This window comes from Streptomyces sp. TM32 (assembly GCF_004122755.1).
GTDB classification, from domain to species: Bacteria; Actinomycetota; Actinomycetes; order Streptomycetales; family Streptomycetaceae; genus Streptomyces; species Streptomyces sioyaensis.
In genome coordinates, this window is the sequence record NZ_SDIG01000039.1 from 1 (window position 1) to 42,650 (window position 42,650).

Genomic DNA, 42,650 nt, shown 5'->3' on the forward strand with positions numbered 1-42,650 from the left:
CCCGGGTCGGGCCGCCGGCCGGGGAGTCCACGACCAGCAGGCCGTCGACGGACGCCAGCCGCTCGGCCAGGCCCGCCGCTGATCCCCCGTCCCTGCCTCGCCCCCGTCCGGATGCTGGGATGCTGGAGACGGCAGAGCGGGACGCGACGGGGCATGGGGGAATCTGAGCCGTGGAGGACAAGGTGCGGGTGGTCATCGCCGAGGATTCGGTGCTGCTGCGGGAGGGCCTGACCCGGCTGCTCACCGACCGGGGGCACGAGGTCGTGGCGGGCGTGGCGGACGCCGAGGCGCTGATCGAGGTGATCGGGGAGCTGGCCGACGGGGGCGCGCTGCCGGACGTGGTGGTCGCGGACGTACGGATGCCGCCGACGCACACCGACGAAGGCGTACGGGCCGCGATCCGGCTCCGCCGGGACCACCCCGGCCTGGGGGTACTGGTGCTCTCGCAGTACGTCGAGGAGCAGTACGCCACGGAGCTGCTGGCCGGCTCCACCCGGGGCATCGGCTATCTGCTCAAGGACCGGGTGGCCGAGGTGCGGGAGTTCGTCGACGCGGTGGTCCGGGTCGCCGGGGGCGGGACCGCGCTGGACCCGGAGGTGGTGGCGCAGCTGCTGGGCCGCAGCCGTCAGCAGGACGTGCTGGCGCATCTGACGCCCCGGGAGCGGGAGGTCCTGGGACTGATGGCCGAGGGGCGGACGAACTCCGCGGTCGCCCGGCAGCTGGTGGTCAGCGCCGGTGCGGTCGAGAAGCACGTCAGCAACATCTTCCTGAAGCTGGGCCTGTCGCAGAGTGACGGGGATCACCGCCGGGTGCTCGCGGTACTCACCTACCTCAACTCCTGACCGTCTGACACTCTGTCAGGTAGGTGGCCCGAGGCGTTTTCCACCGGGTCTCAGGACTTTCGGCGTAGAACCAATGGCGGAGTCCGGAGCGTCATGAATGAGGGGGTCACGGGGGCGGTGATTTCATGACAAAACACACCAGATCGGTGTCTCATGTTGACGTCCAGCATGCGACCGCCCTAAGGAAGGCCACCCTTACCCACGTACGATGGTTATGGGACAACCGGTCGGTACGACACGTCCCGAGCCCTGCCTCCGGCGGGGACGCCGCACCCCTCGAGGGAGGTCCGAAGCAGTGACCAGCCAGGTCAGTAGCCCAGCCGAGCAGGCCGACGCAGCGCTTGTCGGGGAACAGCGCGCATCCGGCAACGGCGGGCAAGGCAAGGAAGTCCGGCGCCTGGACCGGGTGATCATCCGGTTCGCCGGTGACTCCGGTGACGGTATGCAGCTCACCGGCGACCGGTTCACCTCCGAGACGGCGTCGTTCGGCAACGACCTGTCGACGCTGCCCAACTTCCCCGCCGAGATCCGGGCCCCTGCCGGGACCCTGCCGGGCGTCTCCAGCTTCCAGCTGCACTTCGCCGACCACGACATCCTCACGCCCGGCGACGCGCCGAACGTCCTGGTCGCGATGAACCCGGCGGCGCTGAAGGCGAACATCGGGGACGTGCCCCGCGGCGCGGACATCATCGTCAACACCGATGAGTTCACCAAGCGCCCGATGGCGAAGGTCGGCTACGCGACCAGTCCGCTGGAGGACGGCTCGCTGGAGGCCTACCACGTCCACCCGGTGCCGCTGACCACGCTGACGATCGAGGCGCTCAAGGAATTCGGGCTCTCCCGCAAGGAGGCCGAGCGCAGCAAGAACATGTTCGCGCTGGGGCTGCTGTCGTGGATGTACCACCGGCCGACCGAGGGCACCGAGGCCTTCCTGCGGGCGAAGTTCGCCAAGAAGCCGGACATCGCGGAGGCGAACGTCACCGCCTTCCGGGCGGGCTGGAACTTCGGTGAGACGACGGAGGACTTCGCCGTCTCCTACGAGGTCGCTCCGGCGACGAAGGCCTTCCCGACCGGCACCTACCGCAACATCTCCGGGAATCTCGCGCTGTCCTACGGGCTGATCGCGGCGGGCCGGCAGGCGGATCTGCCGCTGTACCTGGGCTCGTACCCCATCACGCCGGCCTCCGACATCCTGCACGAGCTGTCCAAGCACAAGAACTTCGGTGTGCGGACGTTCCAGGCGGAGGACGAGATCGCCGGCATCGGCGCGGCGCTGGGCGCGGCGTTCGGCGGTGCGCTGGCGGTGACGACCACCTCCGGCCCCGGGGTGGCGCTGAAGTCGGAGACCATCGGTCTGGCGGTCAGTCTTGAACTGCCGCTGCTGGTCGTGGACATCCAGCGCGGCGGGCCCTCGACGGGCCTGCCCACGAAGACCGAGCAGGCCGATCTGCTCCAGGCGATGTACGGCCGCAACGGCGAGGCGCCGGTGCCGATCGTGGCGCCCAGGACGCCTGCCGACTGCTTCGACGCGGCGCTGGACGCGGCCCGGATCGCGCTCACGTACCGCACCCCCGTCTTCCTGCTCTCCGACGGCTATCTGGCCAACGGCTCCGAGCCCTGGCGGATCCCCGACGTCGACGAACTCCCCGACCTGCGCGTGCAGTTCGCCTCCGGCCCCAACCACCACCTGGCGGACGGCACCGAGGTCTTCTGGCCGTACAAGCGCGACGGGCAGACGCTGGCCCGCCCCTGGGCGGTGCCGGGCACGCCGGGCCTGGAGCACCGCATCGGCGGCATCGAGAAGCAGGACGGCACCGGCAACATCTCCTACGACCCCGCCAACCACGACTTCATGGTGCGCACCCGCCAGGCGAAGGTCGACGGCATCGAGGTCCCGGACATCGAGGTCGACGACCCGGCCGACGAGAGCGGCCGGGGCGCGCGCACCCTCGTCCTGGGCTGGGGGTCGACCTACGGCCCGATCACCGCGGCCGTCCGGCGCGTACGGGGAGCCGGGGAGCGCATCGCGCAGGCCCATCTGCGCCATCTCAACCCCTTCCCGCGGAATCTCGGCGAGGTCCTGGCGCGTTACGACAAGGTGATCGTGCCGGAGATGAACCTCGGGCAGCTCGCGACTCTCCTGCGCGCCAAGTACCTCGTGGACGCGCACTCGCACACCCAGGTCAGCGGAATGCCGTTCAAGGCCGAGCAGCTTGCGGAGGTCTTTAAGGAGGCCATCAATGACTGAGGCGATCTCGGAGCGGCCCTCGCAGATCGAGGCGCTGTCCCTGGTGCCCAAGGCCGAGGCCAAGCAGTCCATGAAGGACTTCAAGTCCGATCAGGAAGTGCGCTGGTGCCCCGGCTGCGGTGACTACGCCGTCCTCGCCGCCGTGCAGGGCTTCATGCCAGAGCTCGGCCTGGCGAAGGAGAACATCGTCTTCGTCTCCGGCATCGGCTGCTCCTCCCGCTTCCCGTACTACATGAACACCTACGGGATGCACTCCATCCACGGCCGCGCCCCGGCCATCGCCACCGGCCTGGCCTCCTCGCGGCGCGATCTGTCCGTCTGGGTCGTCACCGGCGACGGCGACGCGCTGTCCATCGGCGGCAACCACCTCATCCACGCCCTGCGGCGCAACGTCAACCTCAAGATCCTGCTGTTCAACAACCGGATCTACGGGCTGACCAAGGGCCAGTACAGCCCCACCTCCGAGGTCGGCAAGATCACCAAGTCGACGCCGATGGGCTCACTGGACGCGCCGTTCAACCCGGTCTCGCTGGCGCTGGGCGCCGAGGCGTCCTTCGTGGCCCGCACCGTCGACTCCGACCGCAAGCACCTCACCTCGGTGCTGCGCGAGGCCGCCGCCCACCCCGGCACGGCGCTGGTGGAGATCTACCAGAACTGCAACATCTTCAACGACGGCGCCTTCGAGGTCCTCAAGGACAAGGAGCAGGCCCAGGAGGCCGTGATCCGGCTGGAGCACGGGCAGCCGATCCGCTTCGGTGCCCTGGCCCCCGACGGCTTCGGCTCCAAGGGCGTGGTCCGCGACCCGGCCACCGGCGACCTCAAGGTCATCGACGTCCGGGAGGAGGGCCTCGGCGGGGTGCTGGTGCACGACGCGCACAACCCCTCGCCCACCACGGCCTTCGCCCTCTCCCGGCTCGCCGACGCCGACACCCTCCACCACACCCCCATCGGTGTGCTGCGCAGCGTCGACCGGCCGGTCTACGACACCCTGATGTCCGACCAGTTGGACGCCGCGATCGAGCAGAAGGGCAAGGGCGACCTGGCCGCCCTGCTGGCCGGCAACGACACCTGGACCGTCGTCGGCTGACGGCCGGTCCACGGAGGTTCCCGGGCGGGGCCCTCCACGGCAAGACCCTCAAGGGCACCTGCGGGGTGTCCGTACGGGAACGTCCTCGGGCGTCCCGTACGGGCACCCCGCTCGCCGTTTTCCGGAGCCTCGCCCGCTCACGTCACAGGAGCCGCGTCCCTGCCCGCCGCCTGCCCGTACGGGGCGGGATCTCCCGTCATGACCGTCTCGTCATGCCCCGCCTCGTCATCACCTGTCCCGTCATGACCGTATGGCAAAACACACATGACAGACCGGCCGCGCGGCGCTACCTTCGCAGGGTCGACGATGCGCCACCAGGAGGGTCCCCTTGCAGACTCGAAGCGAACAGCGTGCCGGACTCGCCTACGGCGTCGCCGCCTACACCATGTGGGGCCTGCTGCCCCTCTACTGGCATCTGCTGGACGCCGCCGCGCCGTCCGAGATCCTGGCCCACCGCATGGTGTGGTCGCTGCCCGTCGCGCTCGTCATCCTGGCCGTGCTCCGCCGCTGGTCATGGATGGGCCCGCTCCTGCGGCAGCCCCGGCGACTCGCGCTGATCCTGCTCTGCGCCGTGGTCATCTCGGCGAACTGGTTCCTCTACATCTGGGCGGTCAACGCCGGGCACGTCCTGGAGGCCTCGCTCGGCTACTTCATCAACCCGCTGGTCAGCATCGCCTTCGGCGTGCTGTTTCTGCGCGAGCGGCTGCGGCCGCTGCAGTGGACGGCAGTGACGATCGGCGCCGTGGCCGTCGTCGTGATGACCGTCGCCTACGGCAAGGTGCCCTGGATCGCGCTCGGGCTGGCCTTCTCGTTCGCGACGTACGGGCTGGTCAAGAAGGGCGTCAAGCTCGACGGCATCGAGGGCTTCAGCGCCGAGACCGCGATGCAGATGCTGCCCGCACTGGGTTTCCTGATCTACCTCGGCCTGCACGGCGAGGCCAGCTTCACCTCCGGCGGGGTGGGCCAGGCGCTGCTGCTCGCGGGCTGCGGCATCGCGACCGCGGTGCCGCTGATCTGCTTCGGCGCCTCGGCCATGCGGCTGCCGCTGACCATGATCGGGATGTTGCAGTATCTGGCGCCGACCTTTCAGTTCCTGCTGGGGCTCACCGTCTTCCGTGAGGAGATGCCGGCCGAGCGCTGGGCCGGCTTCGCGCTGGTGTGGGCGGCCCTGACGGTGCTGACCTGGGATGCGCTGCGGACCGCCCGGCGCGGGCGGGCGGCACTGGCCGACGCCGCGGCCCACGCGGGCGAGGCGGCCGCGGCCGAGGCGGTCCAGGTGGCGGACGCGGCCCGGGAAGCGGCGGCGGCACGGACCGCCGCGGCACGGACGCCGGCGCCCCAGCCCCCCGGCGACCTCACGCAGTGATGTCCCGGCTGGTGAAGCGCGCCCAGGCCGCCGAGCCGAACACCAGGGCGTACAGCGCCTGCAGACCGACGTACGCCCGCGAGCACCGCCAGCAGCGCCAGGGTGCGCCAGCGCCGGAACGTCACGGCGATCTCGTTGCGCAGCAGGCCCAGCGACCACAGCGGTCGGGGCGTGCGCGGCGCCGCCTCAGTCCGCGACATCGAAGCCCTCCCCGGTCAGCTGGACGAAGATGTCCTCCAGCGAGGCGCGTTCGGTGCCGAAGCCGCGGACCCGGACCCCGGCGTGCACCAGCGCGGCGTTGAGGTCCGCCAGATCCGGCGCCGCCGCGTCGCCGCGCCCGCCCAACGGCATGTCCACCGGCGGCAGTTCGCCCGACACCTGGTCGCCGGTGGTCCGCAGGCCGGTCAGGCCGTGCTCCGTCAGGACCCGGGCCGCGTCCGCCGGATCGGGGGTGGTCACCGTCAGCCGGCCGTTGCCGCGTGCGTCGAGGACCGTGGCGGAGAGCTCGGCGACCGTGCCCTGGGTGATCAGCCGGCCGCGGGTCATCACCGCGGCATGGGTGCAGATCTGCTCGATCTCGTCGAGCAGATGGGAGGAGAGAAAGACGGTGGTGCCGTCCGCCGCCAGCTCGCGGACCAGGGCGCGGATCTCCCGCATGCCCTGCGGGCCCAGGCCGTTGGTCGGCTCGTCGAGCACCAGCAGGTCCCGGGACCGGAGCAGGGCGGCGGCCAGTCCGAGGCGCTGTTTCATGCCGAGGGAGTAGGCGCGGGCCTTCTTGCCGGCCGCGGCGGCCAGGCCCACCCGCTCCAGCGCCTGGCCGACCCGCGCGGTACGGGTACCGGGATCGGCGCCCGGGTCGGCGGCGTCGAACCGCCGGAGGTTGTCCCGCCCGCTGAGGAACCCGTAGAGCGCCGGCCCCTCGATGAGGGCGCCGACCCGGGGCAGCACCCGGCGGCCCGCGGACGGCATCGGCGCACCCAGCACCCGTGCGCTGCCGGACGTCGCCCCGATCAGGCCCAGCAGCAGGCGGATGGTGGTGGTTTTGCCGGAGCCGTTGGGGCCGAGGAAGCCGAAGACGCTGCCGCGCGGGACGACCAGATCGAGGCCGTCGACGGCGAGCCGGCCGCCGCGGTAGGCCTTGCTCAGCCCCCGTGTCTCGATCGCCGGGTCGCCACCCGGCGCGCGCCCCGGGCCGGGCCCTTCGGTTCGCGGGCCGTTCGGCCGCGGTGCGGGCGGCGGTGGCATCGGCGGGCTCCCCACGTCGTACGGAGGGGCCGACGGGTCCGCCGCGCCACCCCGGTCAGGGCGGCGCGGCGGACCCGGGAAGGCTGCGGCGCCCGCTACTTGGCGGCGTTGGCCGCGTCGATCAGGGCCTGCTTGTCGACGGCGCCGACGTAGACGGTGCCGTTGTCCGTGACCAGGGCGTTGACCAGGCGGGTGCTGAAGACCCGGCCGGAGCCGAAGGAGCCGTGCACCTTGTCGCCGATGCTGTCCAGGAACCCGGCGACGTCGCCGCCGCTCCCCTTGCCCTTGCCCTCGCCCTTGCCGGAGGGCAGGCCGGAGCCCTCACCCTTGATCGTGGCGATGGACGTCCAGCCCTTGCCCAGGACGTTCAGCCCGCCCATGTCCTCGGTGGCGGCCTTCCTCTCCTTACGGGGCGCGCTGTCCTCGCCGTACTCGCGCTGCGCCGTCGCGCCCGCCTTGTCACCCTGGACGACCTTGGCGCCCTTGGGCGGGGTGAAGGCGAACGTGCTCGCGGCGGGCTTGGCGAAGTCGACGCTGGTGAAGCCGACGTCGATGGCGGCCGCGCCACCGCTCTTGGGGGTCAGGGTGAACTTCAGCGGCACACCGTTGGCGGCGTCGACCGCGATCCGGATCGAGCCGACCGTCGAGGCGGCCTGCTTGGGCTTGATGAGCAGCTGGTAGGCGTCCCGCCCGGCTACCTTGGCGGTGCCGTCGACGGTGACCGAGGTCGTGTCGCCGGCCGCCTGGAGGGCCTGCTTCGCGAGGTCCTGCGGAGTGGCGTTCTTCAGGCCCGGGGGAACGTCCTCGGGGGCGTGCTGCTTGCCGTGCCGGCCGGCCTCGGGCGCGGTGTGGTGGAAGGCGGTGTTGCTGCTGCTGTCGTACCCCCACACCTCGTTGCCGTTGTGGACGAGGCTGTACTCGGCGGCCTTGTCGACGATCGACACCCGCTGCTTGTCGGGGCCGTCGGCGGCGACGCGCAGCGTGTGCGCACCGGACGCCAGCTCCATCAGCTTGCTCTGCGGTTCGGCGGATCCGCCGCCCCCGCCCTCTCCGCCGCCGAAGGCGCCCGCTCCGCCGGCCCCGCCCGGCAGGGACGGCAGGCCGAGGTCCGCGCCGGCCCGGACCGTGCCGGAGAGCTGCTGGACGTCCGACTTGGCCATCTTGGCTATCAGGTCCTGCGCCGAAATCTTCGGCAGATCCGGCGAACCCGAGCCGGCGAACGCCGGGACCAGCCCGATCGTGGCCGCCGCCACCCCCGCCACCGCGACCGGTACGGCATATCGCATCGCCTTACGGCGCCTCGGGGAGCCCTCCCCGTCCCACCCGTCGGTGCCCTCTGTCGGTTCGTTGCGTGGCATGTGCCCTACCTCCGTCGTATGCGGCGGCTGTTGCGCTGTCCACCAGTCCCCCCTGGGTTCACTGGCCCGTCCGCCGCGCGCTCTGGTGGTTTCCATCCCACCAAATCGCCCGGCCCAACGCGTCAGCCCGCGGGAGCAACTTGTCGTACTGCTGAGGTATGACGCCCGGTCACGTCAGGCGGAACTCCGTACGCCGGGAGTCTGATCACTCCCTAGGGGATGACGGACCGGCTCTCGGGGACGGTCCCGGGGAAGGGCTCAGCCCGCCCGGTGCACCACCGCGTCGCAGAGGCCTTCGAGGGCCGCCTTGGCCATGCACGCCGGCAGCGGCGCCAGCGAGGCGCGCGCCTCCTCGGCGTAGCGGACGGTGTCCCGCCGGGCCTCTTCGAGCGCCGGGTGGGCGCGCAGCCCGGCCAGCGCCTCGGCGTGCCGTGCGTCATCGGTGAGGTCGCCGGCCAGCAGCTCGCACAGCGCGCGGTCCTCGGGCGTGCCGGAGCTGCTCTCGGCCCGCGCCCGCAGGCGCAGTACGGGCAGCGTCGGGATGCCCTCGCGCAGGTCCGTGCCGGGGGTCTTGCCCGATTCATGGGAATCGCTGGCGATGTCCAGGACGTCGTCGGCCAACTGGAAGGCGGTGCCCAGCCGCTCGCCGTACTGGGTGAGGATGTTGACCGTCGACTCGTCGGCGCCCGACATCATCGCGCCGAAGCGCCCCGCGACCGCGACCAGCGAGCCGGTCTTGCCTGCGAGGACGTCCAGGTAGTGGTCGATGGGGTCGCGGCCGTCACGCGGTCCGGCCGTCTCCAGGATCTGGCCGGTCACCAACCGCTCGAACGCCTCGGCCTGGATCCGGACCGCGTCCGGTCCGAGGTCGGCGAGGATGTGCGAGGCGCGGGCGAACAGGAAGTCGCCGGTCAGCACCGCGACGGAGTTGCCCCAGCGGGCGTTGGCGCTGGCCACGCCGCGGCGCACATCCGCCTCGTCCATCACGTCGTCGTGGTAGAGCGTCGCCAGATGTGTCAGCTCCACCACGACCGCGGAGGGCACCACGCCGGGGCTGTAGGGGTCACCGAATTGCGCGGCCAGCATCACCAGCAGCGGCCGGAACCGCTTGCCGCCCGCGCGCACGAGATGCTGCGCGGCTTCGGTGATGAACGGCACGTCGCTCTTGGTGGCCTCCAGCAGGCCCTCCTCGACAGCCGCCAACCCGGCCTGGACATCGGCCTCAAGAGCCTGGTCCCGCACGCTCAGCCCGAAGGGCCCGACGACGGTCACGAGGGGTACTCCTGTCTGCTGACGATCAAACTGCACGTCGATCTGTCGCTGTCTCCACCATTGGCCAGCGTATCCGGTCGCAGTTCGATCACCGTGAGCGCCCGCCCCCCGAACCGCCCCGGAAGCACCGTGCCCCCCTGGCAGGTGCGTTCCGGATCGCCGGTTGACGTGCCTCCGACGCGGGAGCGCGGGCCCGGGGCCGGGCCCGTGCGCTCCCCTGCGTTCCCCGCTGTTCCCACGCATCACAGCCGTCACAGGAGGGCGCGGGAGAGCCGAATACCGGCGACAAGCATGTCGTTTTCGGCCATAGCCGGGGGCGCGCCTGCCGGGGGCCCTCCTGGCCGTCCTGCCCGGGCCGCTCGTCCCGGAGGGCGGCTCCTCCTCCGGGGCCGCTCCCGCCCGCGGGCCGCCTCTCCCGCCCGGCCCCGATGACCCGGGCCGCCGCCCCGCCGAGGCCCGGCGCCCGGAACCCGGCCGGCAGCCGGGCGGCCGGCAGTCAGGGACCGCCGGCCCCCGCTCACCCGTGCGCCCGCGCCACCGCCCGTGCCAGCCGCGGCGAGGCGAACTCCGTGCCGCACACGAAGCGCATCACCGGCCCGAACGAGGCGGCCGCCGGCAACCCCGTGAAGTACAGCCCCGGTACGGACGAGCGGAAGCCGGCGGTCAGCAGCGGCCCGCCGGCCCGCGTCACGATCCCGGTGCGCAGCCCCTGCCCCAGGAAGTCCAGCGCCGCCAGATCCATCCGGTAGCCGGTCGCGGCCAGCACATGATCGGCGACGAGCTCCCCGCCCTGCCCGTCGGCGCCGCGCAGCGCCAGGACGGGGCGGCCGTCGCGGACCGTGGCGCGCACGATCCGCCGGCCCTGCGTCACCCGCACCCGGCCGGTGAACCGGTCCCGCAGCCACCACGCCCCCCGCGGGCCGAGCACCCGGCGCACCAGATACCGCCGCGCGGGCACCGGCAGCCGGCGGAAGGCGCCGGCGTGGTACGACACCGCATGCAGCGACCAGGCGTTGCCGAACGGCGAGGACGGCCGCAGGCGGGGCTGGCGGTCCGGCGGCGTGCCGAAGCCCACCGCGGCGGGGCCGCGCGCCACCACCCGTACGGACTCCGCGCCCGCCTCGGCCAGCAGCACCGCGCTCTCCAGCGCCGACTGCCCGGCGCCGATCACGACCACCGACCGGCCGGCCAGCGCGGACAGGTCGTGGTGCTGCGAACTGTGCGAGACCGGCCCGGTGGCGGACGGGCCGTCCGGGATCGCGGCGGCCAGCTCCGGCGGCAGCTGCGCCAGCCCGCTCAGCCCCGTGGCGACGACCACCGCCCGCGCGCCGACCTGCTCACCGCTGTCCAGCTTCAGCTCGAAGCCGTCGGCCCGCCGGTCGACCGAGACCACCCGGACCTGCTCCAGATCGGGGACCAGCCGCTGCTGCACCCACTGCCCGTACCGGACGAAGGACTCGACGGGGACGAGGTCCCAGTCCGACTCGTACGGCCCCTCCCCCGTCGCCGCGCAGAAGTCACCGAGGCCGTGGCCGGGCTGCGGGGCGTCGATGCTGGAGGCCGCCGGCGTCGACGTGAGCAGCATCCCCGCGGGCATCCGCGCGCGCCAGCTCACCATGGGCTGCCCGAAGACCCGCACCGGAAGACCGCGCGCCCGTAAGTGCGCGGCCGTCGACAGGCCGTACGGCCCGGCCCCGACCACCGCTACCGGAGTGTTCAATTCGGCCCCTCCCCTTGCTCGATCGGTGCCGTGGCACCCGCCCGGCGGCCCCCCGCCGCAGCTGCATCAGATATCCGGCGCCCGGCCCGACGGACCGCGCGAGCCTCGTGAGGAACGGCAGCGGGTCACCGCCGGCCACCGGACGAGCTCGGTGCCGGCGGGCCGCGCCGGGGCGTGCGGGGTGCGCGGCCCCCTCCCCGGCCCGTGCCAGGAAAGGAAGCTAGGCCCGAATTGCGTAGTGCAGCAAGGCTTTTCCGGACATTGCAGAGGCGCCGGGGCGCGGCGCACGGCGCGATGGGCCCCCGTCTTCGTACGCATCCACGCCGTCGCGCCCCAACCCGCCCGACGGCCGCCGCCCGCCCGTACTCTGATCAACGGGCCGCACGGCCTGCGGGCCACCGGGCCCGGCCGCCCACCGGCGACGACGAACGCGAGGAGCTGTCCATGCCCGAGCAGAGCCCGTTCGACCTGGCGGAAGGCGATCCCTTCGGCCCGCACAACCTCCCCTACGGCGTCTTCAGCACGGCCGACGCGCCCGGCCGGCACCGCATCGGCGTCCGCTACGGCGACCGGGTTCTCGATCTGAGCGCCCTGCCGAGCGCCCTGCCCGCCGCCATCCATCCGCATGCCGAACTGCTCGCGGCACCGACCCTCAACCCCCTGCTGGCGGCCGGCCGGCCCGTCTGGCAGCAGATCCGCGCGGCCGTCCGCAGCGCCGTGACCGACCCCGCGCACCACGACGAAGTGGCGCCGCTGTTCCACCCGTTGGACGAGGTCACCCTGCACCTCCCCTTCGAGGTCGCCGACTACGTCGACTTCTACTCCAGCGAGCACCACGCCACCAACGTCGGCCGGATCTTCCGCCCCAACGGCGAGGTGCTGACCCCCAACTGGAAGCATCTGCCGATCGGCTACCACGGCCGGGCGGGCACCGTCGTCCCCACCGGCACCCCGGTCGTACGGCCGCAGGGTCAGCGCAAGGCTCCCGAGGAGGAGCTGCCGTCCTTCGGCCCGTCCCTCCGCCTCGACATCGAGGCCGAGGTCGGCTTCGTCGTCGGCGCCCCCTCCACGCTCCACGAACCGGTCGGCCTCGGCTCCTTCCGCGACCACGTCTTCGGCGTCTGCCTGGTCAACGACTGGTCCGCACGTGACATCCAGGCGTGGGAGTACGTGCCGCTCGGCCCGTTCCTCGGCAAGTCCTTCGCCACCTCCGTCTCCGCCTGGATCACCCCGCTCGACGCCCTCGACGAGGCCCGGACACCGCCGCCCGCCCGGGACTTCCCGCTGCTGCCCTACCTCGACGACTCGGCGGCGGAGCCGGGCGGCATCGATCTCCGGATCGAGGTACGGATCAACGGCGAGACCGTCTCCCGGCCGCCGTTCTCGGCCATGTACTGGACGGCGGCCCAGCAGCTCGCCCATATGACCGTCAACGGCGCCTCGCTGCGCACCGGCGATCTCTTCGCCTCCGGCACGGTCTCCGGGCCCGAACCCGATCAGCTCGGCTGCCTGCTCGAACTCACCCACGGCAAGGGCCCCTACCTCCAGGACGGCGACGAGGTCACCCTCACCGCCTGGGCCCCCGGCCCCGACGGGGCCCGGATCGGGCTGGGCGAGGTCAGCGGACGCGTCCTGCCCGCGCGATGACCCTCGCGCCGCTCACCCTCCCGGAGGAGTTGCTGCTGCTCGCCCTCGACCCGGTCCGCGGCCGGCCCCGGAACAATCCCCGGCATCTGCAGTGGGGCCTGGCCGGGGCGGCGCTGGCCGAACTGGAGGCGGCGGGGCGGATCACCGTGGAGCGCGGCGGCCGGATCACGGTGGTCAATCCGCTGCCGCCGCGCGATCCGGTGCTGGCCGGCGCGCTGGCGGCGCTGCCGGCGCCGGCCAAGCAGCGCCGGGGCGTCCCCGCCCACCGCTGGGTGCAGCGCGCCGGCCGGCCGGTCCGGGAGCTGTGCCTGCGGCGGCTGGTGGAGCGCGGGGCGCTGCGCCGGGAGTCCCGGCGCGCGCTGGGCCTCTTCCCGTACACGCGTTTCCCGGCCGGGGCGGTGGATCTTCCGGGGCCGGTCCGGGAGCGCTTCGCGGCGGCGCAGGCCGCGGGGTTCCCGGACCGCCGCAGCCGGGTGCTCGCCGCGCTGGTCTCGGCGACCGACCTGGACCGCAAGATCCTGGCGGGCCGCAAGCACCGCTCCACCCGCCGCACGATGAAGCGGTTCGCGCAGGAGCTCGGGGTGGTGCACGCGGTCGAGCGCGCGGTACGGGCGGACAAGTCGTCGGGAGGGGACTGAACCGGCCCGGTGCCCCTTATCCCCCCTCTTCATCCCCGTGCGTCCATCCCTTCCTCCCCCGTGCGGGTGTCCCTCGATCCCCGTACGTCCGGGCCTACGTCACAGCCCCACACCAACTCCGTACCGGCGCTGCCGCAATCGTGCGGACGGGTCGAACGGCGGCCGGGGCCGCTGTTAGCCTCGCGTCACCCTGATCCACGAGCTAGGAGACGTACGTGCGCAAGGCAGCGCAGATCGCCGGGGCGGCAGCCATCGCCGCGATGCTGCTCAGCGGCTGCGGAAGCAGCGGCGACACCGGCAGCGACAGCAAGCCGAGCAAGGCGCCGCAGGATGCGCCGTCGACTCCGGGAGGCGCCGACAAGCCCGCGAGCGGCGGCGCGGTCGAGGGTGCCTGGAAGTCCGGCTCGGGCAGCAAGCCGCTGATCCTCGTGATCAGCAAGGGCACCGTTGCGTTCAGCAACGGGCACAAGGCCGCCTGCCTGGGCAAGGTCCAGGAGATGGGCGGGATGACCATGGCCGCCCTCAAGTGCACCGACGGGGACACCACCCGCACCATGGGCACCCTCAAGCCCGGCGCGGACGGCAAGACCCTGACCGTCGACTGGAAGAACGGCCCCACCGAGAAGTTCACCAAGTCCAGCGACGGCAGCGTGAAGATCCCCGACATGCCGCAGCTGCCGAGCGGGATGCCCAAGAGCTGACCGCCGCGCCGTACGGCAACGGCCGTCGCCCGGAGCCCCCCGAGGGTTCCGGACGACGGCCGTTGCCGTGCCGCCGGGCCGCGCTCAGCGCACGAAGACCCCGGCATGGCCGGCCAGATCGAGGAAGTACTGCGGCGCCAGGCCGAGCACCAGGGTGGCGGTGACGCCGATGGCGATGGCGGTGGTCGTCAGCGGGCTGGGCACCGCGACGGTCGGGCCGTCCGCCTTGGGCTCGTTGAAGAACATCAGCACGATGACGCGGATGTAGAAGAACGCGGCGATGGCGGAGGAGACCACACCGACCACCACCAGCCAGCCCGCGCCGCTCTGGGCCGCCGCCTTGAAGACCGCGAACTTCCCGGCGAACCCGGAGGTCAGCGGGATGCCCGCAAAGGCCAGCAGGAAGACCGCGAAGACCGCGGCCACCAGCGGCGAACGCCGCCCGAGACCGGCCCACTTGGACAGCGCGGTGGCCTCGCCGCCCGCGTCCCGCACCAGGGTGACCACGGCGAAGGCGCCGAGCGTCACGAAGGAGTAGGCGCCGAGGTAGAAGAGCACCGAGGAGACGCCGTCCTCGCTGGTGGCGATGACACCGGCGAGGATGAACCCGGCGTGTGCGATGGAGGAGTAGGCCAGCAGCCGCTTGATGTCGGTCTGGGTGATCGCGACGATCGCGCCGCCCAGCATCGTGATGATCGCGACGCCCCACATCACCGGCCGCCAGTCCCAGCGCATCCCCGGCAGCACGACGTACAGCAGACGCAGCAGCGCGCCGAAGGCCGCGACCTTGGTGGCGGCCGCCATGAAGCCGGTGACCGGGGTCGGGGCGCCCTGGTAGACGTCCGGGGTCCACATGTGGAACGGGACCGCGCCGACCTTGAACAGCAGCCCCATCAGCACCAGCGCCGCGCCGATCAGCAGCAGCGCGTCATTGCCCATCGTGCCGGCCAGCGCCGGATCGATCTGCTTGGCGCCGTCCGCGACCACCTGGGCGATCCCGGCGTAGCCGACCGTGCCCGCGTAGCCGTACAGCAGGGCCACGCCGAAGAGCAGGAAGGCCGAGGAGAAGGCGCCGAGGAGGAAGTACTTCACCGCGGCCTCCTGCGACAGCAGCCGCTGGCGGCGGGCCAGCGCACACAGGATGTACAGCGGGAGGGAGAAGACCTCCAACGCGATGAAGAGCGTCAGCAGGTCGTTGGCCGCGGGGAAGATCAGCATGCCGCCGACCGCGAAGAGCACGATCGGGAAGACCTCGGTGGTGGTGAACCCGGCCTTGACCGCGGCCTGTTCGGCCGGGCCACCGGGGACGGCCGCGGGCTGGGCGGCGAAGGAGTCCACCCGGTTGCCGTGTGCCGCGGGGTCGAGCCGGCGCTCGGCGAAGGTGAAGACGGCGATCAGGGAGACCAGCAGGATCGTGCCCTGGAGGAACAGCGCGGGGCCGTCGACGGCGATGGCGCCCATCGCGGCGATATGCGCCTTGGACGAGCCGAAGCCGCCCGCCGCCAGGCCGATCACCGCGGCGAACGCGGCGGCCAGCGCCACCAGCGACAGCAGCAGCTGGGAGTAGTAGCGGTTGCGGCGCGGGACCAGCGCCTCGATCAGGATGCCGATCACCGCCGCGCCGAGGACGATCAGCGTCGGCGACAGCTCGGTGTACTCGATGTGCGGCGCCGGGATCTTGCCCGGTGCGCCGGCCGCCACTGTCCACAGGCTGTGGACACTTGCCACGGAACTCACTTCGCGGCCTCCACGTCTTGATCACGCACGGCGTGGCCGTGCCGGCCTCCGCCGGGCACGGCGTCCACCTGCACAGTGGGCTTGGGATCCTTCTTGTCCACGACGGACAGGGTGTGGTCGACCGCCGGATTGACCAGGTCGGTGAGCGGCTTGGGGTACACCCCGAGGAAGAGCAGCAGCGCGATCAGCGGCGCCACCACGACCAGCTCCCGCACCCGGAGGTCGGGCATGCCGGTCACCTCGGACTTCACCGGCCCGGTCATCGTCCGCTGGTAGAGCACGAGGACGTACAGCGCGGCGAGCACGATGCCGAGGGTGGCGATGATGCCGATCACCGGATAGCGGCTGAACGTGCCGACCAGGACCAGGAATTCGCTGACGAACGGTGCCAGACCGGGCAGCGAGAGGGTGGCCAGACCGCCGATGAGGAAGGTACCGGCGAGGATCGGGGCGACCTTCTGGACGCCGCCGTAGTCCGCGATCAGCCGGGAGCCGCGGCGGCTGATCAGGAAGCCGGCCACCAGCATCAGCGCGGCGGTCGAGATGCCGTGGTTGACCATGTAGAGCGTCGCGCCGCCCTGGCCCTGGGAGGTCATCGCGAAGATGCCCAGGATGATGAAGCCGAAGTGGGAGATCGAGGCGTAGGCGATCAGACGCTTGATGTCCCGCTGGGCGACCGCCAGCAGCGCGCCGTAGAGCACGCTGATCAGCGCGAGGACCAGGATGGCGGGCGTCGCCCAGCTGCTGGCCTGCGGGAAGAGCTGGAGGCAGAAGCGGAGCATCGCGAAGGTGCCGACCTTGTCGACCACCGCGGTGATCAGCACCGCGATCGGTGCGGTGGACTCGCCCATGGCGTTCGGCAGCCAGGTGTGCAGCGGCCACAGCGGCGCCTTCACCGCGAAGGCGAAGAAGAAGCCGAGGAAGAGCAGCCGCTCGGTGCCGGTGCCGATGTCCAGCCTGCCGGCCGCCCGCGCCTCGACGATCTGCTGGAGCGAGAAGGTGCCGCTGCCGAGCTGGTCGGCGGTGACGGCGTAGAGCCCGATCACCGCGGCCAGCATGATCAGTCCGCCGGCGAGGTTGTAGAGCAGGAACTTCACCGCGGCGTACGACCGCCGGCTCGCGGCCTCGTCCTCGCCGTCGCCGCCGGCCCGGTCCCCGAAGCCGCCGATGAGGAAGTACATCGGGATCAGCATGGCTTCGAAGAAGATGTAGAAGACGAAGACGTCGGTGGCCTCGAAGGAGATGACCACCATCGCTTCGACGGCCAGGATCAGCGCGAAGAAGCCCTGGGTGGGCCGCCAGCTGTAGCGGCGGGGCGTGCCCGTGGCGGAGCCACCGTCGGACGCGGTCTCCAGGGGGTCGGCGTCATGCCAGCCGGCCAGGATGATGAAGGGGATCAGCAGGGTGGTCAGGGCGATCAGGGCGACCGCGATGCCGTCCACGCCGAGTTCGTAGCGGACACCGAAGTCGCTGATCCAGGCGTGCGATTCGGTGAACTGGTAGGGGCTCTTGGAACCGGGGTCGAAGCGGAACGCGACCACCAGCGCCAGCGCGAAGGTGGCCAGCGAGAACAGCAGCGCAAGCCACTTGGCCGCGGTGCGCTTGGCGGCGGGCAGCGCGGCGGTGGCGATCGCACCGGCCGCCGGCACCACGGCCACCACCGTCAGCAGGGGAAACGACATGGCTCAGACACCCCTCATCAGCAGGGTCGCGGCGACGAGAACGGCGGCGCCGCCCAGCATCTGGACCGCGTAGGAACGGACGAAGCCGGTCTGCAACTGGCGCAGCAGGCCGGAGAGTCCGCCCATCGAGGCCGCCGTGCCGTTGACCGCACCGTCCACCAGGGAGCGGTCGAGCTGGACGAGCGTGCCGGTGACCTGCTCACCACCGCGGACGAAGACGACGTGGTTGAAGTCGTCCTGCAGCAGATCGCGGCGGGCGGCCCGGGTCAGCAGCGAGCCGCGCGGGGCGAGCGCCGGGACGGGCCTGCGGCCGTACATCCCCCAGGCGATGCCGACCCCGATGACCAGCACCACCATCGTGGCGGCGGTGACCGTGGTGGCGCTGACCGGGGAATGGCCGTGCGCGAATGAGGTGACCGGCTCCAGCCACTTCACGAAGACCTCGTTGATGCTGAACAGCCCGCCGGCGAAGACCGATCCGATGGCGAGCACGATCATCGGGATCGTCATGACCTTGGGCGACTCGTGCGGATGTACCTCGGCGGGGTCCCAGCGCTTCTCGCCGAAGAACGTCATCAGCATCACCCGCGTCATGTAGAAGGCGGTGATCGCGGCGCCGAGGAGGGCCGCGCCGCCGAGGATCCAGCCCTCGGTGCCGCCCCGGGCGAACGCCGCCTCGATGATCTTGTCCTTGGAGAAGAAGCCGGACAGCCCGGGGAAGCCGATGATCGCCAGATAGCCGAGGCCGAAGGTGACGAAGGTGACCGGCATGTACTTCCGCAGGCCGCCGTAGCGGCGCATGTCCACCTCGTCGTTCATGCCGTGCATCACGGAGCCGGCGCCGAGGAAGAGGCCCGCCTTGAAGAAGCCGTGGGTGACCAGATGCATGATCGCGAAGGCGTAGCCGATCGGGCCGAGACCGGCGGCCAGGATCATGTACCCGATCTGCGACATCGTCGAGCCGGCCAGCGCCTTCTTGATGTCGTCCTTGGCGCAACCGACGATCGCACCGAAGAGCAGGGTGACCGCGCCCACCACGACGACCGCCAGCTGGGCGGTCGGCGCGGCATTGAAGATCGCCCCGGAGCGGGTGATCAGATACACGCCGGCGGTGACCATGGTGGCGGCGTGGATCAGTGCCGAGACCGGGGTCGGGCCCTCCATCGCGTCACCGAGCCAGGACTGCAGCGGCACCTGGGCCGACTTGCCGCAGGCGGCCAGCAGCAGCAACAGCCCGAGGGCGGTCAGCGTGCCCTGGCCGGTGCGGTCGGTGGCCGCGAACACCGGGGCGAAGGCGAAGGTCCCGAACGTCGTGAACATCAGCATGATCGCGATGGACAGGCCCATGTCGCCGACGCGGTTGACCAGGAACGCCTTCTTGGCGGCGGTGGCCGCGCTCGGCTTGTGCTGCCAGAAGCCGATGAGGAGGTACGAGGCGAGGCCGACGCCCTCCCAGCCGGCGTACAGCAGGAGGTAGTTGTCGGCGAGGACGAGCAGCAGCATCGCCGCGAGGAAGAGATTGAGATAGCCGAAGAAACGGCGGCGCCGCTCGTCGTGCGCCATATAGCCGATCGAGTAGATGTGGATCAGCGATCCGACACCCGTGATCAGCAGGACGAAGGTCATCGACAGCTGGTCGAGCTGGAAGGCGACGTCGGCCCGGAAGCCGCCGACCGGGATCCAGGTGAACAGATGCTGATGCAGGGTACGGTCATCGGCTCCCTTGCCGAGCATGTCGGCGAAGAGCGCCGCCCCGAGGGCGAACGACGCCACCGAGAACAGCGTGCCGATCAGGTGGCCGGTGCGGTCGAGCCGTTTTCCGCCACACAACAGCAGGGCCGCACCGACAAGCGGTGCCGCGACAAGCAGCGCGATCAAGTTCTCCACTTTGTGCGACCCCTTACAGCTTCATCAGGCTGGCGTCGTCGACCGAGGCCGTATGACGGGTGCGGAAGATCGACACGATGATGGCCAGGCCGACCACGACCTCGGCCGCCGCGACGACCATGGTGAAGAAGGCGATGATCTGGCCGTCCAGATTCCCGTGCATCCGCGAGAAGGTGACGAAGGCGAGATTGCAGGCGTTGAGCATCAGCTCGATGCACATGAACACCACGATGGCGTTCCGCCTGATCAGCACCCCGGCCGCGCCGATGGTGAACAACAGGGCGGCGAGATAGAGGTAGTTGACCGGATTCATTTCTTGGCCCCCTCCTTGTGCTCCTTCGATGCCGGGCCACCGGACGACGGGGGCCCGGGCTCGTCCTCGGCGCTCCGGCCCAGCCAGTCCTCGGAGCGCCGCTCCAGCGCCTTGAGCTCGGCGAGCGACTCACCGGAGACATCGCGGACCTGGCCCCGCTCGCGCAGCGTCGGGCTGACGCTCAGCTCGGACGTGGTGCCGTCGGGCAGCAGGCCCGGGATGTCGACGGCGTTGTGCCGGGCGTAGACCCCCGGGGCCGGCAGCGGCGGCACCTGCTTGCCCTCGCGGACCCGCGCCTCGGACTGCTCACGCTGGGTCCGGGCGCGCTCCGTACGCTCCCGGTGGGTGAGCACCATCGCGCCGACGGCCGCCGTGATCAGCAGGGCGCCGGTGATTTCGAAGGCGTAGACGTACTTGGTGAAGATGAGCGCGGCCAGGCCCTGCACATTGCCGCCGGCGTTGGCCTCGCCCAGGCCGTTGAACTCCCGCAGCGAGGCGTTGCCGATGCCGGCGATCAAGAGGATGCCGAAGCCGATGCCCGCCCCGGCGGCGAGCCACCGCTGGCCCTTGAGCGTCTCCTTGAGGGAGTCCGCGGCCGTGACGCCGACGAGCATGACGACGAAGAGGAACAGCATCATGATCGCGCCCGTGTAGACGACGATCTGGACGACACCGAGGAAGTACGCGCCGTTGGCGAGGTAGAAGACCGCCAGGACGATCATGGTCCCGGCGAGCGAGAGCGCGCTGTGCACGGCCCGCTTCATCAGGATCGTGCCCAGCGCGCCGCCGACGGCGACGATGCCCAGGAGCCAGAACTGCACGGCCTCGCCGGTGGAGGTCATGGAGGCCGCGGCGGCCAGACCGGTCATGCCGTCGCCCCCTTGCCCTCGGAGTCCGGCTTCTCGCCCTTGGAGACCGCGACCTGACGGACGGTCCCCGGTGCGGATTCGGTCACCAGGCCCTTGTAGTAGTCCTTCTCCGTCATGCCGGGGTAGATCGCATGCGGGGTGTCGACCATCCTGTCCTCCAGGCCCGCGAGCAGCTCCTCCTTGGTGTAGATGAGCGATTCGCGGGACCGGTCGGCGAGTTCGTACTCGTTGGTCATGGTCAGTGCGCGGGTCGGACAGGCCTCCACGCACAGGCCGCACAGGATGCAGCGCAGATAGTTGATCTGGTAGACGCGGCCGTAGCGCTCGCCCGGGGAGTAGCGTTCCTCGTCGGTGTTGTCCGCGCCCTCGACGTAGATCGCGTCCGCCGGGCAGGCCCAGGCGCACAGCTCGCAGCCGATGCACTTCTCCAGCCCGTCCGGATGGCGGTTGAGCTGGTGGCGGCCGTGGAAGCGCGGCGCCGTCGGCTTCTTCTCCTCCGGGTACTGCTCGGTCAGCCGCTTCTTGAACATGGCCTTGAAGGTCACGCCGAAGCCGGCCACGGGGTTCTGGAACTCAGGCACCGTCGTCCCCCTTTCCCTCATGGGCGTTATCGTCACTGACAGTGTCCACCCGGCCACTGACAATCAACTCTCTGTCGCCTCCGCGCGGTCGTCGGCGGGGCACCGGCGGCAGGCTCTGTCCGGGCAGCGGCGGCACCGGGAAGCCGCCGGCCATCGGGTCGAAGGCACCGTCGCCGTCGGTCTCCTCCGCCGCCTCGCCGCGCCGGAAGAAGTCCACGAGCAGGGAGATCAGCAGCAGCAGGACGGCGCCGCCGGCGACGTACAGCACGATCTGGGAGAAGTTGTAGCCCTCGTTCTTCAGCGCCCGGACGGTCGCGACCAGCATCAGCCAGACCAGCGAGACCGGGATGAGGACCTTCCAGCCCAGCTTCATGAACTGGTCGTAGCGCACCCGGGGAAGGGTGCCGCGCAGCCAGATGAAGAAGAACAGCAGCAACTGCACCTTGAGGGTGAACCAGAGCAGCGGCCACCAGCCGTGGTTGGCGCCTTCCCAGAGGGTGGAAATGGGCCAGGGTGCCCGCCAGCCGCCCAGGAAGAGGGTGATCGCGACCGCCGAGACGGTGACCATGTTGACGTACTCGGCGAGCATGAACATCGCGAACTTGATCGACGAGTACTCGGTGTTGAAGCCGCCGACGAGGTCGCCCTCGGACTCCGGCATGTCGAACGGCGCGCGGTTGGTCTCGCCCACCATCGCGACGATGTAGATGATGAAGGACACCGGCAGCAGCAGGACGAACCACCGGTTCTGCTGCGACTCCACGATGGTCGACGTCGACATCGACCCGGAGTAGAGGAACACCGCCGCGAACGACATCCCCATCGCGATCTCGTACGAGATCATCTGCGCACACGAGCGCAGCCCGCCCAGCAGCGGATAGGTCGAACCGGACGACCAGCCGGCCAGCACGATGCCGTAGATGCCGATCGAGGCCGTGGCCAGGATGTAGAGGATGCCGATCGGCAGGTCGGTCAGCTGCATCGGGGTGCGGACCCCGAAGATCGAGACCTCGTTGCCCGCGGGCCCGAAGGGGATCACCGCGATCGCCATGAAGGCCGGGATGGCCGCCACCACGGGCGCGAGGAGATAGACCACCTTGTCGGCCCGCTTGACGACCAGGTCCTCCTTCAGCATCAGCTTGATGCCGTCGGCGAGGGACTGGAGCATGCCCCAGGGCCCGTGTCGGTTGGGGCCGATGCGCAGCTGCATCCAGGCGACGACCTTGCGTTCCCAGACGATCGAGAACAGCACCGTCAGCATCAGGAACGCGAAGCAGAAGACCGCCTTGATGACCACGAGCCACCACGGGTCGTGGCCGAACATCGACAGGTCCTCGCGGGCCAGCGTGCTGCCGGCCGCGGCCAGTTGATCGAGCTGCGTCATGCCTCCACCTCCTTGGCCGGCTCCGGCGTACCCGGGACGGCGGAGATCTTCACCAGGTCACCGGGGTGCGCCCCGGTGTCGGCGGCGACGCCACCGCCCACGGAGTTCAGCGGCAGCCACACCACCCGGTCGGGCATCGGCGTGACCTTGAGCGGCAGGTGCACCGAGCCCGCCGGTCCGGTCACCGCGAGCAGGTCGCCGTCCTTGACCCCGGTCTCCTGCGCGGTGGTCTGCGACAGCCGGGCGAGCGCGGCGTGCCGGGTACCGGCCAGCGCCTCGTCGCCTTCCTGGAGCAGCCCCTGGTCCAGCAGGAGCCGGTGGCCGGCGAGGACGGCCTCGCCGCTGTCGGGCCGGGGCAGCGCCCGCCCGGCCTCCCTGGGTTCACCGGCGTACGGACCGTCCCAGCCGCCGAGCCGGTCCAGTTCGCGCCGTACGGCACGGACGTCCGGCAGGCCCAGATGGACGTCGAGGGCATCGGCGAGCATGTGCAGCACCCGGGAGTCGGGCGACAGCTGCCGGCGAATCATCTGGTCCGGCTTGAGCGCCGCCTCGAACAGCCGAGCCCGGCCCTCCCAGTTGAGGAACGTGCCGGCCTTCTCCACGACGGCCGCCACCGGAAGGACCACATCCGCCCGCTCGGTGACCTGCGAGGGCCGCAGCTCCAGGCTGACCAGGAAGCCGACCTCGTCCAGGGCGGTCAGCGCCCGGGCCGGGTCCGGCAGGTCCGCGACCTCGACGCCCCCGACCAGCAGCGCACCGAGCTCGCCGGTCGCCGCGGCCTCGATGATCTGGCCGGTGTCCCGGCCGTGCCGGTGCGGCAGCGCGGCCACGCCCCAGGCGGCGGCGACCTCGTCACGGGCCCGCGGGTCGGTGGCCGGCCGGCCGCCGGGCAGCAGACCGGGCAGCGCACCGGCCTCGACGGCGCCCCGTTCACCGGCCCGGCGCGGGATCCACACCAACTGGGCGCCGGTGGCGGTGGCGGCGCGGACCGCGGCGGTCAGTGCGCCGGGCACCGCCGCCAGCCGCTCACCGACGACGAGCACCGCGCCGTCCGCGCGCAGCGCCTCGGCCGCCGCCTGCCCCTCGCCCTCCAGGCCGACGCCGCCGGCGAGCGCGTCCAGCCACTCGGTCTCGGTGCCGGGCGCGGCCGGCAGCAGCGTGCCGCCGGCCTTGATCAGGCCGCGCGAGGCGTAACTTGCCAGCCCGAACGTGCGCTGTCCGCTCGTGCGGTGCGCCTTGCGCAGCCGCAGGAAGACGCCGGGGGCCTCCTCCTCCGCCTCGATACCGGCCAGCAGGACGGCCGGCGCGTTCTCCAGCGCGGTGTAGGTGACGCCTCGGCCGTCCAGGTCCCGGCCGCGGCCGGCCACCCGGGCCGCCAGGAAGTCCGCCTCCTCGGCGCTGTGCACCCGGGCCCGGAAGTCGATGTCGTGGGTCTGCAGCGCGATCCGGGCGAACTTGGCGTAGGCGTAGGCGTCCTCGACGGTCAGCCGGCCGCCGGTCAGCACGCCGGCCCGCCCCTTGGCCGCCGACAGCCCGCGGGCCGCCGCCGCAAGTGCCGCCGGCCAGCTCGCCGGCTCCAGTTCACCGGACTCCTGGTTGCGCACCAGGGGGTGCTCCAGCCGGTCGCGCTGCTGGGCGTAGCGGAACGCGAACCGCCCCTTGTCGCAGATCCACTCCTCGTTGACCTCGGGGTCGTTCGCCGCCAGCCGCCGCATGACCTTGCCGCGCCGGTGGTCCGTACGCGTCGCACAGCCACCCGCGCAGTGCTCGCACACCGACGGCGAGGAGACCAGGTCGAAGGGGCGGGAGCGGAAGCGGTACGCGGCGGAGGTGAGCGCGCCGACCGGGCAGATCTGGATGGTGTTGCCGGAGAAGTACGACTCGAAGGGGTCGCCCTCCCCCGTACCGACCTGCTGGAGGGCGCCGCGTTCGAGCAGCTCGATCATCGGGTCGCCGGCGATCTGGTTGCTGAAGCGGGTGCAGCGCGCGCACAGCACGCACCGCTCGCGGTCCAGCAGCACCTGCGTCGAGATCGGCACCGGCTTCTCGAAGGTGCGCTTCTTGCCCTCGAAGCGCGACTCCGGGTCGCCGACCTGCATCGCCTGGTTCTGCAGCGGGCACTCCCCGCCCTTGTCGCAGACCGGGCAGTCCAGCGGGTGGTTGATCAGCAGCAGCTCCATCACGCCGCGCTGGGCCTTCTCGGCCACCGGGGAGGTCAGCTGCGACTTGACGACCATGCCGTCGGTGCAGGTGATGGTGCACGAGGCCATCGGCTTGCGCTGGCCCTCGACCTCGACGATGCACTGCCGGCAGGCGCCCGCCGGGTCCAGCAGCGGGTGGTCGCAGAAGCGCGGGATCTCGATGCCGAGGAGTTCGGCGGCGCGGATGACCAGCGTCCCCTTGGGGACGGAGATCTCGATGCCGTCGATCGTCAGGGTGACGAGGTCCTCCGGCGGGATCGCCGTCTCGCCGCCGCCCGACGGGCCCGTGGCGGAGCCGCTGTGGGACCCCGGTGTGGTGACGGTCATGCATTCACCCCCAGGTGAGCGTCGTTGTCGCCCCAGAGGGTCGACTTGGCGGGGTCGAACGGGCAGCCCTTGCCGGTGAGGTGCTGCTCGTACTCCTCGCGGAAGTACTTCAGCGAGGAGAAGATCGGCGAGGCGGCGCCGTCGCCGAGCGCGCAGAAGGACTTGCCGTTGATGTTGTCGGCGATGTCGTCGATCTTGTCGAGGTCGGCCGGCTGCCCCTTGCCTGCCTCGATGTCGCGCAGCAACTGCACCAGCCAGTAGGTGCCTTCGCGGCAGGGCGTGCACTTGCCGCAGGACTCGTGTGCGTAGAACTCGGTCCAGCGGGTGACCGCCCGTACGACGCAGGTGGTCTCGTCGAAGCACTGGAGCGCCTTGGTGCCGAGCATCGAGCCGGCCGCGCCGACGCCCTCGTAGTCCAGGGGGACGTCGAGGTGCTCGTCGGTGAACATCGGTGTCGAGGAACCGCCCGGGGTCCAGAACTTCAGGCGGTGGCCGCGGCGCATCCCGCCGCTCATGTCCAGCAGCTGGCGCAGCGTGATGCCCAGCGGGGCTTCGTACTGGCCGGGGCGGGCGACATGGCCGCTGAGCGAGTAGAGCGTGAAGCCCGGGGATTTCTCGCTGCCCATCGACCTGAACCAGTCCTTGCCCTTGTGCAGGATGGCGGGGACCGACGCGATGGACTCGACGTTGTTCACCACGGTGGGGCAGGCGTACAGGCCCGCCACCGCCGGGAAGGGGGGACGCAGCCGGGGCTGTCCGCGACGGCCCTCCAGGGAGTCCAGCAGCGCGGTCTCCTCACCACAGATGTACGCGCCGGCGCCCGCGTGCACGATCACATCCAGGTCGAGTCCCGAGCCGAGGATGTTCTTCCCGAGGAAGCCCGCTGCATAGGCCTCGCGCACGGCTTCGTGCAGCCGGCGCAGGACGGGGACGACCTCCCCGCGCAGATAGATGAAGGCGTGGCGCGACCGGATCGCATGGCAGGCGATCACGATGCCCTCGATGAGGGAGTGCGGGTTGGCGAAGAGGAGCGGGATGTCCTTGCAGGTCCCGGGCTCCGACTCGTCGGCGTTGACCACGAGATAGTGCGGTTTGCCGTCGCCCTGCGGGATGAACTGCCACTTCATCCCGGTGGGGAAGCCGGCGCCGCCGCGGCCGCGCAGCCCGGAGTCCTTGACGTAGGCGATCACGTCGTCCGGGGGCATCGCGAGCGCCTTGCGCAGGCCCTCGTAGCCCTCGTGCCGGCGGTAGGTCTGCAGCGTCCAGGATTCGGGCTGGTCCCAGAAGGCGGACAGGACCGGTGCGAGGAGCTTCTCGGGGCTGGCCTCGCCGCCGGCCCCGGGCCGGGAGGCGCCCCCGTGCTCGGCTGCCACTGTCATCACTCCCCCTCCTCTGCTGCGGGCCCGGCCGGGTGGTCGTCGTCGGAGGCCGAGGTCTCGTGCGGTGCGTCGTGCGAACTGGGGTGGCCCGGGGGCGCCTGGGCGTCGGGGTGGCCGGAAGGCGGTTCGTCGGCGGGGGCCTGCGCGGTACGGGGCGCGACGACGTGGTCGACGCGTCCGGCGGCGACCTCCCCCTTGGCCAGCCGCAGCCCGATCAGGGAGGCGGGCCCGGCGCCGCCGGTGGCCTGGACGGCGCCGGGGCGCTCGTCGGGGAACCCTGCGAGCATCCGGGCCGTCTGCCGGAAGGTGCACAGCGGTGCGCCGCGGGTGGGCTCGACGGTCCGGCCGGCCCGCAGGTCGTCGACCAGCTGCCGGGCGGACTGCGGGGTCTGGTTGTCGAAGAACTCCCAGTTGACCATCACGACCGGGGCGAAGTCGCAGGCCGCGTTGCACTCGATGTGTTCGAGGGTGACCGCTCCGTCCTCGGTGGTCTCGCCGTTGCCGACGCCGAGGTACTCCTTGAGGTCCTCGAAGATGGCGTCGCCGCCCATCACCGCGCACAGGGTGTTGGTGCAGACCCCGACCTGGTAGTCACCGCTCGCCTTGCGGCGGTACATGGAGTAGAAGGTCGAGACGGCGGTGACCTCGGCGGTGGTCAGGTCGAGCAGCTCGGCGCAGAAGCGGATGCCGGTCCGGGTGACGTGCCCTTCCTCGGCCTGGACGAGGTGGAGCAGCGGCAGCAGCGCCGAACGCGCGCCGGGGTAGCGGGCGATCACCTCCTTGGCGTCCGCTTCGAGCCGGGCCCGGACGTCCGCCGGGTAGTCGGGGGCGGGGAGCGCGGGCATTCCCAGCTGCACGTCGTGGTCAGTGGCGTTCACCGGTCGACGCCTCCCATCACGGGGTCGATGGACGCGACGGCGACGATGACGTCGGCGACCTGGCCGCCCTCGCACATCGCCGCCATGGCCTGAAGATTGGTGAAGGACGGGTCGCGGAAGTGCACCCGGTAGGGGCGGGTGCCGCCGTCGCTGACCGCATGCACGCCCAGCTCGCCCTTGGGTGACTCGACGGCCGCGTAGGTCTGTCCCGGCGGGACCCGGAAGCCCTCGGTGACCAGCTTGAAGTGGTGGATCAGGGCCTCCATCGAGGTGCCCATGATCTTCTTGATGTGGTCGAGGGAGTTGCCGAGACCGTCCGGGCCGAGGGCCAGCTGGGCGGGCCAGGCGACCTTCTTGTCCGCGACCATCACCGGGCCGGGCGCCAGCCGGTCCAGGCACTGCTCGACGATCCGCAGCGACTGGCGCATCTCCTCCAGCCGGATCAGGAACCGGCCGTACGCGTCGCAGGTGTCGGCGGTCGGCACCTCGAAGTCGTAGTCCTCGTAGCCGCAGTACGGCTGCGACTTGCGCAGATCGTGCGGGAGTCCGGCGGCCCGGACGATGGGGCCGGTGGCGCCGGTGGCCATGCAGCCGGCCAGGTCGAGATAGCCGATGCCCTCCATCCGGCCCTTGAAGACGGGGTTGCCGGTGGCGAGCTTGTCGTATTCGACGAGGTTCTTCCGCATCTTCTTGACGAACTCGCGCACCTGGTCGACCGCCCCGGGGGGCAGGTCCTGGGCGAGGCCGCCGGGGCGGATGTAGGCGTGGTTCATCCGCAGGCCGGTGATCAGCTCGTAGATGTCGAGGATGAGCTCACGGTCGCGGAAGCCGTAGATCATGATCGTGGTGGCGCCCAGCTCCATCCCGCCGGTGGCGATGCACACCAGGTGGGAGGAGAGCCGGTTGAGCTCCATCAGCAGCACGCGGATCACCGAGGCCCGGTCGGGGATGTCCCCGGTGATGCCGAGCAGCTTCTCCACGGCCAGGCAGTAGGCCGTCTCGTTGAAGAAGGGGGTGAGGTAATCCATCCTCGTGACGAAGGTGGTGCCCTGCGTCCAGGTCCGGAATTCGAGGTTCTTCTCGATACCGGTGTGCAGGTAGCCGATGCCGCAGCGGGCCTCGGTGACGGTCTCGCCGTCGATCTCCAGGATCAGCCGGAGCACGCCGTGGGTGGAGGGGTGCTGCGGCCCCATGTTGACGATGATCCGCTCGTCGTCGGACTTCACGGCGGCGGCCGCGATCTCGTCCCAGTCCCCACCGGAGACGTTGTAGACGGTCCCCTCGGTGGTCTCCCGGGCGAGGGACTGCTGGGTGTCGAAGTCGCTCGCCGTGCGGTGGCCGTTCGAGGAGTGCGAGTGCGGTGCAGTAGTCATCAGCTGTACGACCTCCGCTGGTCGGGAGCCGGAATCTGGGCGCCCTTGTACTCGACGGGAATCCCTCCGAGCGGGTAGTCCTTGCGCTGCGGGAAGCCCTGCCAGTCGTCCGGCATCATGATCCGGGTCAGCGCCGGATGGCCGTCGAAGACGATTCCGAAGAAGTCGTAGGTCTCGCGCTCGTGCCAGTCGTTGGTCGGATAGACGTCGACGAGCGAGGGCAGGTGCGGGTCCGCGTCCGGGGCCGAGACCTCCAGCCGGACGAGCCGGTTGTGGGTGATCGAGCGCAGGTGGTAGACGGCGTGCAGCTCGCGGCCCGTGTCGCCGGGGAAGTGGACTCCGCTCACGCCCGTACACAGCTCGAAGCGGAGCGCCGGGTCGTCGCGCAGGATCCTGGCGACCGCCGGCAGCGCGCCGCGCTCGACGTGGAAGGTCAGCTCCGCGCGGTCGACGACGGTCTTCTCGATGACGTTCTCGGGCACCAGGCCCGCTTCGTCGAGGGCGCCCTCCAGCTCGTCGGCGATCTCGTCGAATTCCCCGTAACCTTCCGAGGCGTCCGGCCCGCCGTACGGCCGGCTGCTCGCGCCGGGCAGCCGGACGGTCCGGACGAGGCCGCCGTAGCCGCTGGTGTCGCCGCCGTTGTCGGCGCCGAACATCCCGCGGCGGGTGCCGATCACCTCGCCGGTGTCCTCGCGCTGCGCGGGCACGGCTTCCTCCTGGCCGTTCTGGCCGGCCGGCTCGCCGGAACCCTCGGGGTTCTTCTGCTCACTCACCGCAGCAGCCCCTTCATCTCGATCAGCGGGAGCGCCTTGAGTGCCGCTTCCTCCGCCTCACGGGCGGCCTGCTCCCGATTGACCCCGAGCTTGGTGTGCTGGATCTTCTGGTGCAGCTTGAGAATGGCGTCCATCAGCATCTCGGGACGCGGCGGGCAGCCCGGCAGATAGATGTCGACGGGCACGATGTGGTCGACGCCCTGCACGATCGCGTAGTTGTTGAACATGCCGCCCGACGAGGCGCAAACCCCCATGGAGATCACCCACTTCGGGTCCGGCATCTGGTCGTAGACCTGCCGCAGCACCGGCGCCATCTTCTGGCTCACCCGGCCGGCCACGATCATCAGATCCGCCTGCCGCGGCGAGCCGCGGAAGACCTCCATGCCGAAGCGGGCCAGGTCATAGCGCCCGGCGCCGGTCGTCATCATCTCGATGGCGCAGCAGGCCAGCCCGAAGGTCGCGGGGAAGACCGAGGATTTGCGCACCCAGCCCGCGGCCTGTTCGACGGTGGTCAGCAAAAAGCCGCTGGGCAGCTTCTCTTCCAGTCCCATGTGTGCCCCCTAGTCCCATTCCAGGCCGCCACGACGCCAGACATAGGCGTAGGCGACGAAGACGGTGAGCGCGAAGAGGAGCATCTCGACGAGCCCGAAAAGCCCCAGGGCGTCGAAGGTGACGGCCCAGGGATAGAGGAAGACGATCTCGATGTCGAAGACGATGAAGAGCATCGCCGTCAGGTAGTACTTGATCGGGAAGCGGCCACCACCGGACGGATGTGGCGTCGGCTCGATCCCGCACTCGTACGCCTCGAGCTTGGCCCGGTTGTAACGCCTGGGCCCGACGAGGGTGGCCATCACGACGGAGAAGATCGCAAAGCCTGCCCCGAGGGCTCCCAGTACGAGGATGGGCGCGTAAGCGTTCACCGTCCTCGCTCCCTTCAGTCGACGATGACTGGATGGCGGTCCGCTCGGGCCCGCTGATCGCCCCGTGGTGATCGTGCACATGTGAGGCAGTTCACAAGCCCGAGCCGCCTGCATCTTATGCCCGTCGGTCTGTGATCTGCGACACGGGGATGACCTACGGCTTTGTGATCTCCACCACCCAGCGAAGGATCATGAAGTCGGATGAGCGGTGATCTTCATACGCGAAGCGCGCGACTGATCACGAGAGGTGACATTCACCTGGGTTACCGCTGGTCAGTGCGGTGTTGCCACTATCAAGTGAGAGGCGCTATGGGCAAATTGGCGCTGGACGCGGCCAACTGCTAGTGGAGGTCGGCCCGTAGCCGTGATCCACTCGTGACCCCGTCGTGATCATCGGTACGTGCTTCGGTTCACGAGCGGCGCTCGATGTCAGATCACGGGAACATAACGGACACTCAAGAGTGACCTATCCCACGCTATTTCACGCACTAAGTTCTTGACGTCCGGGAAGCCTTGGCGTGGCGGAGCCCTAAGTGGTAGGCGCCCGCCGGACCCGCATCGAGCAGCAAATGCCATGCGTAAGAACATGATCGCGAAATTCGGGCATCCCGTCGCGGGCTCGCCGGGCGGGCAAAAAGTCCGCTTTGTTCGCCGCGTACACGACAAGTGTGGCGCACTGCACCTTTGTTGGCAGCAACCAGCGGCTCCTGATAGCCGTTATTGCCATGTCCCCGAACGCACTCATACCCAGCCACCGGAAGCCCCGCCGTCCTTCCGCGTCCTCGCGGGCGCTGCGTGCGGGAGTGACCGGTGGCTTCCTCACCCTCGCGGTGACCGGCGCCACCGTGCCGGCCAACGCCGCGGAAAAGCCCGTCTCCGAAACCCAGGAGATGCCGACGATCACGACGGCGCTGGCCACCAGCGCCGCGCGGAGCGCCGACACCGCTCAGCAGGTCGCGTTCAACTACGAGCGTCAGGCCCTCCAGGACAGCGCCCTCTCCAAGGCCGCCAAGTCCGCGGAGAAGCACAAGGCCGAGGCCGTGAAGAAGGCCAAGGCCGAGGCCAAGAAGAAGGCCGAGGAGGCCCGCAAGGCCAAGGAGGCCGCGCAGGCCCGGGCGTCGCGCTCCTCCGAGCGCACGACCCTGTCCGCACCGTCCGGCGCCACCGGCACCTCCGCCACCCTCGTCTCCTTCCTGAAGGCCCAGCTCGGCAAGGCGTACGTGCTCGGCGCCACCGGCTCCTCGGCGTACGACTGCTCCGGCCTGACCCAGGCCGCGTTCAAGCAGGTCGGCATCGACCTGCCGCGGGTGTCGCAGGACCAGTCCACCGCCGGCACCCAGGTCGGCCTGGACAACCTCCAGGTCGGCGACCTCCTGTACTGGGGCAGCGCGGGCAGCGCCTACCACGTCGGTGTCTACATCGGTGACGGCAAGTTCATCGGTGCCCAGAACCCGAGCACCGGCATCGTCGAGCGCCCGCTCAGCTACGACCAGCCGACCGGCGCGGTGCGCGTCCTCTAGGACCGCCGCGCACCCGGTGCCACACAAGGGCCGTCTCTTTCGCCGCTCGGGAGGGACGGTCCTTCGGCATGCCGTCCACCGGGCTCGTCGGCGGCGTGCGCGCGCACGGCGCCCTACGGGTCCGCCATGCCGTCCGGCGGTCCATTCGCGCCGCCTGGCGCCACGATCGCGCCACGTACGGGTCGAAGTCCGCCCGTAGGAGCGACCGATGAACGGTGCGGAACGTTGCACCTCTCGCCATATGCCGCAGATGTCCCCTCAAGGACGTCGTGCGGCATCCGTAGAGAGAGGACACGCGCGCTCCGATGAACATCCCCCGCACCGCCCGCCGGACCGTCACCCGGGCCGCGACGGCCGCCGCACTGGCCACCGCCCTCGGCCTGGGCGCCGTCCCCACCACGACCGCGACCGCGGCCGCCCCGCACGCCGTACGGGCCCCGGGCACCGACCCGGACGGCGGCTGGCACCAGGACGGACTGCGGCTGAAGGCCGCCGACAACCGGAAGGTGGACGCCTTCGTGGCCCGCGCCCGGCGGGCCGAGCGCTCCATCAGCCCCCAGATCCGCGCGATCGCCCGGATCAGCCATGCCGATCTGATCGGCTTCGACCAGCGGCTGAAGTCGCCGAACTCGCTCAAGCGCAAGGTCGCCACCTGGATGCACGAGTCGCCGGGGCAGTCGGTCGGCACCTCGCTCGGCATGATCAATGACGCGGTCCGCTACACCCTCCAGTGGCCGGCCGGGAAATACAGCCAGGGCGTGCACACCGCGGCCGACCTGCTGTCCGCCTGGGGCAATGACTCCACCCGCTGGGCCAACACCTGGAACCGGGCCAACGGCTACAAGGCGATCAACTCCGCCTGGCGCGCGCCCCGCTCCGGCCAGCTCTTCGAGGTGCAGTTCCACACGCCCGAGAGCAAGGCGGCCCAGCTGCAGACGCACAAGCTGTACGAGGAGCAGCGGCTGCCGGGCACCCCGCCCGCGCGGGTGCGCGAGCTCCAGAACCAGCAGAACGCAATCTTCGCGGCGGTGCCGGTCCCGGCCGGCGCCGAGCGGCTGACCGCCCCGGCCCACCGGGTGGCCGACCCGTCCCGCCACCGGCCGGCCCCGGACCCGGCACGCCGCCTCCCGGCCCCGGCCCACGTCCCCGTCGGCTGACCGGCCGGCCCCGGCCCACGTCCCGTCGGCCGACCGGACCGGTCCGGCACGGCGCCACCGGCGCTCACCCGCAGGTGGCGCCGTGGCCGGCCGGGGCACGTACGGCCGCGGCCGGCCGGCGGGTCACCAGCCCGCGCCCGCCGGCTGCTTGGTGGTCGCGTTGAGCCGGTTGAAGAGGTTGGTGACCCCGATCGTCAGGATGATCGCCGCCAGCTGCCGCTCGTCGAAGTGGTCGGCGGCGTCGTCCCAGACGGCGTCCGGCACCGGGTCGGCGCTGTCGGCGAGCCGGGTGGCCGCCTCGGTGAGCGCCAGGGCCGCGCGCTCGGCGTCCGAGAAGTACGGCGCCTCCCGCCAGGCCGCCACCGCGAACAGCCGCTCGTCACTCACCCCGCTCTTCCGGGCGCTCTTGACGCCCCCGTCGACGCAGAAGCTGCAGCCGTTGATCTGGCTGGCCCGCAGGTGCACCAGCTCCAGCGTCGCCTCCGGCACCCCGCCCTGACGCGTCGCCTTGACCACGTCGAGCAGGGGCTGCATGGCCTCGGGGAGGACCACTGCGGGGTTCTTCATCCGTGCGTTCATCACTGCTCTCCTCCGGAGATTCCGTCGTTGTCGCACTGACGGATCCCGGCCGGAGAATGTGACGGCGGCGGCCCGGAAATTTCCCGGACCGCCGCCGTCGACGCTCAGCGGGCCGTCACCGTGCCTGAGCCGGTGACGGCCGGTAGGTCACGCCTTCGGCGCGACCTTGCTCAGACCGTTGATGATGCGGTCCATCGCGTCACCGCCCGTGGGGTCGGTGAGGTTGGCGAGCATCTTGAGCGTGAAGCGCATCAGCAGCGGGTGGGTCAGACCGCGCTGGGTGGCGACCTTCATGACCTTGGGGTTGCCGATGAGCTTCACGAACGCGCGGCCGAGGGAGTAGTAGCCGCCGTAGGTGTCCTTGAGGATCTTCGGGTAGCGCTGCAGGGCCAGCTCACGCTGCGCGTACGTGGCGCGGGCGTGCGCCTGCACGATGACCTCGGCCGCGATCGCGCCGGACTCCATGGCGTAGGCGATGCCCTCGCCGTTGAACGGGTTGACCAGACCGCCCGCGTCACCGACCAGCAGCAGGCCCTTGGTGTAGTGCGGCTGCCGGTTGAAGGCCATGGGGAGCGCGGCGCCGCGGATCGGGCCGGTCATGTTCTCCGGCGTGTAGCCCCAGTCCTCGGGCATGGACGCGCACCAGGCCTTGAGGATCTCGCGCCAGTCCAGCTCCCGGAAGGCGGAGCTGGAGTTGAGGATGCCGAGGCCGACATTGCTCGTCCCGTCGCCCATGCCGAAGATCCAGCCGTAGCCGGGCAGCAGCCGGTCCTGGGCGCCGCGGCGGTCCCACAGCTCCAGCCAGGACTCCAGGTAGTCGTCGTCGTGCCGGGGCGAGGTGAAGTACGTCCGCACGGCCACGCCCATGGGGCGGTCCTCGCGCCGGTGCAGCCCCATGGCCAGCGAGAGCCGGGTGGAGTTGCCGTCGGCGGCGACGACCAGCGGGGCGTGGAAGGTGACCGGGGTCTTCTCCTCGCCCAGCTTGGCGTGGACGCCGGTGATGTGGCCGGTCAGCTCGTGGACGATCGGCGCGCCGACGTTGCAGCGCTCGTACAGCCGCGCACCGGCCTTCTGCGCCTGCCGGGCCAGCTGCTCGTCGAAGTCGTCGCGCTTGCGGACCAGTCCGTAGTCCGGGTACGAGGCCAGCTCCGGCCAGTCGAGCTGGAGCCGGGAGCCGCCGCCGATGATCCGCAGGCCCTTGTTGCGCAGCCAGCCCGCTTCCTCGGAGATGTCGATGCCCATCGCGACCAGCTGCTTGGTGGCGCGCGGGGTCAGCCCGTCACCGCAGACCTTCTCGCGCGGGAACGCGGTCTTCTCCAGCAGGAGCACGTCCAGACCGGACTTGGCGAGGTGATACGCGGTCGCCGAGCCGGCGGGCCCGGCACCGACGACGATCACGTCCGCACTGTGCTCCGAGCGGGCTGTGGTCACGGAATCGGTCACGGACGCGGACTCGGTCACGGTGCTGTCTCCCGGAAGTCGATATCTGGATTTCTGGGTGCCGACCGGCACCGGGCACGGGCAGTCTATGGGGGCCGTGGTGAGCAGAACCTGAAGGGTTGTGCCGTGACACCGTGCCTCCCGCGCCCGCGAACCGCCCGCCGCCGGCTGCCGTCAGCTCCCGGCCGGCTTGCGCCCCCGGTGCAGTGCCACGACGCCACCGGTCAGATTGCGCCAGGCCACCTCGGTCCAGCCCACACCCTGGAGCCGGGCGGCGAGTTCGGGCTGGTTCGGCCAGGTGCGGATGGACTCGGCGAGGTAGACGTAGGCGTCCGGGTTGCTGCTGACCGCACGGGCGACCGGCGGCAGCGCACGCATCAGGTACTCGGTGTAGACGGTCCGGAACGGCGCCCAGGTCGGTTCGCTGAACTCGCAGATCACCAGGCGTCCGCCGGGCTTGGTGACCCGGTGGAGCTCGGCCAGCGCGGCATCGGTGTCCTGGATGTTGCGCAGCCCGAAGGAGATGGTGACCGCGTCGAACACCCCGTCCGCGAACGGCAGCCGGGTGCCGTCACCGGCCGTGAACGGCAGCCACGGGCGGCGCTTCTTGCCCTCGCCCAGCATGCCGACGGAGAAGTCGCAGGGCACGACGTACGCACCGGCCCCGGCGAACGGCAGCGAGGAGGTGCCCGTTCCGGCCGCGAGGTCGAGCACCCGCTCGGCGGGGCGGGCGGCCACCGCCCGCTCCACCTCCTTGCGCCACAGCCGCGCCTGCCCCAGGGAGAGGACATCGTTGGTGAGGTCGTACCGTGCCGCCACGTCGTCGAACATCGCGGCGACTTCGTGCGGCTGCTTGTCCAGGGATGCTCGGGTCACCCGGTCATTGTCCACCGTGCCCGGTCCCGGGCCCGCACCGGGCACGGCCGGGCGCCGGAACCGGGGCCGCCGAGCGGCACGGGCCGCTCCGCTTCAGCGGCGGCGATGGACGAGACGGCCGGCCAGCACCGTGGCCAGCGCGCTGCCGTCCTCGGCGAAGACGGCGAAATCGGCCGCGCCGCCGACGGTCAGCGCCCGCGGGCGGCCGCCGGGCACCTCCGCGAGCCCGGACCGCTGGACGGCCGTACGGACCGCGGGCCGGGTGAACGGCCCGGTCAGCGCCGTCGTACCGAGGGCCAGCAGACGCTGCAGGCCCCGGCGGGCGCTGGCGCCCCAGCGCGCCTCCGTCATGTCGAGGGCGGCGAGCGCCGCGCCCCCGATCGGCTCGCTGCCGAGCTCCCCGGCCTCGCGCGGGTCGGGGTGGTAGACGGCCTCCAGCAGCGCGGCGCCGTCCGGTTCGGTACGGCCGGGGGTCAGCACGCCGTCCCACTCCCGGACCCGCGCCTGGTCTCCGTAGGCCGCGAGCAGCTCCTCGTACGGCCCGATGGCGGCGATCCGGCCGCCGTCGACGACGACCGCATGGCCGGCGGCCGGCTCGCCGTCGGGGACGAGCCGGACACCGCGCACGCGGTGAAGTGTCAGCATCGCGGGGTCAGTTGGCCTCGATGAGCTTCAGCTCCGGATGGGCGGTGCCGCCCTCGATCGCCGTCGAGGACAGATGCGAGACGACCTTGTCGTCCACCGGGTCGTTCGCCGGGTCGTCGTGCACGAGAAGGTGCTCGTAGGTCGTCGCGCGCTGGGCCGGGACCCGGCCCGCCTTGCGGATCAGGTCGATGATCTCCATGCGGTTGGAGCGGTGCTTGGCGCCGGCCGAGGAGACCACGTTCTCCTCCAGCATGATCGAGCCGAGGTCGTCCGCGCCGTAGTGCAGCGACAGCTGACCGATCTCCTTGCCGGTGGTCAGCCACGAGCCCTGGATGTGCGCGACGTTGTCGAGGAAGAGCCGGCCGATGGCGATCATGCGCAGGTACTCGAAGAGGGTGGCCTGCGTCTGGCCCTTCAGGTGGTTGTTCTCCGGCTGGTAGGTGTACGGGATGAAGGCGCGGAAGCCGCCCGTACGGTCCTGGACATCGCGGATCATCCGCAGATGCTCGATCCGCTCGGCGTTGGTCTCGCCGGTGCCCATCAGCATCGTCGAGGTCGACTCCACGCCGAGGCCGTGGGCCGCCTCCATGATCTCCAGCCAGCGCTCGCCGGACTCCTTCAGCGGCGCGATGGCCTTGCGGGGACGGGCCGGCAGCAGCTCGGCGCCGGCGCCCGCGAAGGAGTCGAGCCCGGCGGCGTGGATGCGCTGGATCGCCTCCTCGACGGAGACCTTGGAGATCCGCGCCATGTGCTCGACCTCGGAGGCACCGAGGGAGTGGATGACCAGCGCCGGGAAGGCCTTCTTGATCGCCGAGAAGTGCTCCTCGTAGTACTCGACGCCGTAGTCCGGGTGGTGCCCGCCCTGGAACATGATCTGGGTGCCGCCCAGTTCGACGGTCTCCGCGCAGCGGCGCAGGATGTCGTCGAGATCGCGGGTCCAGCCCTTGGCGGTGTCCTTGGGTGCGGCGTAGAAGGCGCAGAACTTGCACGCCGTCACGCACACGTTGGTGTAGTTGATGTTCCGCTCGATGATGTACGTCGCGATGTGCTCGGTGCCCGCGTAGCGGCGGCGGCGCACGGCGTCGGCGGCCTGGCCCAGCGCGTGCAAAGGGGCGGAGCGGTACAGGTCGAGCGCTTCCTGCGGCGTGATCCTGCCGCCCTGCGCGGCGCGGTCGAGCACGGACTGGAGGTCGGCGTTCTCGGTCACCGGGGCGTCCCTTTCACAGGCGGGCATCACGAACTGGACCAGCGTACGTCAGGGGTCCGACAGCCCCGCCGCCGGTCAGCCGGCGCCTGGCACGAGCCCCAGGTCAGAGCCTTATTCGCCGCTGGCGGGCACCCGGAGCCCCGGCCCGCCCCTCCGCCCCGCCCGGCTACCCGGCCGGCGACGCCAGCAGGTCCACTTTCACATCGGCCGGGAACCCGGTCGTCGGCCCGACCCGCCGGGCGAATTCCGTGACGCCCCGCAGCTGGGCGGGCCCGAAACGGAAGTCGAGCGTGGTGAAGTAGCGCTCCAGGACCGGCTCGTCGAAGGTCTCCCAGCGGGCCGCCTGCTCGGCGACCTTGCCGACCTCCTCCAGCGACAGATCACGCGAGGCCAGAAACGCCTCGTGCACCTTCTGCACCACGACCGGCTCGCGCTCCAGGTACTCGCGCCGGGCCGCCCAGACGGCGAAGACGAACGGCAGGCCCGTCCACTCCTTCCACATCTGGCCCAGGTCGTGCACCTCCAGGCCCAGCCGTGGACCGTCGTGCAGATTGGCGCGCAGCGCGGCGTCACCGATCAGCACCGCCGCGTCCGCCTCCTGCATCATCACGCCGAGGTCCGGCGGGCAGGTGTAGTACTCGGGCCGCACCCCGATCTTTTCGGCCAGCAGCAGCTGGGCCAGCCGTACGGACGTCCGGGAGGTCGAGCCGAGGGCGACCCGGGCGCCGTCCAGCTGCTCCAGCGGCTTCTGCGAAACGATCACGCAGGACATCACCGGGCCGTCGCAGCCGACGGCGAGGTCGGGAAAGGCGACGAGGTCGTCGGCGGCCCGCAGGAATTCCACGAGGGTGATCGGCGCGATGTCGAGCTCCCCGCGGACCAGCTGCTCGCTGAGCTTCTCCGGCGTGTCCTTGGTGAGGTCCAGATCGAGCAGGGTGCCCGTACGGGCGAGGCCCCAGTAAAGGGGCATGCAGTTCAGGAACTGGATGTGGCCCACTCGCGGCCGGCTGCGACGGCGGCCGGCGTCGGCTCCCGCGGGTGCGTCTCCGAAGGTTGAATTGTCCACATGCGGAGGCTAGACCTGTCCCGCTAGGGGCAGCGCGGCGGGTCGGCGTATGGACGTTAGTGCGGTCGGTTAAACGTGATCTTTGGCTCTTCCGCCTCGCGAGCGCACCATGCTAAGCTCAGCGCAAGTTGCAGTTTGGTTTCCCTTGCAGTACAGAGCCTGCGGAGCATGTGACCCCGCAGGCTCTTGTAGTTTCAGACTTCTTTGCAGGTTCTGGAGCAGGGCAACCCTTTGGCCCAAGGAGGGCTTATGGCTACCGGAACCGTCAAGTGGTTCAACGCTGAAAAGGGCTTCGGCTTCATCGCCCAGGACGGCGGCGGCCCGGATGTCTTCGTCCACTACTCGGCGATCAACGCCTCTGGTTTCCGCTCCCTGGAGGAGAACCAGCAGGTGAACTTCGACGTCACGCAGGGCCCGAAGGGTCCGCAGGCGGAGAACGTCACGCCGGTCTAAGTTGCCTGGCCCGGAATCTTTCCAGGTCGTTTCCAGCAGTACCCAAGGAGCCCTGCTCCGCCATTTCGGTGGCGAGCGGGGCTCCTGCCTTTTCCTGCCGACGACCGGCTTGAATGGCCATCGCATGAATTTTTCTCGTCCCGCGCATGACACACCCATCGGGCGCAAGCAATGCGGAATTTCTCCGGCAATGCGCGCACCGCTCGCCACTGCCCCGGCAGCAGTCATCTCCCTCGTTCGGTCGCAAAGAGTCGCAAAGAATCGGGATCTCGCCGCACCCGAACGGGGCAAGTAGCGCGGTCGCTCGGCGGAAAACCGTGAGCAACAAGGGAACCGCCGAGGTGGCGAGAAGGCGGGAATCCAGACCGCCCCGATGACGGATGCGGCAATCGGCGGCGCGCGTCCTCACCACCACCAACGATCACGGCTCCTCGGGGGCCAGCGGGAGCACCGTCGTCACATCCGACGCTCCGACGGTGGCCACGAGGACGCTGAGCCCGCGGAGGCCCGTCCGGCGAGCAGGCAGACCCAGCCGCACATTTTGGCGCAAGTGCCCACCGGTACAAAGAAGTTGCGGCAGATGACGAAGTGATCACGGAAAGTGGTCACATCGGAACATGGCGCGGCATACCGTGGGCAGAATGAGCGAGCACTTGCCCCCGCAGAAGACCTGTCCCGACTGTGGGGGCAGAGGCACCGTGGACTGGGAGACACCGGCCGGCGACAAGGTCACGACCCAGTGCTCCGGTTGCGGCGGCACCGGCACCGTCCTGGCTTGAGGGAGGCGAAGGCGACATGGCGCCCTTGGGGAGGAACGGTAAGCCGGTCGGCCTGGACGCGCAGTACGTCGGCCGGCTGCCGTGCTCGACCTGCGGGATACGTTCGATGAAGCTGCCCGGCCAGCAGGGCGGGCTGTGCATTCCGTGCTACGCCGAGGAGTGCGCGGCGGAGGGGCGCCGTGCCGCGACGGCCGGGGCCTGGGTGACCGCGAGCTTCGTCGGCGACCCGTGCCTGGCCTGTGGCTCGCAGTCCGTCGACGCCAACGGCTGGGCGTTCTGGTGCAACTCCTGCGATATGCAGACGGCGGTCGCGCTGCCGCCGCGGTGAGCGGGTCCCCCACGGTGAGCGGTCCCGCCGCGGTGGACGGGTCCCGCCCCGCTGCCGGGCCCGCGCAGCGCGGCGACCTCGCACGTCAGACCCCGTGCCACCTCCCCCACAGAGGTGACACGGGGTTCCAGTCTGACGCGCCGGGGGCGAGGGCTCCAGAGCGGGGTCACCCGCTTTCGTAAAGGCTGGCTATGTCTTTGGCGAAATCACGGGAGACGGCGGCACGGCGGAGTTTCAGAGACGGGGTCAGATGCCCGGATTCCGGGGTGAAATCCACCGGGAGAACGGCGAAGCGGCGAATGGATTCAGCCCGGGAGACCAGTGCGTTGGCGTCGTCCACTGCGCGCTGGAGCTCGGCGAGCAGGTGCTTGTCGCGGAGCAGTCGCTCGGACGGCACGTCCTGCTTCTTGTGCATCTGGCACCAGTGGGCGAGGCCGTCCGGGTCCAGGGTGAGCAGGGCGGTGATGTAGGGGCGGTTGTCGCCGACGACCATGCACTGGCCGACGAGGGGGTGGGAGCGGAGGCGGTCCTCCAGGGGCGCGGGGGCGACGTTCTTGCCGCCCGTGGTCACGAGGATCTCCTTCTTGCGGCCGGTGATCGTGAGGTAACCGTCCGGGTCGAGTGACCCGAGGTCGCCGGTGGCGAACCAGCCGTGGTCGGTGGCGGGGCGGGCCGCGCCGAGGGCGGCGTCCCAGTAACCGGAGAAGACGTGTCCGCCGTGGATCAGGATCTCGCCGTCGTCGGCGATCCGCACCGCGGTGCCGGGCAGGGGCCAGCCGACCGTGCCGATGCGGGGGCGCAGCGGTGGCGTGACCGTGGTGGCGGCCGTGGTCTCCGTCAGGCCGTAGCCCTCGAAGATCTCGATGCCGGCGCCGGTGTAGAACGCGGCGAGGCGCTGGCCGAGGGGGGAACCGCCGCAGAGGACGTGCCGGACCCTGCCTCCGAGGGCGGCGCGGATGCGGCGGTAGACGAGCGGATCGTACAGCTTGCGGGCGGCTTTGAGGGCGACGCCGGGGCCGGGGCCCGTCCCGTGCTCCCTGGCCTCGACCGCCTCGCCGTAGTGCCGCGCGACGCGGGCCGCGCGGTCGAAGGAGGAGCCCTTGCCCATCTTCTCCGCAGTGGCCCGGCCGGTGTGGAAGACCTTCTCCAGGACGTACGGGATGGCCAGCAGGAACGTCGGACGGAAGCCGGCCAGGTCGGCGAGCAGGTCGTCGGTCTGGATGCTGGGGGCGTGGCCGAGGCGGACACGGGCGCGCAGGCAGCCGACGGCGACCATGCGGCCGAAGACGTGGGAGAGCGGGAGGAAGAGGAGGGTGGCGGCGGGCTCCTCGCTGACCGACCTGAAGATCGGGTGCAGCAGCTCGACGGCGTTGTCGACCTCGGCGAAGAAGTTGGCGTGTGTGAGGGCGCAGCCCTTGGGGCGGCCGGTGGTGCCGGAGGTGTAGATGAGGGTGGCGAGGGCGTGCGGACCAGTGGCGGCGCGGCATTGGTCGACCGCCTCGTCCGGGAGGTCCCGGCCCGCGGCGATGAGCTGGGCGACGGCGCCGGTGTTGAACTGCCAGAGGTGGTCCAGAACGGGGAGTTCGCCGCGCAGACCGCTGATCAGCCGGGCCTCTTCGACGTTCTCCACGACGCAGGCGCGAGCGCTGGAGTCGTGCAGGATCCACTGCGCCTGGTGGGCGGAGGACGTGGGGTAGAGGGGGACGGTGACCAGGCCGGCCGCCCAGGCGGCGAAGTCGACGAGGGTCCACTCGTAGGTCGTACGAGCCATGATCGCGAGCCGGTCGCCGGGGCGGAGCCCGTGCGCGATCAGGCCCTTGGCGACGGCGCGGACCTCGACGGCGAACTCCGCGGCGGTGATGTCCCGCCAGGTACCGCTGGGTTGTTTGCGGGCGAGCACGACGTCGGCGGGCGCCTCGGCGGCGTTGGTGAAGGGGAGGTCCCCGAGCGAGCCACTGCGGACGGGCGGAACCAGCGGGGGCACGTAGACCTCCCGGACCCTGCCGTTGACCAGGGTTTTCTGGGGCTCCCGCAGGCTGCGGGCGGCGGCGTCGGCCGGGGCGGTGGGTGGTGCGTCGACGGGTGATCCGGTGGCTGCACTGTCCTGGTGGAACACGAGCGGCTCCTCGTTTCGCCTGTGGAGTGCGGAGGGGGGTGGGGCGGGCGCATGGG

37 protein-coding genes and 1 pseudogene are annotated in these 42,650 nt (G+C 70.9%); 12 read left to right on the forward strand and 26 right to left on the reverse strand.

Annotated elements, in window-relative coordinates; translation table 11 throughout:
* Window positions 1–182: 182 nt before the first annotated feature.
* The 4 genes from EST92_RS12230 (at window position 183) to rarD (ending at window position 5,543) form a co-directional block, all read left to right on the forward strand.
* Window positions 183–842 carry a response regulator transcription factor gene (locus EST92_RS12230; RefSeq protein ID WP_161981733.1) on the forward strand — a complete coding sequence of 220 codons (660 nt, stop codon included), beginning with the start codon at window positions 183–185 and terminating at the stop codon, window positions 840–842.
* A gap of 295 nt (window positions 843–1,137) precedes the next feature.
* The gene (locus EST92_RS12235) at window positions 1,138–3,090 is read left to right on the forward strand and encodes a 2-oxoacid:acceptor oxidoreductase subunit alpha (protein WP_129280968.1); all 1,953 of its coding nucleotides are present in this window, start codon (window positions 1,138–1,140) and stop codon (window positions 3,088–3,090) included.
* A complete protein-coding gene (locus EST92_RS12240; protein ID WP_129280969.1) occupies window positions 3,083–4,177 on the forward strand; it encodes a 2-oxoacid:ferredoxin oxidoreductase subunit beta in 1,095 nt (364 codons plus the stop codon). The genes EST92_RS12235 and EST92_RS12240 overlap by 8 nt, the downstream gene beginning before the upstream one ends.
* A 328-nt stretch (window positions 4,178–4,505) precedes the next feature.
* Complete coding sequence (gene rarD / locus EST92_RS12245) at window positions 4,506–5,543, forward strand: EamA family transporter RarD (RefSeq protein ID WP_129280970.1); 1,038 nt, start codon at window positions 4,506–4,508, stop codon at window positions 5,541–5,543.
* Between the two features lie 71 nt (window positions 5,544–5,614).
* Here rarD and EST92_RS32130 read toward each other — a convergent pair.
* From EST92_RS32130 to EST92_RS12275, 5 genes and pseudogenes are all read right to left on the reverse strand, one after another.
* A pseudogene (locus EST92_RS32130) lies at window positions 5,615–5,743 on the reverse strand (ABC transporter permease); the annotation flags it as partial.
* Window positions 5,730–6,788: an ABC transporter ATP-binding protein gene (locus tag EST92_RS12255; protein WP_129280971.1), complete on the reverse strand. Its 1,059-nt coding sequence runs from the start codon at window positions 6,786–6,788 to the stop codon at window positions 5,730–5,732. The pseudogene EST92_RS32130 and the gene EST92_RS12255, both read right to left, overlap by 14 nt.
* A gap of 95 nt (window positions 6,789–6,883) precedes the next feature.
* On the reverse strand, window positions 6,884–8,146 hold the full coding sequence (locus EST92_RS12260; RefSeq protein ID WP_129280972.1) for an outer membrane lipoprotein carrier protein LolA: 1,263 nt from the start codon (window positions 8,144–8,146) through the stop codon (window positions 6,884–6,886).
* Window positions 8,147–8,404: 258 nt separating this feature from the next.
* Entirely contained in the window at window positions 8,405–9,418 is a 1,014-nt protein-coding gene (locus EST92_RS12265) for a polyprenyl synthetase family protein (protein ID WP_129249632.1), read from the reverse strand.
* 517 nt (window positions 9,419–9,935) lie between these two features.
* Complete coding sequence (locus tag EST92_RS12275; RefSeq protein ID WP_129280974.1) at window positions 9,936–11,138, reverse strand: FAD-dependent oxidoreductase; 1,203 nt, start codon at window positions 11,136–11,138, stop codon at window positions 9,936–9,938.
* A 444-nt stretch (window positions 11,139–11,582) separates the two neighbouring features.
* Here EST92_RS12275 and fahA point away from each other — a divergent pair, with 444 nt between their 5' ends.
* From fahA to EST92_RS12295, 3 genes are all read left to right on the forward strand, one after another.
* Entirely contained in the window at window positions 11,583–12,785 is a 1,203-nt protein-coding gene (gene fahA, locus EST92_RS12285; protein ID WP_129280975.1) for a fumarylacetoacetase, read from the forward strand.
* Window positions 12,782–13,423 carry a GPP34 family phosphoprotein gene (locus tag EST92_RS12290; RefSeq protein ID WP_129280976.1) on the forward strand — a complete coding sequence of 214 codons (642 nt, stop codon included), beginning with the start codon at window positions 12,782–12,784 and terminating at the stop codon, window positions 13,421–13,423. Before fahA ends, EST92_RS12290 begins: the two co-directional genes overlap by 4 nt.
* Window positions 13,424–13,638: 215 nt before the next feature.
* Window positions 13,639–14,124 (forward strand): hypothetical protein, encoded by a 486-nt coding sequence (locus EST92_RS12295; RefSeq protein ID WP_129280977.1) that lies wholly within the window; start codon window positions 13,639–13,641, stop codon window positions 14,122–14,124.
* A gap of 84 nt (window positions 14,125–14,208) precedes the next feature.
* On the opposite strand, the gene nuoN is transcribed toward EST92_RS12295, so the two are convergent.
* The 14 genes from nuoN to EST92_RS12365 are packed head-to-tail and all read right to left on the reverse strand — an operon-like array spanning window position 14,209 to window position 30,428.
* Window positions 14,209–15,861, reverse strand: coding sequence for an NADH-quinone oxidoreductase subunit NuoN (gene nuoN, locus EST92_RS12300; RefSeq protein ID WP_129280978.1), 1,653 nt, complete (start codon window positions 15,859–15,861; stop codon window positions 14,209–14,211).
* Window positions 15,858–17,543 carry an NADH-quinone oxidoreductase subunit M gene (locus EST92_RS12305; RefSeq protein WP_129280979.1) on the reverse strand — a complete coding sequence of 562 codons (1,686 nt, stop codon included), beginning with the start codon at window positions 17,541–17,543 and terminating at the stop codon, window positions 15,858–15,860. Before EST92_RS12305 ends, nuoN begins: the two co-directional genes overlap by 4 nt.
* 3 nt (window positions 17,544–17,546) lie before the next feature.
* Entirely contained in the window at window positions 17,547–19,430 is a 1,884-nt protein-coding gene (gene nuoL, locus EST92_RS12310) for an NADH-quinone oxidoreductase subunit L (RefSeq protein WP_129280980.1), read from the reverse strand.
* Window positions 19,431–19,443: 13 nt separating this feature from the next.
* Window positions 19,444–19,743, reverse strand: coding sequence for an NADH-quinone oxidoreductase subunit NuoK (gene nuoK / locus EST92_RS12315; protein ID WP_006604821.1), 300 nt, complete (start codon window positions 19,741–19,743; stop codon window positions 19,444–19,446).
* Entirely contained in the window at window positions 19,740–20,612 is an 873-nt protein-coding gene (locus tag EST92_RS12320) for an NADH-quinone oxidoreductase subunit J (protein ID WP_129249624.1), read from the reverse strand. The genes nuoK and EST92_RS12320 overlap by 4 nt, the downstream gene beginning before the upstream one ends.
* A complete protein-coding gene (gene nuoI, locus EST92_RS12325; RefSeq protein ID WP_174243993.1) occupies window positions 20,609–21,193 on the reverse strand; it encodes an NADH-quinone oxidoreductase subunit NuoI in 585 nt (194 codons plus the stop codon). Before nuoI ends, EST92_RS12320 begins: the two co-directional genes overlap by 4 nt.
* Window positions 21,186–22,577: an NADH-quinone oxidoreductase subunit NuoH gene (gene nuoH, locus EST92_RS12330; RefSeq protein ID WP_129280982.1), complete on the reverse strand. Its 1,392-nt coding sequence runs from the start codon at window positions 22,575–22,577 to the stop codon at window positions 21,186–21,188. The genes nuoI and nuoH overlap by 8 nt, the downstream gene beginning before the upstream one ends.
* Window positions 22,574–25,105, reverse strand: a complete 2,532-nt coding sequence (locus EST92_RS12335; protein WP_129280983.1) for an NADH-quinone oxidoreductase subunit G — start codon at window positions 25,103–25,105, stop codon at window positions 22,574–22,576. The genes nuoH and EST92_RS12335 overlap by 4 nt, the downstream gene beginning before the upstream one ends.
* Complete coding sequence (gene nuoF / locus EST92_RS12340; RefSeq protein WP_129280984.1) at window positions 25,102–26,484, reverse strand: NADH-quinone oxidoreductase subunit NuoF; 1,383 nt, start codon at window positions 26,482–26,484, stop codon at window positions 25,102–25,104. Before nuoF ends, EST92_RS12335 begins: the two co-directional genes overlap by 4 nt.
* On the reverse strand, window positions 26,484–27,329 hold the full coding sequence (gene nuoE, locus EST92_RS12345; RefSeq protein WP_129280994.1) for an NADH-quinone oxidoreductase subunit NuoE: 846 nt from the start codon (window positions 27,327–27,329) through the stop codon (window positions 26,484–26,486). Before nuoE ends, nuoF begins: the two co-directional genes overlap by 1 nt.
* A 29-nt stretch (window positions 27,330–27,358) precedes the next feature.
* On the reverse strand, window positions 27,359–28,735 hold the full coding sequence (locus EST92_RS12350) for an NADH-quinone oxidoreductase subunit D (protein WP_129280985.1): 1,377 nt from the start codon (window positions 28,733–28,735) through the stop codon (window positions 27,359–27,361).
* A complete protein-coding gene (locus tag EST92_RS12355; RefSeq protein ID WP_129280986.1) occupies window positions 28,735–29,508 on the reverse strand; it encodes an NADH-quinone oxidoreductase subunit C in 774 nt (257 codons plus the stop codon). The genes EST92_RS12350 and EST92_RS12355 overlap by 1 nt, the downstream gene beginning before the upstream one ends.
* A complete protein-coding gene (locus EST92_RS12360) occupies window positions 29,505–30,059 on the reverse strand; it encodes an NADH-quinone oxidoreductase subunit B (protein ID WP_129249617.1) in 555 nt (184 codons plus the stop codon). The genes EST92_RS12355 and EST92_RS12360 overlap by 4 nt, the downstream gene beginning before the upstream one ends.
* A gap of 9 nt (window positions 30,060–30,068) precedes the next feature.
* Complete coding sequence (locus EST92_RS12365) at window positions 30,069–30,428, reverse strand: NADH-quinone oxidoreductase subunit A (protein ID WP_006604811.1); 360 nt, start codon at window positions 30,426–30,428, stop codon at window positions 30,069–30,071.
* 725 nt (window positions 30,429–31,153) lie between these two features.
* Between EST92_RS12365 and EST92_RS12370 the strand changes: the two genes are divergently transcribed.
* A complete protein-coding gene (locus EST92_RS12370; protein ID WP_129249616.1) occupies window positions 31,154–31,948 on the forward strand; it encodes a C40 family peptidase in 795 nt (264 codons plus the stop codon).
* A gap of 305 nt (window positions 31,949–32,253) precedes the next feature.
* Window positions 32,254–33,105 carry an ATP nucleotide 3'-pyrophosphokinase gene (locus tag EST92_RS12375; protein ID WP_129280987.1) on the forward strand — a complete coding sequence of 284 codons (852 nt, stop codon included), beginning with the start codon at window positions 32,254–32,256 and terminating at the stop codon, window positions 33,103–33,105.
* A 123-nt stretch (window positions 33,106–33,228) separates the two neighbouring features.
* On the opposite strand, the gene EST92_RS12380 is transcribed toward EST92_RS12375, so the two are convergent.
* The 6 genes from EST92_RS12380 to EST92_RS12405 form a co-directional block, all read right to left on the reverse strand.
* Window positions 33,229–33,684, reverse strand: a complete 456-nt coding sequence (locus tag EST92_RS12380) for a carboxymuconolactone decarboxylase family protein (RefSeq protein ID WP_129280988.1) — start codon at window positions 33,682–33,684, stop codon at window positions 33,229–33,231.
* A 147-nt stretch (window positions 33,685–33,831) separates the two neighbouring features.
* Window positions 33,832–35,196, reverse strand: a complete 1,365-nt coding sequence (locus tag EST92_RS12385) for a geranylgeranyl reductase family protein (protein WP_107452763.1) — start codon at window positions 35,194–35,196, stop codon at window positions 33,832–33,834.
* A gap of 102 nt (window positions 35,197–35,298) precedes the next feature.
* Window positions 35,299–36,000 carry a demethylmenaquinone methyltransferase gene (locus EST92_RS12390; RefSeq protein WP_129249613.1) on the reverse strand — a complete coding sequence of 234 codons (702 nt, stop codon included), beginning with the start codon at window positions 35,998–36,000 and terminating at the stop codon, window positions 35,299–35,301.
* Window positions 36,001–36,093: 93 nt separating this feature from the next.
* Window positions 36,094–36,645, reverse strand: a complete 552-nt coding sequence (locus EST92_RS12395) for a hypothetical protein (protein ID WP_129280989.1) — start codon at window positions 36,643–36,645, stop codon at window positions 36,094–36,096.
* A 7-nt stretch (window positions 36,646–36,652) separates the two neighbouring features.
* Window positions 36,653–37,852: a cyclic dehypoxanthinyl futalosine synthase gene (gene mqnC, locus EST92_RS12400; protein WP_129280990.1), complete on the reverse strand. Its 1,200-nt coding sequence runs from the start codon at window positions 37,850–37,852 to the stop codon at window positions 36,653–36,655.
* A gap of 166 nt (window positions 37,853–38,018) precedes the next feature.
* Window positions 38,019–38,918, reverse strand: coding sequence for a menaquinone biosynthesis protein (locus tag EST92_RS12405; protein ID WP_129280991.1), 900 nt, complete (start codon window positions 38,916–38,918; stop codon window positions 38,019–38,021).
* Window positions 38,919–39,167: 249 nt separating this feature from the next.
* On the opposite strand from EST92_RS12405, the gene EST92_RS12410 reads away from it, so the two are divergent.
* The 3 genes from EST92_RS12410 to EST92_RS12415 all read left to right on the forward strand — a co-directional run bounded on the left by EST92_RS12410 (window position 39,168) and on the right by EST92_RS12415 (window position 40,478).
* A complete protein-coding gene (locus EST92_RS12410) occupies window positions 39,168–39,371 on the forward strand; it encodes a cold-shock protein (RefSeq protein ID WP_003984261.1) in 204 nt (67 codons plus the stop codon).
* A 641-nt stretch (window positions 39,372–40,012) separates the two neighbouring features.
* Window positions 40,013–40,150 carry a hypothetical protein gene (locus EST92_RS31600; protein WP_154073971.1) on the forward strand — a complete coding sequence of 46 codons (138 nt, stop codon included), beginning with the start codon at window positions 40,013–40,015 and terminating at the stop codon, window positions 40,148–40,150.
* Between the two features lie 16 nt (window positions 40,151–40,166).
* Entirely contained in the window at window positions 40,167–40,478 is a 312-nt protein-coding gene (locus EST92_RS12415; RefSeq protein WP_129280992.1) for a hypothetical protein, read from the forward strand.
* Window positions 40,479–40,644: 166 nt separating this feature from the next.
* On the opposite strand, the gene EST92_RS12420 is transcribed toward EST92_RS12415, so the two are convergent.
* A complete protein-coding gene (locus tag EST92_RS12420) occupies window positions 40,645–42,492 on the reverse strand; it encodes an AMP-dependent synthetase/ligase (protein WP_254068783.1) in 1,848 nt (615 codons plus the stop codon).
* Window positions 42,493–42,650 lie beyond the last annotated feature (158 nt).

What these genes read in the sequence shown, in the direction of transcription:
- EST92_RS12240 (WP_129280969.1), top strand. Translation starts at nt 3,083, where the DNA reads ATGACTGAGGCGATCTCGGAGCGGCCCTCGCAGATCGAGGCGCTGTCC.
- EST92_RS12255 (WP_129280971.1), bottom strand. Translation starts at nt 6,788, where the DNA reads ATGCCACCGCCGCCCGCACCGCGGCCGAACGGCCCGCGAACCGAAGGG.
- EST92_RS12260 (WP_129280972.1), bottom strand. Translation starts at nt 8,146, where the DNA reads ATGCCACGCAACGAACCGACAGAGGGCACCGACGGGTGGGACGGGGAG.
- fahA (WP_129280975.1), top strand. Translation starts at nt 11,583, where the DNA reads ATGCCCGAGCAGAGCCCGTTCGACCTGGCGGAAGGCGATCCCTTCGGC.
- EST92_RS12290 (WP_129280976.1), top strand. Translation starts at nt 12,782, where the DNA reads ATGACCCTCGCGCCGCTCACCCTCCCGGAGGAGTTGCTGCTGCTCGCC.
- EST92_RS12305 (WP_129280979.1), bottom strand. Translation starts at nt 17,543, where the DNA reads ATGTCGTTTCCCCTGCTGACGGTGGTGGCCGTGGTGCCGGCGGCCGGT.
- nuoK (WP_006604821.1), bottom strand. Translation starts at nt 19,743, where the DNA reads ATGAATCCGGTCAACTACCTCTATCTCGCCGCCCTGTTGTTCACCATC.
- EST92_RS12320 (WP_129249624.1), bottom strand. Translation starts at nt 20,612, where the DNA reads ATGACCGGTCTGGCCGCCGCGGCCTCCATGACCTCCACCGGCGAGGCC.
- nuoH (WP_129280982.1), bottom strand. Translation starts at nt 22,577, where the DNA reads ATGACGCAGCTCGATCAACTGGCCGCGGCCGGCAGCACGCTGGCCCGC.
- EST92_RS12335 (WP_129280983.1), bottom strand. Translation starts at nt 25,105, where the DNA reads ATGACCGTCACCACACCGGGGTCCCACAGCGGCTCCGCCACGGGCCCG.
- nuoF (WP_129280984.1), bottom strand. Translation starts at nt 26,484, where the DNA reads ATGACAGTGGCAGCCGAGCACGGGGGCGCCTCCCGGCCCGGGGCCGGC.
- nuoE (WP_129280994.1), bottom strand. Translation starts at nt 27,329, where the DNA reads ATGCCCGCGCTCCCCGCCCCCGACTACCCGGCGGACGTCCGGGCCCGG.
- EST92_RS12350 (WP_129280985.1), bottom strand. Translation starts at nt 28,735, where the DNA reads ATGACTACTGCACCGCACTCGCACTCCTCGAACGGCCACCGCACGGCG.
- EST92_RS12360 (WP_129249617.1), bottom strand. Translation starts at nt 30,059, where the DNA reads ATGGGACTGGAAGAGAAGCTGCCCAGCGGCTTTTTGCTGACCACCGTC.
- EST92_RS12370 (WP_129249616.1), top strand. Translation starts at nt 31,154, where the DNA reads ATGTCCCCGAACGCACTCATACCCAGCCACCGGAAGCCCCGCCGTCCT.
- EST92_RS12375 (WP_129280987.1), top strand. Translation starts at nt 32,254, where the DNA reads ATGAACATCCCCCGCACCGCCCGCCGGACCGTCACCCGGGCCGCGACG.
- EST92_RS12380 (WP_129280988.1), bottom strand. Translation starts at nt 33,684, where the DNA reads ATGAACGCACGGATGAAGAACCCCGCAGTGGTCCTCCCCGAGGCCATG.
- EST92_RS12395 (WP_129280989.1), bottom strand. Translation starts at nt 36,645, where the DNA reads ATGCTGACACTTCACCGCGTGCGCGGTGTCCGGCTCGTCCCCGACGGC.
- EST92_RS12410 (WP_003984261.1), top strand. Translation starts at nt 39,168, where the DNA reads ATGGCTACCGGAACCGTCAAGTGGTTCAACGCTGAAAAGGGCTTCGGC.
- EST92_RS31600 (WP_154073971.1), top strand. Translation starts at nt 40,013, where the DNA reads ATGAGCGAGCACTTGCCCCCGCAGAAGACCTGTCCCGACTGTGGGGGC.
- EST92_RS12415 (WP_129280992.1), top strand. Translation starts at nt 40,167, where the DNA reads ATGGCGCCCTTGGGGAGGAACGGTAAGCCGGTCGGCCTGGACGCGCAG.